At 57.5% G+C, this 55,878-nt stretch carries 57 protein-coding genes (1 of these 57 only partly in view); 30 read left to right on the plus strand and 27 right to left on the minus strand.

What is annotated here, in order from left to right; translation table 11 throughout:
• Nucleotides 1-100: 100 nt before the first annotated feature.
• Complete coding sequence (locus tag ACR0EN_RS13510) at nt 101-886, minus strand: 23S rRNA (adenine(2030)-N(6))-methyltransferase RlmJ (protein ID WP_170818621.1); 786 nt, start codon at nt 884-886, stop codon at nt 101-103.
• A gap of 154 nt (nt 887-1,040) precedes the next feature.
• On the opposite strand from ACR0EN_RS13510, the gene ACR0EN_RS13515 reads away from it, so the two are divergent.
• The 6 genes from ACR0EN_RS13515 to ACR0EN_RS13540 are packed head-to-tail and all read left to right on the plus strand — an operon-like array spanning nt 1,041 to nt 7,600.
• Nucleotides 1,041-2,087: a rod shape-determining protein gene (locus ACR0EN_RS13515; RefSeq protein WP_039523195.1), complete on the plus strand. Its 1,047-nt coding sequence runs from the start codon at nt 1,041-1,043 to the stop codon at nt 2,085-2,087.
• A gap of 56 nt (nt 2,088-2,143) precedes the next feature.
• The gene (mreC, locus tag ACR0EN_RS13520; protein ID WP_170408296.1) at nt 2,144-3,046 is read left to right on the plus strand and encodes a rod shape-determining protein MreC; all 903 of its coding nucleotides are present in this window, start codon (nt 2,144-2,146) and stop codon (nt 3,044-3,046) included.
• The gene (locus ACR0EN_RS13525) at nt 3,039-3,575 is read left to right on the plus strand and encodes a rod shape-determining protein MreD (protein ID WP_480587207.1); all 537 of its coding nucleotides are present in this window, start codon (nt 3,039-3,041) and stop codon (nt 3,573-3,575) included. The genes mreC and ACR0EN_RS13525 overlap by 8 nt, the downstream gene beginning before the upstream one ends.
• The gene (gene mrdA, locus ACR0EN_RS13530) at nt 3,572-5,521 is read left to right on the plus strand and encodes a penicillin-binding protein 2 (protein WP_480587210.1); all 1,950 of its coding nucleotides are present in this window, start codon (nt 3,572-3,574) and stop codon (nt 5,519-5,521) included. The genes ACR0EN_RS13525 and mrdA overlap by 4 nt, the downstream gene beginning before the upstream one ends.
• Complete coding sequence (rodA, locus tag ACR0EN_RS13535) at nt 5,518-6,657, plus strand: rod shape-determining protein RodA (protein WP_170395892.1); 1,140 nt, start codon at nt 5,518-5,520, stop codon at nt 6,655-6,657. The genes mrdA and rodA overlap by 4 nt, the downstream gene beginning before the upstream one ends.
• Nucleotides 6,658-6,667: 10 nt before the next feature.
• Nucleotides 6,668-7,600: a 2-hydroxyacid dehydrogenase gene (locus tag ACR0EN_RS13540; protein WP_480587213.1), complete on the plus strand. Its 933-nt coding sequence runs from the start codon at nt 6,668-6,670 to the stop codon at nt 7,598-7,600.
• On the opposite strand, the gene ACR0EN_RS13545 is transcribed toward ACR0EN_RS13540, so the two are convergent.
• The 6 genes from ACR0EN_RS13545 to ACR0EN_RS13570 all read right to left on the minus strand — a co-directional run bounded on the left by ACR0EN_RS13545 (nt 7,597) and on the right by ACR0EN_RS13570 (nt 14,172).
• Nucleotides 7,597-9,612 (minus strand): M3 family metallopeptidase, encoded by a 2,016-nt coding sequence (locus ACR0EN_RS13545; protein WP_480587216.1) that lies wholly within the window; start codon nt 9,610-9,612, stop codon nt 7,597-7,599. The genes ACR0EN_RS13540 and ACR0EN_RS13545 overlap by 4 nt on opposite strands.
• A 75-nt stretch (nt 9,613-9,687) precedes the next feature.
• A complete protein-coding gene (locus ACR0EN_RS13550; protein WP_170818617.1) occupies nt 9,688-10,734 on the minus strand; it encodes a molybdopterin-synthase adenylyltransferase MoeB in 1,047 nt (348 codons plus the stop codon).
• Complete coding sequence (dut, locus tag ACR0EN_RS13555) at nt 10,734-11,189, minus strand: dUTP diphosphatase (protein WP_170818616.1); 456 nt, start codon at nt 11,187-11,189, stop codon at nt 10,734-10,736. The genes ACR0EN_RS13550 and dut overlap by 1 nt, the downstream gene beginning before the upstream one ends.
• 26 nt (nt 11,190-11,215) lie before the next feature.
• Nucleotides 11,216-12,412: a bifunctional phosphopantothenoylcysteine decarboxylase/phosphopantothenate--cysteine ligase CoaBC gene (gene coaBC, locus ACR0EN_RS13560; RefSeq protein WP_480587220.1), complete on the minus strand. Its 1,197-nt coding sequence runs from the start codon at nt 12,410-12,412 to the stop codon at nt 11,216-11,218.
• Nucleotides 12,413-12,475: 63 nt separating this feature from the next.
• Nucleotides 12,476-13,297, minus strand: coding sequence for a ChaN family lipoprotein (locus ACR0EN_RS13565; RefSeq protein ID WP_170818614.1), 822 nt, complete (start codon nt 13,295-13,297; stop codon nt 12,476-12,478).
• Nucleotides 13,294-14,172 (minus strand): RNA polymerase factor sigma-32, encoded by an 879-nt coding sequence (locus tag ACR0EN_RS13570; protein ID WP_170423772.1) that lies wholly within the window; start codon nt 14,170-14,172, stop codon nt 13,294-13,296. Before ACR0EN_RS13570 ends, ACR0EN_RS13565 begins: the two co-directional genes overlap by 4 nt.
• Nucleotides 14,173-14,275: 103 nt before the next feature.
• Between ACR0EN_RS13570 and cobU the strand changes: the two genes are divergently transcribed.
• Genes cobU through ACR0EN_RS13590 form a run of 4 tightly spaced genes read left to right on the plus strand, consistent with a single transcriptional unit; the run spans nt 14,276 to nt 17,877 of the window.
• Nucleotides 14,276-14,797, plus strand: a complete 522-nt coding sequence (gene cobU / locus ACR0EN_RS13575) for a bifunctional adenosylcobinamide kinase/adenosylcobinamide-phosphate guanylyltransferase (RefSeq protein ID WP_480587551.1) — start codon at nt 14,276-14,278, stop codon at nt 14,795-14,797.
• Nucleotides 14,794-15,372: a histidine phosphatase family protein gene (locus ACR0EN_RS13580; RefSeq protein ID WP_170408306.1), complete on the plus strand. Its 579-nt coding sequence runs from the start codon at nt 14,794-14,796 to the stop codon at nt 15,370-15,372. The genes cobU and ACR0EN_RS13580 overlap by 4 nt, the downstream gene beginning before the upstream one ends.
• A gap of 58 nt (nt 15,373-15,430) precedes the next feature.
• A complete protein-coding gene (locus ACR0EN_RS13585) occupies nt 15,431-16,315 on the plus strand; it encodes a glutathione S-transferase (RefSeq protein ID WP_170636856.1) in 885 nt (294 codons plus the stop codon).
• A 47-nt stretch (nt 16,316-16,362) separates the two neighbouring features.
• The gene (locus tag ACR0EN_RS13590) at nt 16,363-17,877 is read left to right on the plus strand and encodes a YifB family Mg chelatase-like AAA ATPase (RefSeq protein WP_480587223.1); all 1,515 of its coding nucleotides are present in this window, start codon (nt 16,363-16,365) and stop codon (nt 17,875-17,877) included.
• Here ACR0EN_RS13590 and gshB read toward each other — a convergent pair.
• The 3 genes from gshB to rsmI all read right to left on the minus strand — a co-directional run bounded on the left by gshB (nt 17,874) and on the right by rsmI (nt 20,098).
• Entirely contained in the window at nt 17,874-18,806 is a 933-nt protein-coding gene (gene gshB / locus ACR0EN_RS13595; RefSeq protein WP_170513972.1) for a glutathione synthase, read from the minus strand. The genes ACR0EN_RS13590 and gshB overlap by 4 nt on opposite strands.
• A gap of 61 nt (nt 18,807-18,867) precedes the next feature.
• Nucleotides 18,868-19,239: a YraN family protein gene (locus ACR0EN_RS13600; RefSeq protein ID WP_170423764.1), complete on the minus strand. Its 372-nt coding sequence runs from the start codon at nt 19,237-19,239 to the stop codon at nt 18,868-18,870.
• 1 nt (nt 19,240) lies between these two features.
• A complete protein-coding gene (gene rsmI, locus ACR0EN_RS13605) occupies nt 19,241-20,098 on the minus strand; it encodes a 16S rRNA (cytidine(1402)-2'-O)-methyltransferase (protein WP_480587226.1) in 858 nt (285 codons plus the stop codon).
• Between the two features lie 87 nt (nt 20,099-20,185).
• Between rsmI and ACR0EN_RS13610 the strand changes: the two genes are divergently transcribed.
• The 3 genes from ACR0EN_RS13610 to murJ are packed head-to-tail and all read left to right on the plus strand — an operon-like array spanning nt 20,186 to nt 25,675.
• Nucleotides 20,186-21,358, plus strand: coding sequence for a penicillin-binding protein activator (locus ACR0EN_RS13610; protein ID WP_170395865.1), 1,173 nt, complete (start codon nt 20,186-20,188; stop codon nt 21,356-21,358).
• On the plus strand, nt 21,318-24,137 hold the full coding sequence (locus ACR0EN_RS13615) for a [protein-PII] uridylyltransferase (RefSeq protein WP_170395863.1): 2,820 nt from the start codon (nt 21,318-21,320) through the stop codon (nt 24,135-24,137). The genes ACR0EN_RS13610 and ACR0EN_RS13615 overlap by 41 nt, the downstream gene beginning before the upstream one ends.
• Nucleotides 24,134-25,675, plus strand: coding sequence for a murein biosynthesis integral membrane protein MurJ (gene murJ / locus ACR0EN_RS13620; protein WP_480587229.1), 1,542 nt, complete (start codon nt 24,134-24,136; stop codon nt 25,673-25,675). Before ACR0EN_RS13615 ends, murJ begins: the two co-directional genes overlap by 4 nt.
• 6 nt (nt 25,676-25,681) lie before the next feature.
• Here the strand turns inward: murJ and ACR0EN_RS13625 are convergent, their stop codons facing one another.
• On the minus strand, nt 25,682-26,368 hold the full coding sequence (locus ACR0EN_RS13625) for a rhomboid family intramembrane serine protease (protein ID WP_170423757.1): 687 nt from the start codon (nt 26,366-26,368) through the stop codon (nt 25,682-25,684).
• 86 nt (nt 26,369-26,454) lie between these two features.
• Between ACR0EN_RS13625 and trpS the strand changes: the two genes are divergently transcribed.
• Nucleotides 26,455-27,483: a tryptophan--tRNA ligase gene (trpS, locus tag ACR0EN_RS13630; protein WP_170423755.1), complete on the plus strand. Its 1,029-nt coding sequence runs from the start codon at nt 26,455-26,457 to the stop codon at nt 27,481-27,483.
• Nucleotides 27,484-27,550: 67 nt separating this feature from the next.
• Here trpS and ACR0EN_RS13635 read toward each other — a convergent pair whose 3' ends face one another.
• Nucleotides 27,551-28,600 carry a Glu/Leu/Phe/Val dehydrogenase gene (locus ACR0EN_RS13635; protein ID WP_170626160.1) on the minus strand — a complete coding sequence of 350 codons (1,050 nt, stop codon included), beginning with the start codon at nt 28,598-28,600 and terminating at the stop codon, nt 27,551-27,553.
• 129 nt (nt 28,601-28,729) lie between these two features.
• Between ACR0EN_RS13635 and ACR0EN_RS13640 the strand changes: the two genes are divergently transcribed.
• From ACR0EN_RS13640 to ACR0EN_RS13700, 13 genes are all read left to right on the plus strand, one after another.
• Complete coding sequence (locus ACR0EN_RS13640; protein ID WP_170423751.1) at nt 28,730-29,191, plus strand: Lrp/AsnC family transcriptional regulator; 462 nt, start codon at nt 28,730-28,732, stop codon at nt 29,189-29,191.
• A 59-nt stretch (nt 29,192-29,250) separates the two neighbouring features.
• On the plus strand, nt 29,251-30,114 hold the full coding sequence (locus tag ACR0EN_RS13645; protein WP_480587232.1) for a branched-chain amino acid aminotransferase: 864 nt from the start codon (nt 29,251-29,253) through the stop codon (nt 30,112-30,114).
• Between the two features lie 73 nt (nt 30,115-30,187).
• The gene (locus tag ACR0EN_RS13650) at nt 30,188-30,643 is read left to right on the plus strand and encodes a universal stress protein (RefSeq protein ID WP_074736907.1); all 456 of its coding nucleotides are present in this window, start codon (nt 30,188-30,190) and stop codon (nt 30,641-30,643) included.
• A 9-nt stretch (nt 30,644-30,652) separates the two neighbouring features.
• Complete coding sequence (locus ACR0EN_RS13655) at nt 30,653-31,246, plus strand: DsbA family protein (RefSeq protein WP_480587235.1); 594 nt, start codon at nt 30,653-30,655, stop codon at nt 31,244-31,246.
• Between the two features lie 69 nt (nt 31,247-31,315).
• Complete coding sequence (locus ACR0EN_RS13660) at nt 31,316-31,879, plus strand: NifU family protein (protein ID WP_170395847.1); 564 nt, start codon at nt 31,316-31,318, stop codon at nt 31,877-31,879.
• Nucleotides 31,869-32,459, plus strand: coding sequence for a tRNA (adenosine(37)-N6)-threonylcarbamoyltransferase complex dimerization subunit type 1 TsaB (tsaB, locus tag ACR0EN_RS13665; RefSeq protein WP_480587238.1), 591 nt, complete (start codon nt 31,869-31,871; stop codon nt 32,457-32,459). Before ACR0EN_RS13660 ends, tsaB begins: the two co-directional genes overlap by 11 nt.
• An 11-nt stretch (nt 32,460-32,470) precedes the next feature.
• Nucleotides 32,471-32,887, plus strand: coding sequence for a GNAT family N-acetyltransferase (locus ACR0EN_RS13670; RefSeq protein WP_480587241.1), 417 nt, complete (start codon nt 32,471-32,473; stop codon nt 32,885-32,887).
• 135 nt (nt 32,888-33,022) lie between these two features.
• Complete coding sequence (locus ACR0EN_RS13675) at nt 33,023-34,021, plus strand: BMP family lipoprotein (RefSeq protein ID WP_480587244.1); 999 nt, start codon at nt 33,023-33,025, stop codon at nt 34,019-34,021.
• An 81-nt stretch (nt 34,022-34,102) separates the two neighbouring features.
• The gene (locus ACR0EN_RS13680; protein WP_170395839.1) at nt 34,103-35,632 is read left to right on the plus strand and encodes an ABC transporter ATP-binding protein; all 1,530 of its coding nucleotides are present in this window, start codon (nt 34,103-34,105) and stop codon (nt 35,630-35,632) included.
• A gap of 3 nt (nt 35,633-35,635) precedes the next feature.
• Nucleotides 35,636-36,730, plus strand: coding sequence for an ABC transporter permease (locus ACR0EN_RS13685; RefSeq protein WP_170395837.1), 1,095 nt, complete (start codon nt 35,636-35,638; stop codon nt 36,728-36,730).
• Entirely contained in the window at nt 36,730-37,740 is a 1,011-nt protein-coding gene (locus tag ACR0EN_RS13690) for an ABC transporter permease (RefSeq protein WP_170423741.1), read from the plus strand. The genes ACR0EN_RS13685 and ACR0EN_RS13690 overlap by 1 nt, the downstream gene beginning before the upstream one ends.
• Nucleotides 37,741-38,000: 260 nt before the next feature.
• Nucleotides 38,001-38,921, plus strand: coding sequence for a sulfite exporter TauE/SafE family protein (locus ACR0EN_RS13695; RefSeq protein ID WP_480587247.1), 921 nt, complete (start codon nt 38,001-38,003; stop codon nt 38,919-38,921).
• Nucleotide 38,922: 1 nt separating this feature from the next.
• Nucleotides 38,923-39,687, plus strand: a complete 765-nt coding sequence (locus ACR0EN_RS13700; protein ID WP_170395832.1) for a TIGR02186 family protein — start codon at nt 38,923-38,925, stop codon at nt 39,685-39,687.
• A 3-nt stretch (nt 39,688-39,690) separates the two neighbouring features.
• Here ACR0EN_RS13700 and ACR0EN_RS13705 read toward each other — a convergent pair whose 3' ends face one another.
• The 7 genes from ACR0EN_RS13705 to ACR0EN_RS13735 form a co-directional block, all read right to left on the minus strand.
• The gene (locus tag ACR0EN_RS13705; RefSeq protein WP_170612897.1) at nt 39,691-40,419 is read right to left on the minus strand and encodes an SDR family oxidoreductase; all 729 of its coding nucleotides are present in this window, start codon (nt 40,417-40,419) and stop codon (nt 39,691-39,693) included.
• Nucleotides 40,416-41,948: an AAA family ATPase gene (locus ACR0EN_RS13710; protein WP_170566301.1), complete on the minus strand. Its 1,533-nt coding sequence runs from the start codon at nt 41,946-41,948 to the stop codon at nt 40,416-40,418. Before ACR0EN_RS13710 ends, ACR0EN_RS13705 begins: the two co-directional genes overlap by 4 nt.
• Before the next feature lie 60 nt (nt 41,949-42,008).
• Entirely contained in the window at nt 42,009-42,647 is a 639-nt protein-coding gene (locus tag ACR0EN_RS13715) for an acyl-homoserine-lactone synthase (RefSeq protein ID WP_170423735.1), read from the minus strand.
• Nucleotides 42,648-42,730: 83 nt separating this feature from the next.
• On the minus strand, nt 42,731-43,450 hold the full coding sequence (locus ACR0EN_RS13720; protein WP_170395826.1) for a helix-turn-helix transcriptional regulator: 720 nt from the start codon (nt 43,448-43,450) through the stop codon (nt 42,731-42,733).
• A complete protein-coding gene (locus ACR0EN_RS13725; protein ID WP_152610760.1) occupies nt 43,389-43,607 on the minus strand; it encodes a hypothetical protein in 219 nt (72 codons plus the stop codon). The genes ACR0EN_RS13720 and ACR0EN_RS13725 overlap by 62 nt, the downstream gene beginning before the upstream one ends.
• A gap of 210 nt (nt 43,608-43,817) precedes the next feature.
• The gene (gene ccrA / locus ACR0EN_RS13730) at nt 43,818-45,104 is read right to left on the minus strand and encodes a crotonyl-CoA carboxylase/reductase (RefSeq protein ID WP_170395824.1); all 1,287 of its coding nucleotides are present in this window, start codon (nt 45,102-45,104) and stop codon (nt 43,818-43,820) included.
• Nucleotides 45,105-45,215: 111 nt separating this feature from the next.
• The gene (locus ACR0EN_RS13735; RefSeq protein ID WP_170612891.1) at nt 45,216-46,598 is read right to left on the minus strand and encodes a 1-acyl-sn-glycerol-3-phosphate acyltransferase; all 1,383 of its coding nucleotides are present in this window, start codon (nt 46,596-46,598) and stop codon (nt 45,216-45,218) included.
• 145 nt (nt 46,599-46,743) lie between these two features.
• Between ACR0EN_RS13735 and ACR0EN_RS13740 the strand changes: the two genes are divergently transcribed.
• The 3 genes from ACR0EN_RS13740 (at nt 46,744) to deoD (ending at nt 49,867) form a co-directional block, all read left to right on the plus strand.
• A complete protein-coding gene (locus tag ACR0EN_RS13740) occupies nt 46,744-48,711 on the plus strand; it encodes a methylmalonyl-CoA mutase family protein (RefSeq protein WP_480587251.1) in 1,968 nt (655 codons plus the stop codon).
• A 115-nt stretch (nt 48,712-48,826) separates the two neighbouring features.
• Entirely contained in the window at nt 48,827-49,138 is a 312-nt protein-coding gene (locus ACR0EN_RS13745; RefSeq protein ID WP_170423729.1) for an H-NS histone family protein, read from the plus strand.
• A gap of 18 nt (nt 49,139-49,156) precedes the next feature.
• Nucleotides 49,157-49,867: a purine-nucleoside phosphorylase gene (gene deoD / locus ACR0EN_RS13750; RefSeq protein ID WP_170818601.1), complete on the plus strand. Its 711-nt coding sequence runs from the start codon at nt 49,157-49,159 to the stop codon at nt 49,865-49,867.
• 12 nt (nt 49,868-49,879) lie between these two features.
• Here the strand turns inward: deoD and ACR0EN_RS13755 are convergent, their stop codons facing one another.
• The 8 genes from ACR0EN_RS13755 to ACR0EN_RS13790 form a co-directional block, all read right to left on the minus strand.
• Nucleotides 49,880-50,743 carry a DUF1989 domain-containing protein gene (locus tag ACR0EN_RS13755; protein WP_170818600.1) on the minus strand — a complete coding sequence of 288 codons (864 nt, stop codon included), beginning with the start codon at nt 50,741-50,743 and terminating at the stop codon, nt 49,880-49,882.
• A gap of 282 nt (nt 50,744-51,025) precedes the next feature.
• On the minus strand, nt 51,026-51,166 hold the full coding sequence (locus ACR0EN_RS13760) for a hypothetical protein (protein ID WP_170818599.1): 141 nt from the start codon (nt 51,164-51,166) through the stop codon (nt 51,026-51,028).
• Between the two features lie 137 nt (nt 51,167-51,303).
• On the minus strand, nt 51,304-52,083 hold the full coding sequence (locus ACR0EN_RS13765) for a succinate dehydrogenase iron-sulfur subunit (RefSeq protein WP_170408332.1): 780 nt from the start codon (nt 52,081-52,083) through the stop codon (nt 51,304-51,306).
• Between the two features lie 12 nt (nt 52,084-52,095).
• Complete coding sequence (gene sdhA / locus ACR0EN_RS13770; RefSeq protein ID WP_170395802.1) at nt 52,096-53,904, minus strand: succinate dehydrogenase flavoprotein subunit; 1,809 nt, start codon at nt 53,902-53,904, stop codon at nt 52,096-52,098.
• 12 nt (nt 53,905-53,916) lie between these two features.
• Nucleotides 53,917-54,300, minus strand: coding sequence for a succinate dehydrogenase, hydrophobic membrane anchor protein (locus ACR0EN_RS13775; protein WP_170395800.1), 384 nt, complete (start codon nt 54,298-54,300; stop codon nt 53,917-53,919).
• 13 nt (nt 54,301-54,313) lie between these two features.
• A complete protein-coding gene (sdhC, locus tag ACR0EN_RS13780; protein WP_170395798.1) occupies nt 54,314-54,697 on the minus strand; it encodes a succinate dehydrogenase, cytochrome b556 subunit in 384 nt (127 codons plus the stop codon).
• 207 nt (nt 54,698-54,904) lie between these two features.
• Nucleotides 54,905-55,576, minus strand: coding sequence for a DUF1194 domain-containing protein (locus ACR0EN_RS13785; RefSeq protein ID WP_480454258.1), 672 nt, complete (start codon nt 55,574-55,576; stop codon nt 54,905-54,907).
• Nucleotides 55,577-55,642: 66 nt separating this feature from the next.
• Nucleotides 55,643-55,878: the end of a MaoC family dehydratase gene (locus tag ACR0EN_RS13790; RefSeq protein WP_480587255.1), read on the minus strand. Its footprint extends 793 nt past the window's final position; 236 of the gene's 1,029 nt are visible here — the last part of the coding sequence; its start codon lies beyond the right edge, outside the window; its stop codon occupies nt 55,643-55,645.

The raw sequence follows: 55,878 nt of genomic DNA on the forward strand, positions 1-55,878 counted from the left end.
CGGCAGCGCGCCTCTGGCGCGCTGCCGGGCCCAACGCGTTTGACGGCATCTTTGATGCAGGCAAACGGAGCGGGAGCTTTCCCTGTTTAATTCTTGCTTTTCAAAGCTGAGCGAACAGCTCCGACAAGCGGCGCGTTTCGTCTTCGATCCCGAAGGGCGCATTCAACATGAACATACCTGATCCGACCATGCGATGACCTTCCCGCGCCGGAGGGAACGTGACCTCATGGCAAATCGTTTTGGGATATCCAGCGGATTTCAGAGACGAAATCATAGCCTTGTGACGTGCATCCGTCAGGATTGGATACCAAAGTGCGATCACACCCACATTCCATTTGCGGTGCAGCTTCGCGATCACCCCAGGCAAACGGTCATACTCGGCCTTTACTTCATAACTGGGATCGATCAGCATCATGCCCCGCCTCGGGGTCGGAGGCAGCAACGATTGGGCCAACTCAAACCCATCCTGCCGATAGACCTTCGCCCCGAAAGGAGACAGCGCCAGTGAAAGTGCCGTATGTTCCTGCGGATGCAGCTCGGCGAAATGCAGGCTATCCTGTTTTCGCAACAGGTTGGCCGCAATCAGTGGTGAACCGGGATACGCATGCACGCCGTGACTGGCCTGTATGGTATCCAGCACCCGCGCCATTGGATGATCGGAATCAAACCAACCTTCGCGCCTGACGCGCCCGATCCCGGCGACAGCTTCACCCGTTCGAACCGCCTCAGCCGCGTCAAGGTGATATAGTCCACGCCCGGAGTGCGTTTCGATATAGCTGAGGGGTTTGTCCTTTTGGGTCAAATAACGCAGCGTCCACGCCAATAAAGCGTGCTTTTGCACATCAGCCAGATTTCCAGCGTGGTAAATGTGTTGATATGAGAGCATTATGCCTTCTAAAGTCCCCATCAATAAGGCGGAAAGGTGCTGATTGTCGCGGAATCAGCCCTTTAACCGGGCGAGTTGGCACCCTATAAGGCATCCGTCCCGGAACCGTCGAGTCGCGGGCAGTGGAAATTCTGACAAACGGGATCAGGGAAATATGGGCATCTTTGGCAATCTAGGCGGCCTGTTCACAGCGGACATGGCTATCGACCTTGGAACAGCGAACACGCTGGTTTATGTCAAAGGGCGCGGAGTGATCCTGTCTGAGCCCTCGGTCGTTGCCTACCACGTCAAGGATGGGGTCAAGAAAGTCCTTGCTGTTGGCGAGGACGCCAAGCTGATGTTGGGCCGGACCCCAGGCTCCATTGAAGCCATCCGTCCGATGCGCGAGGGTGTCATCGCGGACTTCGACACCGCCGAAGAGATGATCAAGCATTTTATCCGCAAGGTGCATAAACGCTCGACCTTCTCGAAACCCAAGATCATCGTCTGTGTCCCCCACGGTGCAACCCCGGTTGAAAAACGCGCAATCCGCCAGTCGGTTCTGTCCGCAGGAGCGCGCCGCGCGGGCCTGATTGCCGAACCAATTGCGGCTGCGATTGGCGCGGGGATGCCGATAACCGATCCGACCGGCAACATGGTTGTCGATATCGGCGGCGGTACCACCGAGGTCGCGGTTCTGTCGCTGGGCGACATCGTCTATGCCCGCTCGGTCCGCGTTGGTGGCGACCGGATGGATGAGGCGATCATCTCGTACCTGCGGCGCCAACAGAACCTGCTGGTGGGTGAATCAACTGCGGAACGGATCAAGACCACCATCGGTACCGCACGGATGCCGGACGATGGCCGTGGCCAGTCGATGCATATCCGGGGTCGCGACCTGCTGAACGGTGTGCCCAAGGAAATCGAGATCAGCCAGGCTCAGGTGGCCGAAGCGCTGTCTGAACCCGTGCAGCAGATTTGCGAGGCGGTAATGACAGCTCTGGAAACCACGCCGCCCGATCTGGCTGCCGATATCGTGGACCGGGGTGTTATGCTGACCGGAGGCGGAGCTTTGCTAGGTGACCTTGACCTTGCTCTGCGCGAACAGACCGGTCTGGCCGTGTCGATTGCCGATGAAAGCCTGAATTGTGTGGCTTTGGGCACGGGCAAAGCACTCGAATACGAAAAACAACTGCGCCACGCGATTGACTACGAAAGCTAAGGCGCGCACCCTGATGGGGTGAGAACTCGGGCACGAGCAGCACGGGAAGGTAACCTGTGGCAAAGGACCGATCACAGCGCGATGAATACACGACACCCCTGCGCCGATTGCTTCTGGGGATCGTTGTTCTGTGCCTGCTTGGTATTTTCCTCGTCTGGCGCATCGACAGCCCGCGCGTTGAACGGTTCCGCGCGCAGGTGGTGGATACGGTTGTCCCCTCGATGGAGTGGGCGATGGTTCCGGTCACTGCGCTGGTGAACCTGTCTCGTGATTTCCAAAGCTATCAGCGGCTCAGCGAGCAGAACCAGGAATTGCGCAGCGAGCTGCGCCTGATGCGCGCCTGGAAAGAGGCCGCGCTGCAGCTGGAACAGGAAAACGCCCGCCTGCTGGATCTCAACAACGTACGGCTCGATCCGCGCCTGACCTATGTCACCGGGGTGGTGATGGCCGATAGCGGCTCACCCTTCAGGCAATCTGTGCTGTTGAACGTGGGGGAGCGTGACGGGATCGTGGATGGTTGGGCAACGATGGACGGGATCGGAGTGGTCGGGCGCATCTCGGGCGTGGGCCCGGATACCGCGCGCGTGATCCTGATGACCGATGCCTCAAGCGCGATCCCGGCGACGATCCAGCCTTCGGGGCAGACGGCGCTGATCGCAGGTGACAATACTTCGGCCCCTGCAGTGGAGTTTCTGGAAAACCGGGAACTCGTGCGACCGGGCGACCGGGTCGTTACATCAGGCGATGGTGGCGTGTTCCCCGGTGGCTTGCTGATCGGTCAAATCACGGTTGATCCCGGTGGCAGGTTGCGCGTGCGGCTGTCGGCAGATTTCGAGCGGCTCGAGTTTCTGCGCGTACTACGCTATCAGTCGGCCCCACCAATCACGGAATCCGGTGATATCGTCGGCCCCCGTCAACCCGAAGCATCCTTGACCCCATCCGAGGTCAATGATGGATAGGTCGGTCTCATATCTTTGGGCCAAGCGCGGTCTCTATGTCGCTCTGGCGGTATTTGTGGTGTTTCTGCACCTGTTGCCGCTGGATACAAAACCTGATCGCCTGCCCTTTCCTGACACACTGATCGCTCTTACCTACGCATGGGTGCTGCGGCGGCCGGAATATATTCCGATCCTGATCATTGCCATCGTCATGTTCATGGCCGATCTGCTTTTGCAACGCCCACCGGGGTTGCTTGCTGCGTTGGTGGTTCTGGGTGCAGCCTATCTGCATTCCGCTGCGGCTGGCATGAGAGACAGTGGGTTTGTGGGCGAATGGGCAACCGTCGGGGCAGTGATCACGGTTGTGTTTGTGCTCAATCGACTCATTCTTGCTATCCTCTCGGTGCAACAGGCAACTCTGGGACCGGTAGTGGTGCAAGTTATTCTGACAATCGCAATCTATCCTGTGATGGTTTTGATGAGCCAAACTGTGTTTGGCGTAAGGCGCAAATCTGTTGCCGACAGTACGATGCCACGGGTGCGGCCATGAAGCAGCGCAAACCAAAGCCCAAGGGCCTTGCTTACAAACGTTTGCCGCGCCGCGCCTTGATCCTCGGTGGGCTACAAGCGGCCTTTATCGGGGGGCTGGCAGCCCGGATGCGGTTCATGCAGGTGGATCAAGCGGATGAATACCGTCTGCTGGCCGAAGAAAACCGGATCAACATCCGTCTGATCCCACCAACCCGGGGCCGGATATATGACCGAAACGGGCAGATCATAGGATTAAACTCTCAGTCCTATCGCATCGTCATCGTGCGCGAGGATGCAGGCGATATCGACAAGGTCATCGCCAAGCTTTCGGAACTGATCCCGTTGACCGGGGACGAAATCGAGCGTGCCAAAACCGAAATGCGCCGATCGGCCCCGTTTCTGCCGGTCACGCTGGTCGATCAAGTAACGTGGGAGGATATCTCGAAAGTCGCGGTCAATGCCCCCGCACTGCCTGGTGTCACGCCCGAGGTCGGCATGACACGCCAGTATCCGCGCTATGAAGATTTCGCCCATGTGGTCGGCTATGTCGGCCCGGTCAGCGACTATGATCTGAGCCAGATTGAAGACCCCGAGCCGGTACTGCGCATCCCACGGTTCCAGATCGGCAAGGTCGGGCTGGAAGCCAAGCAAGAGATCACCTTGCGCGGCAAGGCCGGGGCCAAGCGGGTTGAGGTCAACGCCACAGGCCGGGTGATGCGCGAGCTGGACCGCCAGGTCGGCGAAGCCGGGGCAGATTTGCAATTGTCAGTCGACGCCAATCTGCAGCAATACGCGCAGGCGCGATTGGCTGGGGAAAGCGCCGCTGCGGTCGTGATCGATTGCGAAACCGGCGACATCCGCGCCATCAGCTCGGCCCCCAGCTTCGATCCGAACCTGTTCGTGCGTGGGATCTCGGTGGCGGACTACCAGATGCTGACGCAGGACAAGTATCGCCCGCTTGCCAATAAGACAGTACAGGGCACCTACCCTCCTGGATCGACTTTCAAAATGATCACCGCCATGGCTGCGCTCGAAGCCGGGGTGATCAGCCCTTCCAGCACGGTGTACTGTCCGGGTCACATGAAAGTGGGCAGCCGCCGCTTTCACTGCTGGAAACGCGGCGGGCACGGGACGGTCGACCTTGAAACTTCGCTGAAGCGCAGTTGCGACGTCTACTATTACGACGTGGCAATACGTGTCGGGATCGACAGGATTTCCGAGATGGCACGCACCTTCGGACTGGGTATCAAACATGACATTCCGATGTCTGCCGTTGCTGCCGGGCTTGCCCCCAATCAGGAATGGAAGCAGCGGGTTCACGGACAGGACTGGCTGGTGGGTGACACTGCAAACGCTTCGATCGGTCAGGGGTTCATGCTTGCCTCACCGCTTCAATTGGCCGTGATGACGGCGCGTTTGGCGACAGGTCGCGCCGTGCAACCACGCCTTGTTCGATCAATCAATGGGGTTGAACAGCCCTCGGGCGCGGGTGAACCGCTGCAGGTGAACCGCAACAACCTTGAGCAAGTGCGCAAAGCCATGTTCACAGTCTCGAATAACAGGCGTGGCACCGCGTATCGCAGTCGCATCATCGCCGATGAGTTCCGCATGGCAGGCAAAACCGGCACCAGTCAGGTGCGCAATATTACCAAGGCAGAACGCGCCGCAGGTGTGATCCGAAACGAAGACCTGCCATGGGAGCGTCGAGACCATGCCCTGTTCGTCAGCTTCGCCCCCTATGACAATCCGAAATACGCTGTGGCTGTGGTGGTGGAACACGGCGGCGGCGGCTCCAAAGCCGCGGCCCCAGTGGCGCGCGATATCATGCTGCAGGCACTCTACGATGGCACGCCACCGCTCGAGGCGTATCCGGCCGGAGACCGAGAGCGCATCAAAGAACAACAGAAACGGCTGGAGGGTGACCGTCGCCCCAAAGCGCGTCCTGACGAGAAGGACCGCGCATGAGCTATCTTGAATATGCCGTCAAATCCACGCCGTCGGGGTTTCGCAAGTTCCTTTATATGAACTGGCCGCTCACCCTGTTGCTGATCAGCGTGGCAAGCGCGGGGTTCCTGATGCTCTACTCGGTCGCGGGTGGATCCTGGATGCCGTGGGCGGAACCACAAATGGAACGGTTCGGTCTGGGCTTGGCAGCCATGTTTATCATTGCGCTAGTGCCTATCTGGTTCTGGCGGAACATGTCGGTTGTGGCCTATCTGGGCGCGATCGGTCTACTGATCGTGGTCGAACTGTTTGGAACGATCGGCATGGGGGCGCAGCGCTGGATTGATCTGGGCTTCATGCGGCTGCAACCCTCAGAAGTAATGAAAGTGGCGTTGGTGATGGTGCTGGCCGCCTATTACGACTGGCTGCCGGCGCACAAAACCTCGCGCCCGCTCTGGGTGATTATCCCGGTCATTCTGATCCTGATCCCGACATTCATGGTGCTGCGCCAGCCCGACCTAGGCACATCGATCCTGTTATTGGCTGCTGGTGGTGGTCTGATGTTCCTTGCCGGGGTGCATTGGGCCTATTTCGCTGCCGTGATTGCAGCGGGGGTTGGCCTAATTGCTGCGGTGTTCAACAGCCGAGGGACTGAATGGCAGTTGCTCAAAGATTACCAGTTCCGACGCATCGATACGTTTCTGGATCCTTCAACCGATCCGTTGGGAGCGGGATATCACATCACGCAATCGAAGATCGCTCTGGGTTCGGGGGGCTGGAATGGGCGCGGTTTCATGCAGGGAACGCAATCACGTCTTAACTTCCTGCCCGAAAAACACACCGATTTCATCTTCACCACCTTGGCCGAAGAGTTCGGCTTTGTCGGCGGCATCACACTGTTGATCCTTTACGGTCTGATCTTGATCTTCTGCATGGTCACGGCGCTGTCGACCAAGGATCGTTTCTCGTCTCTGGTGACACTTGGGATCGCGCTGAATTTCTTCCTGTTCTTTGCCGTCAATATGTCGATGGTGATGGGGCTGGCCCCAGTGGTCGGAGTACCGCTGCCGATGGTCAGTTATGGCGGCTCGGCCATGCTGGTCCTGATGGCCGCCTTTGGCATCGTTCAAAGCGCCCATATACATCGTCCCCGCTGAAAGGTTTCCCATGCCCGTGAATGTCCTGTTTTCCGCGCGCCCTGAGTTGTGGCCCGAGTATGAAGCTCTGATGTATCAATACTTGTCGGACGCAGGGCTAGATTTTCATCTGGCCACGGACATCCCTGCAGATCAGGTCGACTACATCGTTTACGCCCCGAACGGAGGGGTACAGGATTTCACGCCCTTCACACGGCTCAAGGCGGTGCTGAGCCTCTGGGCGGGGGTTGAGAAAATCTCGGGCAATGAAACCTTGACCGTTCCGCTGGCGCGTATGGTTGACGGGGGATTAACGCAAGGCATGACGGAATGGGTGGTGGGCCATGTGCTGCGCTATCACCTTGGGATGGACCAACACATTACGCTACAGGATGGGGTCTGGACACCTGATGCGCCACCACTGGCCCAGCAACGCACCGTCTGCATCTTGGGTTTGGGCGCATTGGGTGAAGCATCGGCCCACGCGTTGGCAGCGTTGAATTTCCATGTCATCGGTTGGAGCCGTACCGCCAAGACTATTCCCGGCGTGACCTGTCTGCATGGTAAGAACGGGCTGCGCGATGCACTGTCCCAGGTCGAGATAGTGGTTTTGCTGCTGCCAGATACTCCGGCGACCGAAAACACGCTCAACGCCGAAACACTGGCGCTGTTGCCGGAAGGGGCCAAGATCATCAACCCGGGTCGCGGGCCGCTTATCGATGATGAGGCCCTGCTGGCCGCGCTGAATTCAGGGCAGGTCGGGCACGCCACGCTGGATGTCTTCCGCACCGAACCCCTGCCGACCGAGCATCCCTATTGGGCACATCCCAATGTGACGGTGACGCCGCATATCGCCTCGGAAACCAGACCTGTTACCGCGGCTCAGGTGATCTGCGAGAACATTCGCCGAGGTGAAGCGGGTGAACCCTTTCTCCACCTCGTTGACCGAAAGCTTGGGTACTAGGCCGCGATCAGCCCGCGGCCTTTCAGCAAGGCTTCGACGCCAGGCAGACGTCCACGGAAGGCCAGATACAGCTCTTCCGCCTCGCGGGATCCGCCAGTTGACAGGATGTGTTCCTCCAGTGCCTTGGCGCGTTCGGGATCAAACGCACCGTCTGCTTCTTCAAAGGCCGCAAAGGCGTCGGCATCCATGACTTCGGACCACATATAACTGTAGTAACCTGCGCTATAACCGTCGCCCGCAAAGACATGGGCGAAATGCGGGGTGGCGTGGCGCATTCCAATGGCCCGAGGCATGCCGATTTCGGCCAGCACCTCGGCCTGTTTCTCCATCGGATCAGCGGGGGCAGCCCCCTCATGAAACGCCAGATCGACCAGGGCCGAGGCAACATATTCCACCGTCAGGAACCCCTGATCGAAATTGGCGGCCTGTAGCACCTTCTGCAACATCTCCTGCGGCATCGATGCGCCCGTTTCGGCATGAGTGGCGAACTCAGCCAATATCTCGGGCACTTCCAGCCAATGTTCGTAAAGCTGGCTGGGCAGTTCAACGAAATCACGCGCCACCGAGGTGCCCGAGATACTCTCATAGGTCACATTGGACAGCATCTGGTGCAGGGCATGGCCGAACTCGTGAAACAACGTTCGGGCGTCATCATAGGACAAAAGCGCTGGTTCACCTTTGGCAAAGTTACAGACGTTGATCACGACCGGAGCCTGTTCTTTCGGGTATTTCGCCTGCCCGCGCATTGCGCTGCACCATGCGCCCGACCGTTTCGATCCGCGTGCAAAGTAGTCACCGATGAACACCGCAATATGCTGCCCGTCACGGGTCACCTCCCACGCACGGCAATCGGGATGATAGAGCGGCACATCAAGCGGCGCGAACTCCAGCCCGAACAGCCGTGTGGCGCAGGCGAAAGACGCCTCGATCATTCGGTCCAGTTGCAGGTACGGCTTCAGCGCCGCTTCATCGAGATCATGTTCGGCCTTGCGGCGTTTCTCGGCATAGTAGCGCCAATCCCACGCCTCCAGCGGGCCATTTACGCCATCCTCTTGCATCATTGCCGTCAGCACCTCGGCATCTGCGTCGGCGCGGGTTTTGGCGGGCTCCCACACATCCAACAGCAGCTCTCGCACGCGATCTGGTGTGCGGGCCATCTCGGTCTCAAGCTTGTAGGCGGCGAAGCTGGCATACCCCAGCAGCTTGGCGCGTTCTTCGCGCAGGCGCAGGATGTCCGCCGCAATCTCGCGGTTGTCGGTCTCACCTCCATTTGCCCCCCGTGCAGTCCACGCGCGATCAGCCTTTGCACGCAAATCCCGGCGGGGCGAGAATTGCAGAAAGGGCACGATAATCGACCGAGAAAGGGTTACCACCGGGCCATCCGCTCCCTTTTCCTGACCCGCTGCGCGCGCTGCATCGATAACAAAATCCGGCAAGCCTTGCAGGTCTTCTTCGGTCAAATCCATGAACCAGTCGCGTTCATCCGCCAGCAAGTTCTGCGTGAAGGACGTGCCCAGAGACGCCAAACGGGCCTTGATCTCTTGCATTCTCGCATCGTCGGCGCCGGTCAACGCCGCCCCCGCCCGCATGAACCCGCGATGAGACAGCATCAAAACGCGCGCCTGTTCATCGGTCAGGTCTAGATTATCGCGCCGGTCCCATAAATCCGCCACGCGCTTAAACAGTGCTTTGTTTGATGATATGCGCGAGTAGTGTGCCGCCAGCTTGGGCGAAAATTCGCGTTGCAGTTCTTCACGCTTGGGGTTGCTGTCCGCACCTGCAACGGTGAAAAAGACCGACAGAACCTTATCCAACTGCTCGCCTGCAGCCTCCAGCGCTTCGATCGTATTGGCGAATGTGGGCGTGTCCGGACTCGCTGCTATCGCCTCAATCTCGGCATCATGTGCGTGCATCGCCTGTTTCAGCGCGGGGGAAAAATCATCATCCGAGATTGTGTCAAACGGTGCGATTTCGAAGGGCGTGTTCCAGTCAGAAAGGATCGGATTGGTCATTGAGGTCTCCTTTGACCTCATAGCTAAGTCCGTCCGCCGAAATGATCCAGAGCTACCCGAAAATTTGAGGCGGCGTTAGTGTGCTGCCCCACAAATCGGGCAATCGGTGCGGCGTGCTAGGGTGATCTTGCGGCTTTCGCCGTAAAGCGCATCGTATATCAACATCTCACCTCGCAATGCCTGCCCGGCGCCGGTGATCACCTTGATCGCCTCAACAGCCATCATCGAGCCGACCACACCCGGTAGCGGGCCGATTACACCAGCTTCGGCGCAAGAAGGCGCGAGGCCGGGGGCAGGTGCTTCGGGGAAAATGCACTGGTAACACGGGCCAGAGGTAGCTGGGTCAAAGACGCTGAGCTGCCCTTCCCACTGCGACAACGCGCCCGAAATCAGAGGCTTTCCCAGCGCAACCGCCGTACGGTTGGCAAGGTAGCGGGTATCGAAATTGTCAGTCCCGTCGAGGATCAAATCAAAATCAGCGAAGAGCTCGGCGGCAATCTCGTCGGTCAGTCGACGGTGATACGGCAAAACGACCACGTTGGGATTCTGTGCCAACATGGCCTGCTGGGCCGAGAACACTTTGGGTATGCCGATATCCGCGTCGCGGTGGATCACCTGCCGCTGCAGGTTGGCGTTCTCGACCTCGTCATCGTCGATTACGCCGATTGTTCCCACTCCGGCGGCGGCCAGATATTGCAGGGCGGGTGCGCCGAGCCCCCCGGCACCGATCACCAGCACGCGCGCCTGTTTCATTCGCTTCTGGCCGGGACCGCCCAGTTCACGCAGAACGATGTGGCGGGCATAGCGTTCAAGCTCGGTCTCGCTGAACTGTTCGGATGGCTTGGCGGGCTCCGACGTCTGGCCGGACGCGGCGCGATTTCGCAACGCCTTCAAACCCCGCCCATAAAGCAGCACCAGCACAGCCGCTCCAGCGAGGATCAGCCACATCGCTGCCGACCCACCGGTCGCCTGACGCAACGGGTTTCCCTCAGGCAGCAGAAGTTGAGCAATAATCACGCCCGTCAAGAGCGCGCCAACAGAAACCAGCCGCGCGCTGCGCGACACCCCGGCAATATAGCCGACACCCCAAAGCCCGGCGGCAAGGATCAGAACCAGCAGCATCAGCTGCGCCCGGTCGAGCCGAAGCCACCCGCGCCGCGATCAGTCTCGGTCAGAGCCTCAACGTCCTGGAACATGGCCTGCACCACCGGTGCGACGATCAGTTGCGCGATACGTTCGCCATGCGTAATCTCGAACGGTTCCTGACCCGCATTCATCACGATTACGCCCAATGGCCCGCGATAGTCGCTGTCGATTGTACCCGGAGTGTTGGGCAAGGTGATCCCGTGTTTCAAGGCAAGGCCCGATCGTGGACGTACCTGAACCTCGAACCCCTGCGGAATTTCGATCCTAAGGCCTGTCGGTATCAGCGCACGACGGCCAGGTTGAAGAATAACTGACGCACCATCCGGCAGATTGGCGCGCACATCCGCCCCGGCAGCACCCGCGGTTTCGTAGGAAGGCAATGGCACCAACGGGTCAGCCCCCTCCTCTCGGATCACGCGAATTGCCACCATACCTGTACCTCTTGTCTTTATGGCTGCTATCTGGTCAACGCGCCGGCGATCTTGGCTGCTAACCGCTTTGCCACATCATCCTTGCCCATTCGCGGCCATTCTTCGGCACCTTGCTCTGAGATCAGGATCACCGCATTCTCAGAACCGCCCATGATACCTGTCGCGGGGCTGACATCATTCGCAACGATCCAGTCACAGCCCTTGCGGGCACGTTTGGCCGTAGCATGTTCGATCACGTTGTCTGTTTCGGCGGCAAAACCCACCACCAAAACGGGCCTGCCATTTCCCATTCGCGCGATGCGCTTCAAAATGTCGGGATTCTCGGCAAACTCTAGCGCGGGCACCCCGTCGCGGCTTTTCTTCAGCTTCCGGTCCGAGGCACTGGATACCCGCCAATCGGCCACTGCAGCTGCAAATACCCCCGCATCCACCGGAAGCGCTGCGTCGACCGCATCCGACATTTGCAGCGCGGTCTCTACACGCACGACCTTCACGCCGTCTGGAGGAGGCACGTCAGCCGGACCCGTGATAAATGTAACATCGGCCCCCAGCGCAGATAGCGCGCGTGCAACGGCTGTTCCCTGAGCGCCCGATGATCGGTTGGCGATGTATCGTACCGGATCAATTGGTTCATGTGTCGGACCCGATGTCACCAGAATACGTTTGCCAGCCAAAGGCCCATCCCCGAACTGCGCCTCGATCGCCGCGACAATTTCAAGCGGTTCCGACATGCGGCCCGGGCCGTATTCACCGCAGGCCATATCGCCTTCGTTCGGGCCGACAAATCGCACCCCGTCTGCTTCCAGTTGCGCATGGTTACGCCGGGTTGCGGGATGCTCCCACATGCGGACATTCATCGCAGGCGCACACAGAACCGGCGTATCGGTCGCCATCAAAAGGGTCGAGGCCAGATCATTAGCTAACCCGCCTGCCATCTTACCCATCAGATCGGCCGTTGCCGGAGCAACCACGATCAGATCAGCCGAACGGGAAAGCTGAATATGACCCATCTCCGCTTCATCGGTCAGATCAAAGAGATCTCGATAGACCTTTTCACCGGCCAGGGCAGACACGGATAACGGAGTTACGAATTCTTCGGCAGCACGCGTCAAAACCGGCGTGACCGCCGCACCATGTTCCCGCAACCGCCGGATCAGGTCCAGCGACTTGTAGGCCGCAATCCCACCGCCGATAATCAGCAGAATACGTTTCGATGACAGCATGGCTCGCCCTTCCCGTCCCGGTCGGCCCTGACATTAGGCAACGCTGGCGGGCAGTTCCAGCAGTTAATTCTGCACCTCAAAGGCTTTGCAGGGGTCTTCTCGCTCGGCCGTGGGGCTATCGATAACAGCATCAAAATCCCCGCTCACGACCCCATCTTCGGATTGTCCAAGCACAAAGACCTTCAAACCGGGGCGCAGTCGCGACAGAAAAGTCGGAATTCCGCGATCCTTGCGGGCATGGCCATTGCCAGTGATGACCGCGACAGGCCCACCAGTTTCGTCGGTGGCGCGCAGAATGGCTCGGGTCAACACAGCGTCCCTCAGACGTTGAATGGCGACCATCTGCGGTAGAACTTCAGCGGGCAATGCGTCGCAATGTGCCGCCAGTTGATCAGCCTCGCGTGCGGCTTGATCTTCATCCGACAGAGGTACAGTCAATCCATATCTGGCCGCATCAGCCCCCAACGCTGTGGCCGCCCCGCGTTCCATAGCAGCGCGGGCCGCTTCACGCGGAACCATCGCGCCATACACTGGCACATCCGCGGCCTGAAAAATGGGGTAGTACATTCTGAGAGGCGGCCAACCGGATTCTGCCCAGCGCAGAATTCGGGACAGCTCCTCGGGATTGGTTGCCGCTTTCTGAGCCAACCGCTGAGCACCTTCTTCGGTCACCATCTCCCAGACAACCGCCGTGGGCGTGATTGCCTCAACTGCTTCGGCTTGGACCAGATGATGCTGAGGGTTGTCATGTATCTCGCCCAGAATGACGACATCCGCGGCCCGCATGTCGGCCAACACGTCCTGAGGGATAAATTCAGCAGCTCGAACCGATTGAGGCAAAGTGGCGAGCAACACAAAAGCTGTAAGAATCGCAAGAGGTTTCATGCGAAGAAGTGTTGCACCTCGCGCGATTGCGCTTCAAGGTTCTTGCGCATCTTTGTGAATGCTGCCGCCTCGAGTTGGCGCACACGCTCTTTCGACAGGCCAAGCTCTTTCCCAAGACTTTCCAGCGTCCGGGCAGGCTCACGCAGTTTTCTTTCGCGAACGATAAACCGCTCGCGATCGTTCAAAGCTTGCATCGCCGCCACCAGCCATTCGCGCAATTGCTGGTTGTCGTGGCTGTTCTCTACTACCTCGGCGGCTTGTTCGCTGTCATCTTCCAGCGCATCAATCCACTCGCGCCCGTCCTCATCTGCAGACTGCACCGCATTAAGCGAGAAATCGGACCCTGCCAGACGGCCTTCCATCATCTCGACATCACGCAGCGGGACTCCGATTTCGGCGGCAATCTTCTGATGCAACTGATGGCGATCCAGCTCCAGCCCCTCAGTCGCGGCTTCGCGCTCCAGACGCGCCTGTACCCGACGCATGTTGAAGAACAGCGATTTCTGGGAAGAGGTCGAACCAGTGCGCACCATCGACCAATTGCGCATCACGTAATCCTGAATGCTGGCCTTGATCCACCACACTGCATACGTTGAAAACCGCACACCCCGATCCGGATCGAACTTGTCGGCGGCTTTCATCAAGCCCAGTCCCGCCTCCTGAATCAGATCATTCATCGGCGCGCCGTAGCGTTTGAATTTCGCCGCCATTGATATCGCCAGCCGCATGTAAGCCGTAATGAGGCGATGCAGCGCCTGTTCATCGCGTTCATCGCGCCAGGCATAGGCCAGTTTCAATTCAGTCTCCGCATCCAGCAGCTCGGCCTTCATTGCCTGCCGGGACATCGAAAAATCATGTGCGTTGTCGAGTGCCATGCAATTCTCCCCTTTTATCACAGGCGATGGGCCGGGCTTGCCTTGCCGACTTGTGGTCGATACGCAGGACAAAACCGGGTGGATCACCAGAAAGGTAATAAAAGTGCATGCCGATTTAACCTTTATCTTAGGCGGCGCTGCATCCGGAAAATCTGCTTTTGCGGAGCAACTTGCTGTTTCAACTGGGAAAAGTCGCATTTACCTTGCGACATCACAAGTGTTTGATGACGAGATGCGCCTAAAAATCAGGCAACATATTGCACAACGCGGCAGCGGGTGGACGACGATCGAAGCGCCATTTGATCTATTGCCGGAACTCGCCAAGCTGACAAATGATCAGATTTGCCTGATCGATTGTGCAACCATGTGGCTGACAAATCACCTGCTGGCAGAGAATAACCTAGAGGAAGCACAGGCCGGACTGCTTGAGGCGATGAAGACCTGTGCCGCCCAGATCGTCGTGGTATCAAACGAAGTCGGCCACGGGATCGTCCCCGACAACGCCTTGTCCCGTCGATTCCGCGAGGCGCAGGGACGGCTGAACATCGCTCTGGCTGCGCAGGCAGATCGGGTGGTGCAGGTTACGGCCGGGCTGCCGCTGGTTCTCAAAGGGCAACCCCTATGACGCGCCTGCATTTGGTACGGCACGGCCCCACCCATGCTAAAACTATGGTAGGCTGGTCCGACCTTCCTGCCGACTTGAGTGATAAGGCCGCGATTGCACGGCTTGATGCGCATCTGCCTTCCAATGCCGTCGTAATCTCATCAGACTTGTCACGCGCCAGCGATACGGCCAGCGCCATTCAAGGCACGCGACTCCGCCTTCCGCACCACCGCGATCTGCGCGAAATTAATTTCGGCAACTGGGAGATGCGCCCCTTCGCCGAGATCGAGGCGGAAGACCCCGAGCTTTGCTTTGCCTACTGGGATAATCCGGGCGAGGTCAGGCCTCCAAACGGGGAAAGCTGGAATGAGGTCCGCGCGCGTGTCGATAGGGTCGTCGACACCCTGATCGCGGCCCATACCGGATGTGACCTAGTCCTGGTCGCCCATTTCGGAGTGATCCTGACTCAGGTCCAACGCGCTCTGGACGTGGACGCCCAACACGCGTTTGGTCACCGCATCGACAACCTGTCCGTCACCGAGATCACGCGCCATAACGATGGTTGGACCGTAGGTCGGATTAATCACCGACCGTGATAAGTGTGCGCACAAATCTCTGATTTACCGACGCGTCTCTGTCCGACATCGTTGCTGTATGACATATGATCTCTTTATCGGTGACCGGTTGTTCTCCAGCTGGTCCATGCGCGGATGGCTAATGCTTGAGAAATTCGGCCTGCCATACCGCACCCACATGATTGGCCTTTATTCCGGCACCATGGCGGCGGATATGGAACCACTGGGCCCGGCGCGCCTTGTTCCTGCGCTGCGTCTACCAGATGGAACCGTGGTCGGCGAAAGCCTCGCGATGGCAGAGACATTGGCCGAACGCCACCCCGAAGCAGGGCTTTGGCCGTCAGACCCTGCCGCCCGCGCCACAGCCCGGTGGCTTTGCGCTGAAATGGTTGCCGGTTTCACAGCGCTGCGGGGGCAATGCCCCATGCAGTTGAAACGTTGCTGGGAAGGGTTCAAACCTTCACCTGAAACGATGACTGATTTGCAGCGGATCGAAACCCTCTGGGCCCATGCACGGAAGGTCTCTGGCGCCGCGTCGGGCCCGCTGTTTGGTGCCTATTCTCTGGCTGATGTTTTCTACACGCCGGTCGCTGCACGGATTGTCGGCTATGGCCTGCCCGTGTCCGAGGTCAATCGTGCATACTGCATGCACCTGCTCTCTGATATCGCAGTTCGACAATGGCGCGCCATGGGCATGACGGTCGCGTATGAGCCCTTCCCGTATCCGCAAGACCTTCCCGCACACAGCTGGCCAATTGGCGGGGATTCAGGGGCATTGGCAGTCAGCACAGGCCCCTCGGTCAACACAGCCTGCCCCTATTCCGGCAAGCCTGTACAAGACTATCTGGAACTCGATGGCAAGATTTGGGGCTTTTGTAATCCGTTTTGCCGAGACAAGACCGTTTCTGACCCTGAGGCGTGGCCGAAATTTACGGCGATGGTTGCTGACGTTAACGATTCTTAAACTGCAGCCATGGCAGCAACGTCCTGTTAACCAAGGACAGGATTGCCATGGTCGCCCGTGCTCACACCGTTGCCTTTCAAGGGGTCGATGCCCGCCCGGTCGAGGTGCAATGCGCCGTCTCACCGGGCCTTCCGGCCTTTTCCATCGTGGGATTGCCGGACAAGGCAGTCTCCGAAGCACGGGACCGTGTTCGTAGTGCGCTAAGTTCGATGGCGATCGCGCTGCCGTCGAAACGGATCACGATTAACCTTTCGCCTGCCGATCTGCCCAAAGAGGGCAGCCATTTCGACCTGCCTATCGCCGTCGCTTTGTTGACTGCGTTGGAAATCATCCCAGCGGATGCTGCCGAGGGCGCTGTCGCGTTGGGCGAGTTGTCTTTGGATGGTTCTCTGGTACCCGTCGTCGGCGCGCTGCCCGCTGCCATGACAGCAGCAGCCGATGATCGCAGCTTGCTTTGTCCCAGCGCCTCTAGCGCCGAAGCCGCGTGGGTTGACGCCACTCAGGTGATCGGAGCGGGCTCGTTGGGGGATGTGGTGCGGCACTTTACCGGTCAGTCTGCGCTGCCCGCTGCGACACCGGGCGAAGTGAAACTATCACCCAACGCACGGGACCTGCGGGACGTGAAGGGGCAAGAGCGCGCCAAACGCGCCTTGGAAATCGCCGCAGCCGGGCGGCATCATTTGATCATGATCGGGACACCGGGTTCCGGCAAATCCATGCTGGCGGCGCGTCTGCCGGGTATTTTGCCGCCTCTGAGCCCGGTAGAAGCTTTAGAGACATCGATGATCCAGTCGCTTTGCGGCTTACTGGACGAAGGGGGCATCAGCCGCGCCAGACCGTTTCGCGAGCCGCACCATACCGCTTCGATGGCGGCGATCGTGGGCGGTGGCAAAGGTGCGAAACCCGGTGAGATATCACTGGCGCATAACGGCGTCCTGTTCATGGACGAGTTTCCCGAATTTCCGCGCACAGTTTTGGAAACCCTGCGCCAACCTATTGAAACCGGCGAGGTAATGGTCGCCCGCGCCAACGCCCATGTGAAATACCCATGCCGCTTTATGCTGGTAGCCGCCGCGAACCCGTGCAAATGCGGATACCTGACGGACCCGTCCCGCGCCTGTTCACGCGCACCGGTCTGTGGCGAGGATTACTTGGGGCGTATCTCAGGGCCGTTGATGGACCGGTTCGATTTGCGCATCGAAGTCCCTCCGGTCGGATTTACCGATCTCGACCTGCCGCCTTCCGGCGACAGCTCTGCGACCGTCGCAGAGCGGGTTGAAGCGGCGCGCGCCATACAAACAGATCGCTTTCGCGACACGCCAAATATCCGTCAAAACGCAGATGTCGAAGGCAATGTGCTGGAAGAAATTGCCGCCCCTGATGCCCAGGGCAAAGAACTATTACTGAAAGCCGCGGAACGCTTTGGCCTGTCGGCCCGCGCCTTTCACCGCATCCTACGCGTGGCCCGCACCATTGCCGACCTCGAAGGTGAGCCGGATGTACGCCGCCCCCATGTCGCCGAGGCGCTGAGCTTTCGCATCAGCGCCAAAGCAGGAGCTTAAAGTTTCGCCTCAATCGCTTGCCAGATTTTCTCGGCGATGTTCACGCCATTGAACCGCTCAAGCTCCTGAATACCAGTGGGTGAGGTCACGTTGATCTCGGTCAGGTAGTCGCCAATTACATCGATCCCCACAAAGATCTGACCACGTTCCTTCAATAACGGTCCGATCGCAGCGCAGATTTCCATATCTCGCTCGGACAGGCCGATTTTCTCGGGGCGCCCGCCCACATGCATGTTCGAGCGGGTCTCGCCCTCAGCCGGAACGCGGTTGATGGCGCCCACCGGCTCCCCATCGACAAGTATGACCCGCTTGTCGCCATTGCGCACATCGGGCAGGAATTTCTGCGCGATCAGAGGCTCACGAGAAAAGCCGGTGAACAGCTCATGCAGCGACGTCAGGTTGCGGTCATTCGCATCAAGACGGAATACGCCAGCACCTCCGTTGCCGTAAAGCGGCTTGAGGATGATATCGCCATGCTTTTCCTTGAACGCCTTGATGGTTCGCAAATCCCGCGCAATCGTGGTGGGCGGAGTCAGTTCAGGGAAATCCAGAACCAGCAGCTTTTCGGGATAGTTTCGCACCCAAAACGGATCGTTAACCACCAGGGCCTGCCCCTTTAGCCGGTCAAGCAAATGGGTCGAGGTGATGTAGTGCATGTCAAACGGGGGGTCTTGGCGCAGCCAGACGACATCAAATTCAGCAAGGTCCACTTCACGCTCAGGGCCCAACACTGCCGGGTTGCCAGCGACTCGTTGCACCGTCATGTCATGGCCGCGCGCCGTGATCTTGCCTTCCTGGTAAGCCAGTTGATCCGGGCCATAAAAAAACAGCTGGTGGCCGCGCACCTGAGCCTCTTCTGCCAGACGGAAAGAGCTGTCGGCGTTGATATCCACGGCCCCGATTGGGTCCATCTGAAAGGCGATCTTCATGGTGTATCCCTCAATTCCACGCTCGATACATGGCGCAGAGGCTTGACGGGTTCAATGGGGGTCAGTCCAAACCAAAGGCGTTTTCGATGATTTGAACAGTTCCAGTGTCATCAACCAGTGCCGCATCAAACCGAGTATTTGTCAGTTGACCAGCAGGCTCCTGTTCAAGAAACTGGGCAGCGGATGCGCAAATTCGATCCATCTGTCGGCGACTAATCCGAGCGGCTGCACGGTCAAAACTACGGCTTTTCTTAACTTCAATGAAGACCAACCCATCTGCGTTGCGCGCGATCAGATCTATTTCACCGCCAGCACCGCGCCACCTGCGTCCTGCGATTGAATAACCCCGTCGCGCGTATTCGGCGGCCACGCAAAGTTCGGCGGATTGTCCAGCGTGATAAGATACAGAACCCCGAACGGATCTCTGTGCCATATCATCCCTTTCCCAGCTTCAGAGCCATCTGATAGATCGGGCGGCGCGGCAGGCTGAACATCTCTGACACCAATTCTGCCGCATCACGCACCGAATGCGTTTGCAAAGCTTTTATCAATGCCTCTTCTACGTCAGAGTCCTTAACAGATTGCGAATGGGCGCGATCCACAAGCAGAACCACCTCGCCCTTTACCGATGCGCCCTCGTACTCTGTTGCCAGATCAGCGAGCGTCCCTCGGCGAGTTTCTTCAAACTTCTTCGTGAGTTCACGGCACAGGGCCGCCTGTCGGTCTCCACCCAAAATATCCGCGAGATCAGAGAGGCAGGCAGCCACGCGCTTCGGCGATTCATAGAAGACAAGCGTTCCGGGAACGCTGCGCAGGGATTCGATTCGTGAACGCCGTGCGCCAGAGGCATTGGGCAAGAACCCGGCAAAGAAAAATGCATCCGTGGGAAGCCCCGCCAACGTCAGCGCCGTCAAAACAGCAGACGGTCCCGGTGCACATGTCACGTTGTGCCCAGCCTCAGCCGCCTGGCGGCCTAAATCATAGCCGGGATCGGCGATCAGCGGCATTCCCGCCTCGGACGCGTAAGCCACCGATTGCCCTTGTTCCAGCGCCTCAAGTATTTTGCCCCGCGCGCCCGCGCCGCTGTGATCGTGGTAGGCCAATATGCGGCGCCCTTCGAGCGGCACGCCGTGGATTTCCATCAAACGTCGCAAGCTGCGCGTATCTTCGGCAGCAATCATGTCTGCCGAGGCCAAAACATCGAGCGCCCTGAGCGTAATATCGCGTGCCGTCCCGATTGGGGTGGCAATAAAGTACAGCCCAGCGGCCAATCTGATCTTTTGGAAATTCAAAGCTGGACCCTCACAGCGTGACGTTTATTATCGCGGTTCAATAGACCAAGGTGCCCTCAGACGCCGGATCAGGGAGTTTTCTTTTAGATGTTTACCGTTTGCAAGCCCGCACGCAAACTGGCGAAATCCGCCATTGTACTGGCCACGGCCGCTTTTCTGGCCGCCTGTGAAGTCGGCGGCATCAGCGGAGGCCCCTCGATCGACACCTCTGACCCGGTTCCGGTGGCCCTGTTGGTCCCAAGCGGATCACCTCAGTCTGGCGATGCGGCCCTTGCCCGTAGCCTTGAGAACGCAGCGCGGCTGGCTATAGCGGATTTGCCGAACGTCAAGATTGATCTGCGCGTCTACGACACGGCCGGCAATGCCGGAACGGCCTCGGCGGTTGCACAGCAAGCTGTAGCGGACGGGGCCAAGATCATTCTTGGGCCAGTGTACGCACAAGCCGCAAACGCGGCAGGACTTGCGGTGCTAAACAACAATGTGAACGTGCTGTCCTTCTCGAACAACACCAGCATTGCGGGCGGCAATGTCTATGTGCTTGGCCCCACTTTCCAGAACACGGCCAACAGGCTGGTGAACTACGCCGGACAGCAGGGTAAAAACAGTACTGTCATTGTGCACAGCAATGACTCAGCGGGCCAGCTAGGCCAGTCTGCCATCGCTGCCGCGCTCAGCAACAGCCGCGTCAACAATGCGGGCACAGTTGGATATGACCGGTCTCAGCAGGGCGTGATCGATTCTGTTTCGGCGATTAAAGCAACGGTCGATTCGACCGGCGCAGATTCGATTTTCCTGACCGCGACAACCGCAGGCGCGCTGCCGCTTTACAGCCAGTTGTTGCCCGAGGCTGGTGTGTCTCCTGCGACAACTCAGTATATCGGCCTGACACGTTGGGACATTCCAGCCCAAACGCTGGAATTGCCTGGCGTACAAGGTGGCTGGTTCGCACTTCCCGATCCGGCAAAGGCACAGGCGTATCGCCAGCGTTACAACAACACCTACGGTGAGGCACCACACCCGATCAGCGGGCTTGCCTATGACGGAATCGCTGCGATCGGAGCCTTGGTTAGCCAGGGCAAATCGAACGCGTTGACAGGTGCAGCATTAACCCAGAACGCCGGTTTTCAGGGTGTCGGCGGTATTTTCCGCCTGCGGCCGAACGGTACGAACGAACGCGGTCTGGCTGTTGCCACGATCCAGAACAAACAGGTGGTTGTGATTGACCCTGCCCCACAAAGCTTCTCTGGCGCCGGATTCTAATCGACCGGCGCAGGGCTCTGCGCCCGATGTCAATCTGATCTGCGCGGCTGACGAGATTTTTAACAACGCCGAGGTCAATGCCAACCTGTCCGCCGCTGTTGAAATCAGTTCGGACAACGCAGCCTTGCGCGCCGAGACGGTGCGCATTCTGCGAGAGGCGCAAAAGACAGGCCGCAAGGCGATTGCGGACGCCTTTGCCGAGCGCCCATTTGATGCACTGCCGCTGACGCATTCCTATACCTATCTGACGGACCAGATGGTCGGCACAGCAATGCGCATCGCCAGCGAGCATCTGCATCCGCTGGCAAATCCCACGCAAGGCGAGAAAATCGCTGTGCTGGCAGTGGGAGGTTATGGCCGGGGTGAGATGGCCCCGTCATCCGATGTAGATCTGCTTTTTCTGACGCCGTACAAAATCACCGCCTGGGCCGAGAGCGTGATCGAATCCATGCTCTATATTCTCTGGGATCTGCGGCTGAAGGTCGGTCACTCTTCACGCACGATCAAAGATTGCCTGCGTCTGGGGGCTGATGATTTCACCATCCGTACCGCCATGCTAGAACAACGGTATCTCGTCGGGGATCAGCCCCTTGCGCAAGAACTTGAAGCGCGCCTGAAGACCGATCTTTTCAAAGGCACCGAGCGGGAATTTATCGAAGCCAAGCTGAAAGAGCGCGATGAGCGGCACCTGAAGCAGGGTGAACGCTATATGGTCGAACCCAATGTCAAAGAGGGCAAGGGCGGCTTGCGCGACCTGCAATCGCTCTACTGGATCGCAAAATATATCTATGGCGTAACGGATGTGGCCGAACTGGTCCCTATGGGCCTCTTTACGCCCGAAGAGTTTGACGAGTTCGCGCAAGCCGAAGAATTCCTCTGGGCCGTCAGGTCTCATTTGCATCTGGTGACGGGCCGCGCGACGGAACAACTGACCTTCGATCTGCAGGTCGAGGTGGCCGATCGTATGGGATATCAAGACCGCGCCGGTCGGCGCGCCGTCGAGGTGTTCATGCAACGCTATTTCCGCGAAGCCACCCGTGTGGGCGAATTGACACGGATTTTCCTGACCAAACTGGAAGCCTCGCACATGAAGGGCGCGGCCTTGCTGGAACGTATTTTCCGCCGTCGCCCCCGCGTCAAGGCCGGTTACCGCGTGGTCCATGGCCGCCTGGATATCGCGGACCCTGACACGTTCCTGTCAGACAAGGTCAACCTGTTACGGTTGTTCGAAGAGGGTTTGCGCACGGGTATGCTGATCCATCCCGACGCAATGCGGTTGGTAACGGCCAACCTGAATCTGATCGACGATGAGATGCGCAACGACAAAGAGGCGCGGCGCATCTTTCTTGATCTGATGCTGAAACACGGCAACCCCGAACGTGCCCTGCGACGCATGAACGAGTTGGGGGTTCTGTCAGCCTTTTTGCCCGAGTTTGAGCACATCGTGGCGATGATGCAGTTCAATATGTATCACAGCTATACGGTGGACGAGCATACGATCCAGTGCATTGTCAATTTGGCGCAGATCGAGCGAGGAGAGTTAATCGAGGAACTGCCCTTGGCGTCATCCATCCTGGAGGGTGGTGTTAGCCGAAAGGTTCTATACGTGGCTCTGTTGCTGCACGACATCGGCAAAGGACGCCCCGAAGATCATTCGATTCTGGGTGCGCAAATCGCGCGCAAAGTGGCACCACGATTGGGGCTGAGCAAGGCGGATTCTGAAACCGTCGAATGGCTTGTACGCTATCACTTGCTGATGTCCGATATGGCGCAAAAACGCGACATCTCAGACCCGCGCACAATCCGCGATTTCGCGAAAGCTGTTGCCACCGTCAAACGGCTGGACTTGCTGACGGTGCTGACAGTCTGTGACATCCGCGGTGTCGGACCAACGACCTGGAACAACTGGAAGGCTACATTGCTGCGCGCTTTGCATGCTGACACCAAACACGCACTGGAATCCGGGATGGAGGCGCTTAACCGAGCCAATCGTGGAGATGGGGCGAAAAAGCGGTTGCGGGCCGAATTGGAAAACTGGTCCAAATCTGACCTGAAAACCGAAACCGGGCGGCATTATGATCCGTATTGGCAGGGACTGAACCTTTCGACACATGTCGAATTCGCGGAAATGTTGAAATCGCTGGAGGACAGCGGCGATCCGGGTGCCGTAGAAATCCGTCTGCATCCGGATGAGGATCGCGACGCCACCCGCGCGTGTTTTGCCATGGGTGATCATCCGGGTATTTTTTCTCGCATAGCGGGGGCACTTGCCCTTGTAGGAGCCAACGTGGTTGATGCCCGCAGCTATACGACGAAAGACGGATATGTAACTGATGCGTTCTGGGTTCAGGACGCCGAGGGCCATCCCTTCGAGGCCACGCGCCTGCCTCGGCTGACCCAGATGATTCACAAGACACTCAGGGGTGAGGTTGTCGCACGGGACGCATTGAAATCCCGCGACAAGATCAAGAAGCGCGAACGCGCCTTCAACGTCCCGACCCATATCACCTTCGACAACGAAGGTTCAGAGATTTACACGATCATCGAAGTCGACACCCGCGACCGGCCCGGACTGCTATATGATTTGACGCGCACGATGGCAGCCGCCAATGTCTATATCGCTAACGCAGTGATCGCCACCTATGGAGAACAGGTGGTCGACACGTTCTATGTCAAGGATATGTTCGGCCTGAAATACCACTCTGAGGCCAAGCAACGCGGGTTGGAAGCCAAGCTGCGCGCGGCCATCACCGAAGGTGCCGAGCGGGCCGCATCATGAAGCCGATCCGCCTGATTTCGGGCTTTTTCACCGTTGGGTTCTGGACCTTGGCAAGCCGCATTCTGGGCTTTTTGCGGGAAATCCTGCTGACCGCTTATATCGGGCCCGGACCGGTGATGGACGCTTTCGTCGCAGCCTTCCGACTACCCAATATGTTCCGCCGCTTCTTTGCCGAGGGCGCATTCAACGCAGCCTTTGTTCCAATGTTTTCAAAACGCCTTGAAGGCGGCGAAGACGCCGAAGGTTTCGCACAGGATGCGTTTAACCTGTTGGCGGTGGCGGTGTTGGCGCTAGTCGGTCTGGCGATGGTCTTCATGCCCGCGTTGGTTTGGATAACCGCCGAAGGATTCTATGGTGATGAACGCTTCGATCTGGCGGTGGATTATGGTTACGTCGTGTTCCCCTACATCCTGTTTATGTCCCTCGCTGCGCTGTTTTCCGGAGTATTGAACGCAACCGGGCGCTTCGCCGCTGCAGCCGCCGCTCCTGTGCTGCTGAACATATTCGCCTGCTCCGCGTTAATCTTTGGCGCGATATCTGGTGGAGAAATCATACGCTTGCTCATCGCGGTCATCCCAGTCGCAGGCATCGCGCAATTAGCGCTTGTCTGGATTGCGACTGAACGCGCGGGAATTCGCATTCGGCCCGGTTGGCCAAAGCTCAGCCCGGAAATGCGCCGCATGGTGCGGATCGCGGTTCCTGCGGCGTTGGCCATGGGCGTAACGCAAGTCAATCTTGTGGTCGGACAGCTTGTGGCATCAAAAACCGAAAAGGCAGTCAGTTGGCTGTTTGCCGCAGATCGTTTGTATCAACTGCCGCTCGGAGTGGTTGGCATCGCCGTCGGCATCGTGCTGTTACCCGACCTGTCACGCCGCCTGCGTGCAGACGACAAAGATGGAGCACGCAATGCCTTTTCACGGGCCGGAGAGTTTACTCTGCTGCTGACCTTGCCTTCAACGGTTGCCTTTATGATCATCCCCGGCCCGTTGGTCTCGGTCCTGTTCCAACGTGGCCAGTTCAGCGCCGAAGATACAGCGGCGACCGCCTTGGCCGTGGCCATCTATGGTATCGGGCTGCCCGCATTCATGCTGCAGAAGCTACTGCAACCTTTGTTCTTCGCCCGCGAAGATACCAAATCACCGTTTCGATACGCAGTGGTTGCGATGGTGGTGAATGCCGGACTTGCCTTTGGGCTTTATCCCATTGTCGGGTGGATTGCGCCCGCAATCGCAGCGTCGACTGCTGGCTGGGCCATGGTTGCGCTGCTTGCAATCGGCGCGCGCAGAATGGGCGACGAAGCCCGATTTGATGACCGGTTCAAACAGCGGATCTGGCGGGTCGTGGCGGCATCGGCTGGCATGGGGGTGGTGTTGTTTGCGGCCATTAACCTCTTCGGCTGGACGTTCGAAGTACCAGGCTGGCGTTACCTTGCGCTTCTCGTGCTCATTGTAACTGCGGCGGTGGCCTACTTCTTGTTGGGGCACATCTTTGGCGCCTTCCGGATTTCGGAGTTCCGAACAGCGCTGCGCCGTAGCTAATGCGCATCAATCGCGTCGCGTTTTGCTGAGGATGCGTGCCCAGCCACCCGGAGCCAGAAAGAAAGACAAACCAAACCCGGTGGCAAAACCGCCCAGATCGGCGACCCAATCCGAGGTCCCACCGAAGATCAGACCGAACAGCAACTGAATGCCCATAAGAACCGCGATCAGGCTGAATGCGCGCGATTGGTTTTCACCCACCAGAGAAAGCTTGCGCCACAGCAGCCAAGTGAACGCGCCGATTAGCCCATAAACCGGAGGAAACCCGCCAACCAGTGGATATGGCGGGTTCAACAGCACCGCATAGGCCAACGCTCCGCCGACACCGGACAAGACGAATATGATCAGCATGGCGACGCTGCCAAAGACCTCAGCCACCATCTTCCCCATCGCCAGAACAAACACGCAGACAAACACAGCTTGTGTGAAATTGGCCTGAACAAAGGGATATGTGACAAAGCGGATCACATGTTCGAACGGCCAGCGCCCGTTCTGGACCATCCAATCGAATATATCGGGCGAAAACGTATATTGCTGCAACGCATCCAAGCGCCAACCAACAGCAGTCGGCCCTCCGACCAAGCCCCTGCTGCCAAGCAAGAAGATCAGTTCAATCCCGATGATGAACAGAACCAGCGCCACCACGACCGGCGGCAGAGGGTTCACGGGCGGTGTATAATGCTCACTGCTCATTGGGCTGGCCTTTCGCGGCTGTTGACGTCCCTTGGCCTCATGGGTAAGCGACGGGGGCTGATTTTTCCAGACAGGAGTTTCCTTCGATGACCGAGACCCAATTCACGCCGCGCGTGTTTTCCGGCATCCAGCCTTCAGGAAACCTGCACTTGGGTAATTACCTGGGTGCACTTAAACGTTTCGTGGATATGCAGGGGCCGGAATACGAGACCGTCTACTGCATGGTCGACCTCCACGCGATTACTGTCTGGCAAGATCCGGATCGTCTGCGTGAAAAGACCCGCGAAGTTTGCGCGGGGTTCATTGCCGCTGGTCTGGATCCCGAGAAATCCATCCTGTTCAATCAGAGCCAGGTGCCCGAGCACACACAGCTGGCCTGGATTTTCAACTGTATCGCCCGGATCGGCTGGATGCAGCGGATGACGCAATTCAAGGACAAGGCCGGTAAGAATGCGCAGAATGCTTCGCTGGGTCTGTTCGCCTATCCTGCCCTGATGGCGGCAGACATTCTGGTCTATCACGCGACCCATGTGCCTGTTGGTGAAGACCAGAAGCAACATCTGGAACTGACGCGCGACATCGCAATCAAGTTCAACCATGACTATGGCGTCGATTTCTTTCCGGTAACCGAACCGGTCATCGGTGGGCCTGCGCCCCGTGTGATGAACCTGCGTGACGGGTCCCGGAAGATGTCGTCGTCAGACCCGTCTGATATGACGCGGATCAACATGACCGATGATGCCGACGCCATCGCCAAGAAGATCCGTAAAGCCAAGACCGACCCGGACGCTTTGCCATCGGAGGTCGATGGCCTTGAAGACCGTCCTGAGGCGCGCAATCTGGTGAATATCTATGCCGCGCTTAGCGACCAGACGGCCGCACAAGTGCTGGCTGAGGTTGGCGGGAAGCAATTCGGTGAGTTCAAGCCAATGTTGGCAGAACTTGCGGTCTCGAAACTCTCACCCATTTCAACCGAAATGGCGCGCCTGATGGGCGAAGAGGCCGAGATTGATCAGATTCTCGCCCGAGGTGCTGAACGGGCACGTGCAATCGCGGCCCCGATTCTGCAGCAGACCTACGAGATTGTCGGGATGGTCGGCGCGGGCAAGTCCTGACCACGCGATCGCAATCCAAAAAAGAACGCCGCCCTTTCTCGGGCTGCGTTTTTCGTTCCGTCGGCTCTTATGCCGCCTGCAGGCTCAGCATCTCGTGCACGATGGATTCCGCAACTTCGTGCGGGCTGACCGCTTCGGCTTTGGCCCGTGTCAGGATGCGATCCATCGTCTGCTCCAGCGCCTGCAACCTACCGGCGACCCAAGCTTCACGCTCTGCGACACGCAGGATTTCCGTCGCCACATTCACGATACCACCGCCATTGGCGACGAAGTCAGGGGCGTAAAGAATGCCACGCTCGTGGAGCAACTGCGCGTCCCGATCGCTGGACAACTGATTATTTGCCCCTCCGGCCACAGCGCCGACTTTCAGTAATGGAATACTCGTTTCGTTCAGGATGCCGCCGATCGCACAAGGCGCAAAGATATCCGCTTCAATGCCGTAGATCTCATCGGGTGCAACGACCCGTGCCGCAAACCGTTCGGCCACGCGGGCCGCTTGCCGGGTGTCGATGTCAGTTACGATTAACTGCGCACCAGAATCGTGCAACAACTGGCACAAATGCTCGCCTACATGGCCAAGCCCCTGAACCGATACAGTCAGGCCTTTCAGGCCAGAAAATCCAAACCGGTGCTGCGCTGTCACCCGGATAGCATTGAATATCCCGCGCGCCGTTATCGGAGACGGATCACCGCTGGCGAACTCACCTTCCGCCAGCCCAGCCACAAATTCGGTTTCAGACCCGATATGCGCCATATCTGCAGGCGTCATACCCATATCTTCTGCCGTCCAGTACAGACCGTTCAAACCTTGAATCACGCGCCCAAAGGCCCGCAAAAGTTCAGGTGATTTATCCTCATGAGGATCCCCGATAATGACAGCCTTGCCTCCCCCGAGCGGCAGATCAGCCGCGGCGTTCTTGAACGTCATGCCCCTTGCCAGTCGCAAAGCATCGTCCAGGGCCTCGGCTGGGTGGCCGTAAGGGCGCATACGCACACCGCCCGCAGCGGGGCCACGTTGCGTTGAGTGGATCGCGATGTAGCCCAATAGACCAAGTGAGTTATCTTTGAATTCGACCACGCGCTCGTGCTCTGGCGCGTCTACGATGGTGATGTCCATTCTTCTCCTCCGGAGTGCTTCCGAGAGTTTGCCACCTATCGTCGAGTGATTTTCACCCTTTTGTCACTATATCAGGGAAATTTTTGGTGCTAACATCTAAAATTGAAAACTTTTGTGGAGTTTTTCGCCATGGATGATATCGATTCCAAGATAATCCGCGCCCTTCAAAACGATGGCCGTATGACTGTCATCGATTTGGCGGAGCATGTCGGGCTGTCCCCGACACCCTGCGCACGGCGTTTGGATCGGCTGCAACGGGACGGGATTATCACCGGCTACGCCGCACAGGTCGACCCCGAGCGGCTTGGATTCGGCGTTACAATCTTTGTGTCTGTCGAGTTGGAGAAACAGGATCGCAACGCCATCGATTCCTTCGAAAAGGCGATTCGTCGCTGCGACGAGGTGATGGAATGCTACCTTATGACCGGATCACGCGACATTCTGCTGCGCGTGGTTGCCAAAGACCTCAATGCGTTTGATGCATTTCTGGAAAACCGGCTTATGAAAATTTCGGGCATTCGAAACCTACGATCAAACTTCGCTTTGCGCACCATGGTCAAACGCGAAGCGCTGCCTCAGCACCATGGATAATCTGCTGGACCTTGCGTCAGCCCCAACCTAGGTTTCCCCGAAGCTTGAGGGAGGGCGCAATGGCAGTCGGCAAAAACATCCGCACCTATTTCAACGGCCAATGGCATGACGGGGACGCACCGATCATGCGCGCTGCTGACCATGGCGCATGGCTGGGCTCATCGGTGTTTGACGGAGCCCGGTACTTTGATGGTATGACCCCGGATCTGGATGCCCATTGTGCCCGCGTGAACCGTTCAGCCGAGGCGCTGATGCTGACACCTTCTGTAACAACCGAACAGATGGTCGATCTAGTTCACGAAGGGTTGCAAAGTTACGCACCTGACACCGCCGTTTACATTCGCCCCATGTATTGGGGCATCGACGGGGATCACACCGCCATCGTCCCTCAGGAAAACAGCACTGGCTTTGCCATCTGTCTTGAAGAAATCCCAATGGCACCCAAAACCGCCTCGGCGACGCTGACAACCACTCGGTTCCGCCGCCCTGTTCTGGAATCCGCTGTGGTCAACGCAAAGGCAGGGTGCCTGTATCCGAACAATGCCCGGATGTTGCAGGAGGCACGCAGCAAGGGCTTTTCAAACGCCCTTGTGGCCGACGCGATGGGGCATGTGGCCGAGACTGCGACCGCAAATATCTTCATGGCGCGCGATGGTGAGGTTTTTACTCCAATCCCCAATGGGACATTCTTGGCCGGGATTACACGCGCGCGGCATATTAAGAACCTGCGCGCCGACGGGGTAACCGTGCATGAAACCGTGCTGAGTTTCGATGACTTTCACGACGCGGACGAAGTGTTCATGAGCGGTAACATGAGCAAAGTGACGCCAATCACCGCGCTGGATGACATCCAGTATCAGGTGGGCCCAATCGCCCGTCGCACACGCGAGATGTACTGGGATTGGGCTGCAAGCAATTGCTGATCTGCTCCTTTTCTGTTTCAGTTGCCACTGCTTACCCTGTGAGGCATGATCCCGAAAACAAACGAGGACAAACATGCGCAAGTTCCTAGTCGTTCTGGACGACAGCCGCGAATGTCTGAACGCCATGCGCTTTGCCGCTATGCGTGCGGCACATACTGGCGGCGGGGTTACGGTTCTTTCGGTAATTCCACCGGACGAATTCAACCACTGGATCGGTGTTGCCGAGGTGATGCGCGAAGAAGCGCGTGAACGTATTCACGCCCATTTCGAGGTGTTCGCCAAATGGATGCGCGACAAACAGGGTGTCGAGCCCGAATTGGCAATCCGTGAAGGCGATCCGGTGGCCGAAATCATTGAACATGTCCAATCCGATCCCGAGATCGGCGTATTGGTTCTGGGTGCAGGTACTGACAAAAAAGGCCCCGGACCGTTGGTGACACAACTGACCCGGAACTCTGGAAGTTTGCCCATTCCTATTACTATCGTGCCCGGCGATCTGAGCAAAGAGAAGCTGGAAGCCATCACCTGAGGTGAATTTATGTCCGCGAAGCTGCAGTTTTGGTTCGACTTCGCATCGACCTATTCTTATCTCAGCGCGATGCGTATCCAGCAGGCGGCTTCGGAATATGGAGTTGCCGTAGAATGGCACCCATTCCTTCTGGGGCCGATCTTTGCTGAACAGGGATGGAAAAACTCGCCGTTCAACCTCTACCCTGCAAAAGGTCGGTACATGTGGCGGGACATGGAACGGCTTTGCGTCGCGCGCGATTTACCTTTTCGGCGGCCTGAGCCATTTCCGCAAAACAGCTTGAAAGCAGCAAGGCTAGCGCTGGCGATCGAACCAGCTGATCAACGGGCAGCCTTTGTACGCACTGTCTATTCTGCGCAGTTTGGTTCCGGTCGTGATATATCGAATCCGGCGGTTCTGGTTGAGTGCCTTACCAAATCTGGCGTTTCGACTGATCTGATGGATCGGATAAGCGACCCCGCGATCAAGGCTGCCTTGTTCGAGCAAGTTACTCAGGCCAAGGCTAAACACATCTTTGGTGCGCCGAGTTTCGTTATTGGGGACGAGCTGTTCTGGGGTGATGATCGTCTGGATGATGCGATTTCTTACGCCGCCGCAATTTAGAACGGTTCCAAATCTTGACTTCCCCCGCACGGACGCGCATATCAGGTGCATCTTAGACGGAGCCGCGCCATGTTCATTCAAACCGAGTCCACACCCAACCCGGCCACACTAAAATTCCTACCCGGCCAGACGGTTCTGGAAGCAGGCACCGCTGATTTTCCAAGCGCCGACGCTGCAGAAAAATCTCCGCTCGCCAAACGCATATTCGGTGTAAACGGCGTAACAGGCGTGTTCTTCGGCAACGATTTTGTCACGGTAACCAAATCTGATGACGTGCAGTGGGATCACATCAAGCCCGCAATTCTCGGCGCTGTGATGGAGCATTACCAGTCCGGCCAACCGGTTATGGGCGCAGGCGCAGAGACCGCCTCGGGCCACGCTGAACACACCGGCGAAGATGCAGAGATTGTCAACCAGATCAAAGATCTGCTGGATAGCCGCGTGCGTCCTGCTGTGGCTCAGGACGGCGGTGACATCACCTTCCACGGCTTCGACCGCGGCGTTGTTTATCTGCACATGCAGGGAGCCTGCGCGGGCTGTCCTTCCTCGACCCTAACGCTGAAAATGGGGATCGAGAACCTGTTGCGTCACTACATCCCCGAAGTGACCGAGGTTCGCCCTGTTGCCGTCTGAACCGACGATTTTGGCATTCGATACATCGGCCGCGCATTGCGCGGCCGCTTTGCTGCGAGAGGGCAAGATTATCGCATCGCACGCCGAGGCGATGACTCGTGGGCAGGCGGAACGGTTGATGCCCTTGCTTGAAGAAATCCTGACCCGGAACAATTGCACATGGCGGCACCTTGATGCGATCGCCGTCGGAATCGGCCCCGGGAATTTCACCGGCATCCGAATCTCGGTATCCGCAGCGCGCGGGTTGGCGCTTGGGCTTGGTGTGCCGGCGGTTGGGGTGTCGGGGTTTGATGCAGTTGCGGAAATTGCGCCCGACGGGCATCTCCCGGCGATAGCTGCACCGCGCGATCAGGTTTATGTGCAGCCTAAGGGGCGCGCGCCTTACCTGACCTCACGTCATGCCACTGACGATATTGGTCCCTTGTATTTCTGCGAGGACCCAGAACAGCAGGCCCGTGCGATCGCCCAGGTGGCTGCTGGTCGTTGGACGACAGTTCAAGCGCCACCTGCTCCGCTTTATGTCCGCCCTGCAGATGCGGCTCCCTCCAGCGATGTACCACCGGTGCTTTTGGACGAATGACACCACAGGACATGGCAGAAACCCACGCCGCAGCCTTCACGCAGTCACGCCCGTGGAGCGCTGAAGAATTCAGCAATCTGATTGCCAATCGCTTTACCCATGTTGTTGGCGACAAACGGTCTTTCGCCCTCATTCAAGTGATCGGCGAAGAGGCCGAGCTGCTCACGATCGCGACACGTCCAGACTATCAAAGACGCGGGCTGGCGCGGCGCATCATGGCAGACTGGCACGCCAAGGCACGAGAACTCGGTGCAATCCGTGCATTTCTGGACGTTGCCTCAGATAACCATTCGGCGATATCTCTGTACCAAACCAGCGGATACACGCCATGCGGCAATCGCGCAGCCTATTATCATCGCAAAAGTGGCCCAAACGCCGATGCGATCGTCATGGAACGCCCCTTGAGCGAAAAATATTCGCTTTTTTAGACCATATGGTCAAAAATGTGTTGACCGAAGCTGTTGCAAACAGCTTCAATTCCCGCCATCACAACAGGTATGCTCGCTCTGAGTGGGTACCGGGGGATTAAGCCCCGGACCGATAACAGCCAACGGGAGTAACAAATGACATTTATGAAATCCTTGATGGGCGCAGCCGCTGCGGTTGCACTAACAGCAGGTGCTGCTATGGCAGAACCGGCCCTTATCTTTGATCTGGGTGGCAAGTTCGACAAATCGTTCAACGAAGCCGCGCATAATGGCGCTCAGCGTTGGGCGGAACAGACCGGCAAAAGCTATCGCGAGATCGAGCTTCAGTCGGAAGCGCAACGCGAACAGGCGCTTCGCCGCTTTGCCGAAGCAGGCGCAAACCCGATTATCACAATGGGCTTCGCCATGGCCGATCCATTGGCTGCAGTGGCAGGTGACTATCCGGATACCAAATTCGTTGCGGTCGACGTGACCTGGCTGGAAGCCCCGAACATTCGCCAGATCGGATTTGCCGAACATGAAGGATCATACCTGGTCGGCATGATGGCGGCGATGGCGTCCCAATCCGGCACAGTGGGCTTTATCGGTGGTATGGATATCCCTCTGATCCGTCACTTTGGTTGTGGTTATGCACAAGGCGCGAAGTCCGTAAACCCGGACATCAACGTTGTTGCCAATATGACAGGCACCACCCCTGCAGCATGGAACGACCCGGTGAAGGGCTCGGAGTTGACCAAAGCACAGATCAGCCAGGGTGCTGACGTGATTTACGCCGCTGCGGGCGGTACCGGTGTTGGCGTTCTGCAAACCGCAGCCGACGAAGGCATCCTGTCAATCGGTGTCGATAGCAACCAGAACCACCTGCACCCGGGCAAGGTCCTGACCTCGATGCTCAAGCGTGTGGACGTTGCTGTATATGACGCCATGAAAGCTGGCGAAGACGTCCAGACCGGTGTTTACACCATGGGTCTTGCACAAGATGGCGTTGGCGTTGCGATGGATGAAAACAACGCGGAACTGGTGAGCGAAGAAATGAGCTCGGCCATTGAAAGTGCCCGTCGCGACATCATCGATGGCAACGTAACCGTTGTCAGCTACTACGAGAACGACAGCTGCCCTGCACTGCAGTTCTGATGTAACTGGGGGCGGGGGCCATGGCCTCCGCCCTGCACCACTCTGCCGCATGCGGCCCTTTCGGCAACCCAAGGACAAGATATGACCGTCCCCGCCATTGAACTCAAAGGGATTTCCAAAGCCTTTGGGCCGGTTCAGGCTAATAAAGATATTTCCATCAGCGTCGCCCGCGGAGCGATCCACGGGATCATCGGTGAAAACGGAGCGGGCAAATCCACGCTGATGAGCATCCTCTACGGATTTTACAAAGCCGACAAAGGCGAAATCTGGATCAACGGCACCAAGACCGACATCCCTGACAGCCAGGCGGCGATCGCCTCGGGCATCGGGATGGTGTTTCAGCATTTCAAACTGGTCGAGAATTTCACCGTTCTGGAAAACATCGTTCTGGGTGCGGAAGACGGTGGGCTGTTGGCTCCGTCGCTGGCGAAAGCCCGGAAAGAGCTGAAAGATCTAGAGGAAGAATACGAACTGTTCGTCGACCCTGACAAACGCATCGATGAGATCGGTGTGGGCATGCAGCAGCGGGTTGAGATTCTCAAGGCGCTCTACCGCAAGGCCGAAATTCTGATTCTGGACGAACCCACGGGCGTTCTTACCCCTGCCGAGGCGGACCAGCTGTTTCGCATTCTCGACCGGCTGCGGTCCGAGGGTAAAACAATCATCGTGATCACGCACAAGCTGCGCGAAATCATGGAGAACACCGATACGGTTTCGGTTATGCGCCGTGGTGAGATGACCGCCACCGTCAAAACAGCTGATACCAATCCGCAGGCACTGGCCGAATTGATGGTTGGCCGCAAGGTCTTGCTACAGGTTGATAAGGTGCCTGCACAGCCGGGCAAACCGGTTCTGGAAATCGAAAACCTCAGCGTCACCGATTCGGCCGGTGTCGAGCGTGTCAAAGGCATCGACCTAACCGTTCGTGCGGGTGAGATCGTTGGCATCGCGGGCGTTGCTGGCAACGGGCAGTCCGAACTGCTTGAAGTTTTGGGCGGTATGCGACCCGGGGTAGGCTCGATCAAACTGAACGGCGAACCTCTGGCGTTGCACGGCCCCGGATCGGACGGGCAAGCGCGGCGCGCCCGACATATCGCTCATGTCCCCGAGGATCGGCAGCGCGAAGGTCTGATCATGGATTTTCACGCGTGGGAGAACGTGGCGTTCGGCTACCACCGCGACCCTGCTTACAAACGCGGGCTGTTCATGGACAACGCTGCCCTGCGTGCCGACACCGAAGCCAAGATCGAGAAGTTCGATGTGCGCCCGCCCAATGGCTGGCTGACGGCGAAAAGCTTCTCGGGCGGCAATCAACAGAAAATCGTCGTTGCACGAGAAATCGAGCGCAATCCCGATCTGCTGCTGGTGGGCCAGCCCACACGCGGCGTGGATATCGGTGCCATCGAGTTCATTCATAAACAGATCGTCGCCTTGAGGGATCAGGGCAAAGCAATCTTGCTGGTCTCGGTCGAGCTGGAAGAGATCTTCTCACTCTCGGACCGGATCGCGGTCATGTTTGACGGACATATCATGGGCGAGCGTCTGCCCGCCGAGACGGATGAAAAAGAACTAGGCCTGCTGATGGCCGGTGTTGCAGGAGAGGCCGCCTGAACCATGGATAAAATGCCCAAATGGGCCGATGTGGTGCTGATCCCGCTAATCAGTCTGCTTCTGGCCACAATCCTTTCGGCAATCGTCATCCTTGCCATCGGGGAAGATCCGCTTGAGGCGGTAAATCTGATGGTCACTGGGGCCCTAGGGTCAACCTACGGCTGGGGCTATACACTTTATTACGCAACGAACTTCATCTTCACCGGACTCGCGGTTGCAGTTGCCTTTCACGCGCGCTTGTTCAACATCGGCGGCGAGGGTCAGGCCATGCTGGGCGGACTGGGCGTTGCCATCGTCTGTCTATCGGTCCCTTGGCCGCATTGGACAATAGCTTTGCTGGCCGCCTGTGCTGCTTCGATGATCTTCGGTGCAGCCTGGGCCGCGATCCCGGCCTATCTGCAGGCGAAGCGGGGCAGCCATATCGTGATCACCACGATCATGTTCAATTTCATCGCTGCCGCTTTCCTGAATTACATGCTGGTCAACGTCATGCGCCCGCAAGGGTCGCAAGACCCAGCAACGGCTCGTTTCCCCGAGGCAGTGCATCTCCCGACTTTCCAGTCGATGTTCTCGAGCGCCGAAAACATCGTTTTCCGAGGTGCGCCTGCCAACATCTCGTTCTTCGTCGCAATCCTTGCGTGTTTTGTTGTCTGGGCGCTGATCTGGCGAACTCGGTTGGGCTATGAAATCCGCGCCTACGGCCATTCGGAAACCGGTGCCGTCTACGCCGGTATCTCGCCTGTACGCATCACGATTATTGCCATGCTGATCTCGGGCGCTCTGGCGGGCCTGATGGCAGTCAACAACGTGATGGGCGAAGCCGAGCGGTTGGTGCTGAACGCAACCGAAGGCGCGGGTTTCATTGGAATTGCCGTGGCACTGATGGGTCGGTCGCATCCATTCGGGGTATTTCTAGCCGCTATTCTGTTTGGGTTTCTGTATCAGGGCGGGGCCGAACTGGCGCTTTGGACATCGATTCCGCGCGAACTGATCGTGGTCATCCAAGCGCTGGTCATTCTGTTTACCGGAGCACTGGACAACATGGTGCGCATGCCGCTTGAAAAGCTGTTCATGGCGCTTCGGAAGGGGTCGGCCTGATGGATTTCTTCCTGACACTCATCCAGGTTCTGGATTCGACCATCCGACTGGCTACGCCTCTGCTGCTTGCCTGCCTGGCCGGACTATACTCCGAGCGCGCGGGCATCTTCGACATCGGCCTTGAAGGCAAGATGCTGATGTCAGCATTCTTCTCGGCTGCCGTCGCCGCCGTAACCGGTTCGGTGTGGCTGGGATTGCTGGCCGGGATCGCGGCATCTCTGGTCCTTTCGGCGCTACACGGGTTTGCGTCGATCACGTTTCGGGGCAATCAGCTGATCTCGGGGGTTGCGATCAACTTTCTCGCCTCAGGTATGACCGTTCTTGTCGCCCAAAGCTGGTTCAAGCAGGGTGGTCGTACGCCATCATTGTTCGGTGAAGGGCGGTTTGAATCCGCAGAATTCCCTTATGCGATCGGACCAGCTGACGCCGAACTGACAGGCCGTCCGGTTTCCGAGCTGATGTCTGAAACCAATGCGCTGCATATGGCCTATTCCGAGCTTCTGTCTGGCCATTCCATTCTGGTGTACGTGGCTTTCCTTATGGTGCCACTGACTTGGTGGATTCTGTTCCGCACCCGGTTCGGGCTGCGTCTGCGCGCGGTCGGAGAGAATCCTGCGGCGGTGGATACTGCTGGAGTTTCGGTTGTAGGTCTCCGCTACGCAGCGGTTGCGATTTGCGGCGTACTTTGCGGCATCGCAGGTGCCTACCTGGCCACCGCGCTGCAAGCAGGCTTTGTGAAAGAGATGACCGCCGGGCGCGGATTTATCGCACTGGCTGCTCTGATCTTTGCAAAATGGCGTCCGTGGCACGCGATGTGGGCATGCCTGTTGTTCGGGCTGTTGCAGGCCATTGCCTTGCGGTTCCAGAACATCGATTTGGGCGGGGTCGTGATCCCGGTGCAGGTCATGGACGCTCTGCCCTATATCCTGACCGTGGTGATTCTTGCCGGGTTCGTCGGCAAGGCCATACCGCCACGCGCAGGCGGCGAACCATATGTAAAGGAACGCTGATAGAGCCAGTTCAGGACTGCCCCTCAGTCCTGTTTGCTGCAAAGCGGCATACAGAGTTGATTTTGTATGCCGCAACCGCTCTAAGGGGGTATGGACGTGTCCCGCATCAGTTCCGCAGCCATGCTATCGACTATTTTCAGGTTGAGCCACGGAAACAACTAGATGGCCCCACCTGGCACGCGCGCTTCGTCTGTTGAGATTTATGTTACCAATGGCTTTGCCACACCGCGTGGTACGGCCTCTCCTGTCTAGAAGAAGCCATGCAGATTTACCTCCCGATTGCCGAAGTATCCGTAAACGCGTTTCTACTGTTTGGACTGGGTGGAATGGTGGGCATTCTGTCTGGAATGTTTGGCGTTGGCGGTGGGTTTTTGATGACCCCACTGCTGTTCTTCATCGGCATTCCGCCTGCGGTTGCGGTTGCAACCGAGGCAAACCAGATTGTTGCTTCATCATTTTCTGGGGTGCTGGCGCATTTCAGGCGCCGAACCGTGGACCTTAAAATGGGTACAGTCCTTTTGGTCGGAGGGCTGACAGGCGCTGCGTTGGGTGTTGTTGTCTTCAACTATCTCAAGAGCCTCGGTCAGGTCGATCTGCTGGTCAAACTTTGCTATGTCGTATTTCTGGGCATCATCGGCAGTCTGATGTTTGTCGAAAGCCTGAACGCGATTAGAAAAACGCGGAAAGGCGGCACGCCGCCTCCGAAACGACGCCAGCGCGGTTGGGTGCACGCCATGCCGTTCAAGATACGGTTTCGGACGTCGGGCCTGTACATCTCGGTCATTCCACCGCTTGTCGTAGGCCTGTTTGTCGGTGTCCTGTCTGCTATCATGGGTGTCGGCGGCGGGTTTATCATGGTGCCCGCGATGATCTACCTATTGGGCATGCCGACCAAGGTTGTTGTCGGAACTTCGCTGTTTCAGATCATCTTTGTAACCGCCTTTACCACTATGCTGCACGCCACCACCAACTATACAGTTGATGTCGTGTTGGCGGTTCTTCTACTCGTCGGTGGCGTAGTTGGTGCCCAAATCGGAACAGTCATCGGTGCCCGAATGCCGGCTGAACAACTGCGCGTTTTGTTGGCGGCTCTGGTGCTTGTCGTCTGCGGCAAGCTGGCGCTTGATCTTCTGCTTCAACCCGCCGAGCTGTATTCGCTTGGCGATGCGGGAGGGCACTAAGATGCTACGCCTGATTGCTCTTCTTTGTCTGATCTGCCTGCCAGCCTACGCAGCCGAAGAACAGGTTGTTCTGGGCCTAAGTCAGGATCGGGTGTCGATTACCGCCAATTTTGACGGATCCGAAATACTGGTTTTCGGCGCGGTAAAGCGCGAAGCCCCGATCCCGGACGGTCCACCGCTTGAGGTCATCGTATCGGTGGTCGGCCCATCCGAACCTGTCACCGTACGCCGCAAAGAGAAACGGTTCGGGATCTGGGTGAATACCGACAGCCTTGTTGTTGATCTGGCTCCAAGCTTTTACGCCGTTGCCACCAGCGCCCCGTTTTCCGAGGTTCTGACCCAGACCGAAGACCTACGCTATAAGGTTTCGATCGAGCGTGCCATCCGGTCGGTCGGTGCGGACATGAGCATTCAGGGCGCACAGGATTTTTCCGAGGCGGTCATCCGCATCCGCGAAGATGAAGGGCTGTACTCGATCCGGGAAAACACAGTGGCTGTGGACGAACAGACGTTGTTCCGCACATCAATCGACATGCCGTCTGACCTAACCGAAGGCGACTACAGCGCCCGTATCTTCCTGACACGAGACGGAAAGGTGGTCTCGACCTTTGAAACCTCGATCGGAGTACGCAAAGTCGGGCTTGAGCGGTTCTTGTACGCGATGTCGCGCGAACAACCCATTTGGTACGGGCTTATGTCACTGGCCATCGCGATTGCCGCCGGTTGGGGCGCTTCGACAGCCTTCCGCCTACTGCGCGAGAACTGATCGTCACCCGCGACCGATATAGGGCATGGTCGTGGCCATAACGGTCATGAATTGCACATTCGCCTCAGGCGGCAGTTCGGCCATATGCAGTACCGAGCGGGCGGCATCCCCGACATCCATGGTGGGATCAGGGTCGCGGCCTTCGGCAAGTGCCTCATCGACCAGCCCTTGCACCATCGGGGTGCGCGCATTTCCGATGTCGATCTGACCACAGGCAATTCCAAAACTCCGCCCGTCCAGAGACAGGCTGCGCGTCAGACCGGTAATCGCGTGTTTCGTCGCAGAATAATGCACCGAGTTCGGGCGCGGCACATGAGCAGCGATTGAACCGTTGTTTATGATGCGCCCCCCCTGCGGCGCCTGAGCCCGCATTGCAGCAAATGCAGTCCGTGCACACAGGAACATGCCGTTCAGGTTCACATTGACCGAGCCGTACCAATCCTCAAGCGCGATCTCGTCGATGGTGCCACCAGGGGCAAAAATCCCGGCATTGTTGAACAGCACGTCCAGTCGCCCGGTCTGTCGGGTGAATGCAGTAAAGGCGTTTGCAACGGCATCCGGGTCAGTCACATCGGCAACCAGCGGGATCGCCGAGGCGTTATGCTGTGCCATAGCATGAAGTTTGTCAGCGCTGCGGGCCAGAAGCCCGACAGTCCATCCTTCTGACAGAAACAGCTCGGCGGTGGCGCGGCCTATGCCCGAGCTTGCGCCGGTCACGATGATCGTCTTCATGTCTCTTCCGCCTCCAATGTCAGGGATGGTGCCGCAACCGCACGCAGGTCATCCACACGCAACGGGTGGGTCGGTTTCGACAAGCGGTTCCGCACTACCCAGATTAGCCTCTCCTGTGCGCGGGTTATGGCGACATAAGCTAAGCGCTTCCACAACGGTTGCCCGGCCTCAGTACGGCCCATGCGGGCGGCTGCGTAGATGTCTGGCGCAAAGACCTGAACCGTGTCCCATTGCGACCCTTGCGCCTTATGGATCGTCACAGCGGCACCATGCAGGAACGTTGCCCCCATACGGGCAGCATAGGGAATGAACGGCTCCTCCTCATCGGGCTTTTCAATCTGCACGATCGACGCCGCCGAGACCTGAGGGTCTTCGGCCCCCATCACATGCAACCGCGAAAAACCCGGCTTGCGACCAGGGCCAAGATAGATGACCTGTGCGCCTTTGATCAGCCCGCGCGCCTCAAGGTCCAGCCGCTTTTTGCGGTGCTTCAACGGCAGCTCAATGCCGTCACAAATCAACGGTTCCCCTTCCAGTAGTTCAGTTTCCGGCGCGCCATGTACGGTGCGGAACGCCTGAATCAGCCGGATTCGGGTCGCATTGCGCCAGACAAGAACCGGGCTGCGCGCCATCAGATCAACTTCTACCCGCTGTCCCCAGACAACGCGGTCATCCTTTCGGGCAGTGTCCTCGATCAGACGTTCGAAATCCTCAAACCCCATGGCCGGATCGGATAGAGCATGGGCGAGGTCTAGGATCGGGTTATCCGCAGTTTGCCGATGCACGCGATGCAGGATTTGTTTGCGCGGCTCTGGCAACCCGTCGAACACCATCGAGCCTGATTGGTTAACCGGCGCCAACTGCGCCGGGTCACCAAATAGCAACAAGGTTGGAAAGATTTCCTTTAGATCCTCGAATTGCCGGTCGTCTAGCATCGAGGCTTCGTCCACAAAACCGATATCCAGCGGCTCTTCCCGACGTTTCCAGCCGGTGATGAAATCCGAACCGCGCAACCCAGCAGCGGCCAGCGCACCGGGGATGGATTTGTTGTTGGCGTAGAACGCGGCTGCGCGGTCCAGCGCTTCGTCTGTCAGCCCTTCGATCTCGGGCCGTTCGTCATTGCCCGCTAGCCATTCGGCGATCCGCTCGTATTCAGGGTCGTAAACAGGCGTATAGAGGATACGGTGGATCGTGGTCGCGGGCACCCCACGCAGCCGCAATACGCTGGCGGCCTTGTTCGTCGGCGCGAGGATCGCAAGGCTGCGCTTGTCGCGGGATTTGCGGCTTTCGAAATCACCCGAGATCAGGTTGACCCCCGTCTCGGCCAAAGCTTTGTAAAGCTCTGCCAGCAACAGGGTTTTGCCCGATCCAGCCTTGCCAATAACAGCCATCACACCAGACTTTCCGTTGCCGGGCAGTTTCAGCAGAGCGTCGTCTTCAAGGTCTACTCCGGCGCCTCGCAACATCTCGGCAATGTTGTCAAAAGCGGCAGCCTGATCTTCGGAAAATGTGACTTGGGGCAAGGACATGGCGCGACCCTACAGGGACGCGCCGCGCGCTGCCAGATGCCGATTGGTTTTTCCGTATGCTTATGCCGACAAAGCGAACCGGTGCTGTGCGCCATGGCCAAATGCTGTCTTGAACCACAGGCGCGACAACTCTCGCGGGATGCCTGCACGGGCTGCTACACGGTTGCAATCATCCGCTGAATAAGGCCACAGGCCGACCGAGATCTGATCGCGCCCTTTCCCTTCGGTGCCCAAAACCACCGGAGACGATCCGATCATACGGTAGATCCGGATCATGCGGGCATCAAAAACGCCCGCTATGTGGGTCAGGCCAAACCCTTCCATCACCTCACCGCCGCTCAGCATGATGGCCCCAGCAGTATGAGCGCTGGCGTTGCGCGAGAGGCAAAAGCGAGTGACCTCCCAGATTAGTGGGCTTCGGATCGGACTGCCCCCGGTGAGATGTCCGAATATGTCGTTCACCATGACCGGACCGGTCGTCGGTAGGATCCGCATGGACCCGCCATGGCTGCCATCTGCCTCTTCCCAAATCACATAGAGCGGGTTCAGGTCATCGTACTGATCCCGCTCTTCCCCCTTTTCATTAACCTTAACATCCCAGCCAAGGCGGGTTTTGAACTGATCCGCGCGATCCCTGAACATCCCCCTGGCCAATTCCGGAAAGTTATGCAGCTCATCGGCATACAAATAACGCAACATGACGTGTTCCCCTTATCGTCCATAGTTGGAACAAAGGGGGTACGAACACGTGGTTAATTTAAGGTGAGACCACCGTACGGTCGTTAAACGACTATTAATCCTCTACTGAGTGCAGTGGCGATTGCATGAGTCGTATTTTGCGCACCGAGTTTTGAGCGTGCGCTTTCGATATAGGCCCTGAGCGTATGCTCAGAAATGGAAAGCGAGTGCGCCACCTGCGCTCGGCTATACCCCAGCGCCAGCAATGTCATTGCATCGATTTCGCGGGGCGAGAGCCCCCGCATGTTGTCCGGCTGCCGTTCTTTTGCAAATTCCAGCGCTTTTCGATTGAGGAAATGCGCCACCAATATGAGATCTCGGCCATACGTTTCGACAAATGCCTGCCATGCGATGTCATCACAGCTGTTGTTGACCGTAAACAGCGCGAATTGCCCGCCTGGCCCCCGCAGCGGGATCGAATAGCCCTGATTGCCGACGCCATGTTCCTGCGCGTCCTGCAGGAAGGCCTTTACTGCTTTGCCCGACCAGTTCAGCTGTTTCCAGTCCACAGCGTGAAATCGCTGAAAACAACCCAGAATAACCGGATCAATACGATGATAATTCCTGTCTCGATACCGTTCATCCCAGGCATCCGAATAAGTCGTGAACCCGTATTGATCCCCGGCCCCATCAACCCAATGATATGTCATATGGTCAATTTGCAGCTTGTCCCGCAACTGGACTGCTACGCTGGTCAGCTCGTCAAGCGTGCTGGTGCTTTCCAAATCCCCTAGGATCTGGCTCAAATCGAATTTTCTTCCCATTCGCGGGCGCGCAAGCCTCATCCTTTGAGGACGCAATCTCGGCCGCGGCGATCAGTCTTGTGTCGTCAAGCTGCTCGGCCAGCGCGCTCAACCCATTCGCCACAGCAAAGGCGTTGAGGTCCGACAGAACGTCCAAAATCCACTCATTTTGCGCCATCAGGGTGTCCCCGAAATAGTTAACGAAGGGTTAACACAACCATAACATGTGCAGACTAATTCGGCCTACTCGCTGCTTTCTACTCCCCAGAAATAGCGGGGTGCGATTTCTTAAAGCATTGAAAATGCATAATCATCGATAGAAACGATGAACACCCGCAAGGCGTGTTTGCGCCCTGCGGGTGTTGCAGCTGCTGTTTGCCTGAGACCGTTAGTCGCGGGCAGCCAATACTTCTTCAAGGGTGCGCATGCCTGTATGCGGAGCCTGAACCAGCACCGACATGTTGCCCGGCTTGTGTTCGTTGCGCATCATCTTCATGTGCGCCTCAGGCAGATCCTGCCAAGTGAACACTTCGGACATGCACGGATCCAAGCGACGCTCGACCATAAGCTGGTTTGCAGCCGATGCCTGTTTGAGATGCGCAAAATGCGAGCCCTGCAAGCGTTTCTGGTGCATCCACATGTAACGCACGTCGAAGGTTAGATTGTAGCCAGTGGTCCCGGCGCAGATCACAACCATACCTCCCTTTTTTACGACAAAAGTAGACACCGGGAATGTGCTTTCGCCGGGGTGCTCGAACACCATGTCGACGTTCACACCTTTGCCGGTAATATCCCAGATGGCCTTGCCAAACTTGCGGGCTTCTTTGAACCATTCAGCATATTCCGGAGTATTCACCGTGGGCAGCTGGCCCCAGCAGTTGAAATCCTTGCGGTTGATGACGCCTTTGGCGCCAAGGTCCATCACAAACTCACGCTTGCTTTCATCCGATATCACGCCGATCGCATTGGCACCCGCAGTGTTGATCAACTGTATCGCGTAAGAGCCCAGACCGCCCGATGCGCCCCAAACCAGGACGTTCTGGCCCGGCTTTAGATCGTGCGGTTCGTGCCCAAAAAGCATCCGATAGGCTGTTGCCAAGGTCAGCGTGTAGCAGGCGCTTTCTTCCCAGGTCAGGTGCTTGGGACGCGGCATCAGCTGCTGTGCCTGAACATTTGTAAACTGCGCGAACGAGCCATCAGGTGTCTCATATCCCCAGATGCGCTGGCTGGGCGAATACATCGGATCACCACCGTTGCAGTGTTCGTCATCGCCATCGTCCTGGTTGCAGTGAATCACGACTTCATCGCCGACTTTCCAGCGCTTCACTTTGTCACCAACCGCCCAGACGATGCCCGACGCATCTGAACCTGCGATGTGAAAGGGTTGGCCGTGGCCATCAAACGGGCTGATCGGCTTGCCAAGCGATGCCCAGACGCCGTTGTAGTTTACACCCGCCGCCATAACGAGAACCAGCACTTCGTGGCTGTCCAGCTTCGGGACATCAACGACTTCCAACTGCATCGCTGTGTCTGGCTCACCGTGGCGCTCTTTCCGGATCGCCCAGGCATACATTTGCTTGGGAACATACCCCATCGGGGGGATTTCACCCATCTCGTAGAGGTCCTTTTCCGGTGCCTCATACGACGCGATACCGCTGTCGACATCCAAAGCCATGCTGGCCTCCTTTTTCCAACTGTTGCCGCGCCGCAGAATCGCGGCTTTCCAAAGACGAAATATTAGCCTCTGAGTAATATTGCAACCGTTTTTGGTATCTATTTTGTAATTTTATGACCCAGCAGTTGCAGAAATACTTTCTGCACTTGCATCATTCTCAGCCCGAACAACGGGTTCTGATGCTGCCGCGTAATAAGCAAGCAGCTCTGATCGCTCGCCTGATGGGCGCAACACTCCAGCCTCACGACGCAGAATCCGTCGCTCGACCAACTGATTGATGGCATCGTCAACAGCCTCTCCATCATCCTGGGCAACCGCGTCGCCGCCCAACGTCAGCAAACGCGCCTTCAACTCCTGCTCTGACATCTCACCTTCTTCCTGAACCAGCCGACACGCAGCAGGCACTGGAACAAAGGGAATTGCGGCGCCGATCCTGCGCATCAACTCGCGGGCCAGATCGGTTGTTAGGTCCCGTTCGTGCGCGACTCGAAATTCCTTCAGGGAAATCGGTGTCGCATACCGCACCGAGGCAATCCCGAATCTCTTGTAGCGCCCGAGGAGCTTGCGCCAAATCTGCTTGAGCGACCAGCGGGTGATAACCCCGATCCGCGCGCGGAAGCGGCGTTCACTATCCTTCGCTGCCGCTGTTAATACGGTATCTTCAAGCACCCGATCATAGTTCAAAGCAACCGGAACAAACACCACATCCCGCCCCTGCGGTTCGACTCCGTCAAGGATATACTTCAACAATCCCAGCTTGGGGCGCCCCAGTTTGCCAGTCAGACTCAGCCCGCCCTCAGGGAACATGGCCTGCGTCACGCCCGCTTCGGTCGCGTGCCTTACATAGCTTGCAAGGACCTGTCGATATAGGTCGCTACCCGACTTGCGGCGAATGAAATAGGCCCCCATCGCGCGAATCAATCGACTTAGTGGCCAGACACGGGCCCACTCGCCCACAGCATAGGATAAGGTCGAATGGTCTGCCGCCAGATAGGTGACCAGCACGTAATCCATATTGCTGCGGTGGTTCATGACATAAACGACCGTCGCATCGGGATCGATACTGTCCAGCGCGGCTTTGTCCTCGTAACCCAACTGCACCTTGTAAAAGGCGTTACTCAGCATACGGGCAAAACGGATCGCGATGCTGAAATACGCCACTGTCGAGAATGAGGGCGCAATCTCGCGCGCATAACGCCGTGCCAATTCTGAGGCAACAGCGTCAGGCACACCTTCTTCTTTGGCATGCTGCTGCACCGCCCGGCTTACTTGCGGGTCATAGATAAGCCGTTGAATCATGTCATGCCGCCCCGCCAACTTGAACGGTTGGATCGGGCGCTGAAGGCGCTTGTTCAACCGTGCGACGGCGCGCTCAAGGCGGCGGCGGAAAAACCAGCGCACCGACGGAAACAAAAAATGCGAGGCAAATGTGACCGCGGCAAACAGCACGATCAGCACAAACAGCCAAAGCGGGATTTCCACAGTCTGCATCATTCGGGCACAGTGCCATCAAACGCGACCACCCACAATCTGCAGAAACCGTCGATGCCGCAACGCAGCGAATTGACATGTACTGAAAATTACTATTTACCACCATAGAACGTAATTTTGTTACCCACCGATCCGCGAGGCCCGACCCATGACGCAGTTGCAGAAAGATCGCCCCTGGCTCATCCGTACATATGCCGGTCACTCAACGGCCAAAGCGTCAAATGCGCTTTATCGTGCGAACCTAGCCAAAGGTCAGACCGGCCTGTCCGTGGCCTTCGATCTGCCAACCCAAACAGGGTATGACAGCGATCACACTTTGGCGCGCGGCGAAGTTGGAAAAGTTGGGGTTCCGATCTGCCATCTGGGGGACATGCGGGTTCTGTTCGATCAAATTCCGCTGGAACAGATGAATACCTCGATGACGATCAATGCGACTGCTCCTTGGCTTTTGGCGCTATATATCGCAGTTGCCGAGGAACAGGGCGCGGATGTCTCGAAATTGCAGGGGACCGTCCAGAACGACCTGATCAAGGAATACCTGAGCCGCGGCACTTATGTGTGCCCACCCAAGCCATCGCTGAAGATGATCGCGGACGTGGCCGAATATTGCTACGATAACGTGCCCAAATGGAACCCGATGAACGTGTGTTCGTACCACCTGCAAGAAGCAGGCGCGACGCCCGAGCAAGAGCTGGCCTATGCTCTGGCGACTGCCATTGCAGTGCTGGACGAACTTCGCCCGCGCGTTCCAGCTAAAGACTTCCCGGCACTCTGCGGGCGGATTTCGTTTTTTGTGAATGCGGGCATCCGGTTTGTCACCGAAATGTGCAAAATGCGCGCCTTTGTGGATCTTTGGGACGAAATTCTGCAGCAGCGCTATGGCATTGAAGACCCCAAGTTCCGCCGATTCCGTTATGGCGTTCAGGTAAACTCGCTGGGGCTGACCGAACAGCAGCCGGAAAACAACGTTTATCGCATACTGATTGAAATGCTTGCGGTGACGCTATCCAAACGTGCCCGCGCACGTGCGGTGCAGTTGCCTGCATGGAACGAAGCGCTCGGCCTGCCTCGTCCTTGGGATCAGCAATGGTCGATGCGGATGCAACAAATCCTCGCCTATGAAACCGATCTGCTGGAATATGGCGATTTGTTCGACGGCAATCCGGTTGTCGACGCCAAAGTCGAAGAACTTAAAAATGGCGCACGGGCCGAATTGGCTAATCTCGAATCGATGGGCGGCGCGGTAGCCTCGATCGAATACATGAAATCGCGGCTGGTCGAGTCCAATGCCGAGCGCCTTAACCGTATTGAACGCAATGAAACCGTTGTCGTTGGCGTAAACAAATGGACCGAGGGCGAAGCCTCGCCTTTGCAGACCGAGGATGGCGGCATCATGGTCGTCGACCCGGCGGTTGAACAGGAACAAATCGGGCGCTTGAACGACTGGCGTGCGGATCGGGATGACGCCGCCGTGGCTGCGGCGTTACAAGCCCTGCGCGAAGCAGCGAAATCTGGTGCCAATGTGATGGCACCTTCAATCGCTGCGGCCAAGGCCGGTGTCACAACTGGCGAATGGGCCGAGGAAATGCGCAAGGCCTACGGTACATATCGTGGACCAACCGGCGTCTCGGGATCTGTTTCGAACAAAACCGAAGGTCTGGAAGACTTGCGCGCGGCCGTAGATGCGGTAAGCGACCGTCTGGGGCGCAGGCTGAAGTTTCTTGTTGGCAAACCTGGTCTTGACGGACACTCGAACGGAGCCGAACAGATCGCCTTCCGCGCACGCGACTGTGGCATGGATATCAGTTACGAAGGTATTCGTCTTACGCCCGAAGAAATCGTAACTGCGGCACAAGAAGACAAAGCGCATGTGATTGGTCTATCGATCCTCTCTGGCAGCCACCTGCCTTTGGTGAAGGACGTGATGACGCGGCTGAAAGCAGCAGGGCTAAGCGATATTCCCGTCATTGTTGGTGGGATCATCCCCGATGAGGACGCGGATCAATTGCGTTCCCTGGGTGTATCGAAAATCTATACGCCGAAAAATTTCGAATTGAATGCAATCATGGGCGATATCGTCACGTTGGTTGACCCAACGGAAATTGCGGCTGAATAGAAAAGCATATTACAGAAATCTCCATTTCTATTTCCGGTAAAATGGGAATAGATAGGTTCGGGTTTATTCAATTTCCCCTGCAATAAGTAGGGGAATAGCCGAAATGGAGAAGATTATGGCGATCGATCTTGAAATAATGTCGCGCAAAGAACTGCTCGAATTGCGCAATCGGGTCGAAAAGGCGCTAAAAACCGCCGAAGTGCGTGAGCGAAAAGAAGCGTTGAAAGCCGCCGAAAAGGCGGCGGCGGAATATGGGTTTTCGTTGTCTGAATTGTCAGGAGACAGCGCTAAATCGGTAAAATCATCTAAAGCGAAGTATCAAAATCCGAACAATCCGTCGCAAACCTGGACCGGGCGGGGCCGCAAACCGCAGTGGGTTCATGACGCCATAAAAGCCGGTACCGATATTACTGATCTGGAAATCTGATCGGGGGCAAGTGGCAAAATGACTATCCATATTGGAGCCCAAAAAGGCGAGATTTCCGAAACCGTTCTTTTGCCCGGCGACCCGTATCGCGCAAGATGGGCGGCCGAAACGTTTCTTGAAGACGTAAAGCTGGTAAACGAAGTGCGTGGCATGCTGGGGTTCACCGGCACCTGGAAAGGAAATCGTGTTACCATTCAGGGTAGTGGCATGGGGATGCCCTCTCTGTCGATCTACGTGAACGAATTGATCCGTGACTACGGCGCCAAAACTCTGATCCGGATCGGGTCATGTGGCGGGATGCAAGACAGTGTGAATGTGCGTGATGTTATTCTGGCGATGACGTCGACCACACTCAGCACCCCTTCGCGCGGGATCATGAGAGAAATGAACTTCGCCCCTTGCGCGGATTGGGGTCTTTTGCAGTCTGCAGCATTGGCTGCACAAGCCAAAGGTACGCCAACCCATGTTGGCGGCATCTATTCATCCGATGTCTTTTATGACGAACGCCCGGACCTGAACGAACAAATGGTTCGGCACGGTATTTTGGGTGTCGAGATGGAAGCGGCAGAGCTTTACATCCTTGCCGCGCGTCACAAATGCCGCGCATTGGCGGTACTGACAGTCTCGGACCACCTGCTGACCGGCGAAGCCCTGCCCTCATCGGACCGAGAAAGCAGTTTTGGCGACATGGTCGAAATCGCGCTGCAGGCGGCGTTCCCGGACAGCTGAATTGCGCGATATCTAGCGCCCGTGCGTGCGGTCATATCCGTTGCGCGCGGGGCTGCGCCATCCCTCAAGCGCACCTTCAGCCGGGGCAAAGGTTTCTACCAGCAGGGGATAACAGGCTGCGGTATCCGATGAATGCTCGGACGAGCAATCACCGCCCGGGCACGCGCTTAGATTTCCCAGCAGGTCAATCTCGGCGAAAAACTCAAGATAGTCTCCCGGACGGACAGGTGAGGCTTTCATGAAATACTGCCCGGTATCACGCGTGAAACCGGTGCACATGAACACGTTCAACACATCATGTACCGCAGGCTCGGCTTCGGCCAAAGAGACGCCCAAATGATCCGCCAGCGCGCGTGTCAGATTCGAATGGCAACAGTGATGGTACTGGGATCCAGCTAGCAAATTACCGGTATAGGGATCACATCGGGTCCCGATCACATCGTGCACCGACCCGCCGAAATCATCGATTCCGTACCACCCCAGCGTATCTGCAATGATTGTCGCCATCGGTCGCATATGTGGAAAGCTCGACCACATGCGCTCACCTAAGGTGATATGCGTGCCATGTAACGCGCGTGTCTTGCCGGAATAAAACCGCTCGGTCAGGTCGTTGAGGTTCCACAGGTTCAGGTCGCCAACCTGCGATCCTTCAACAGAAGTAATCCGAAAGAAATGCCCAGCAGGGACCTCAAAGCACCGAGCATCTCGTGGCGGTACCAGCACCTCGCCCGTCTTTTTCGCTCCATCACGCGCAGTTTGATAAAGCCCGAGATCGGGCTTTGGCAGCCCGTCATTGGGGTAGCAAATAACGGGTGCAATCGCGCGGCGCGCATCTGCATCAGCGGGTGGGCGGGGCGTGTTCCGAGATTCTGACATGGGCTGAGAGTGGCGCAGTTCGGCCCGGTGGGGAACCCCCCAACCACAGCTATTGCCCTTTCAGACACTGCGTAGGCTCGGCATCAGATTTTGAAACCGCGCCACAATACGCGCAGCGCCACTGGCCCTCGCTACGATGTTGCCGCCACCTGCAGTCGCGCGTCAGGGACGACGTGCGGGACCGCCAGAAAAAATAGGCAAATACGCCAGCGGCGAGCAGAAGCAAGAGAACGGGCATAGCTCTGCATTGCCTATTGTGTTGAATTTTTCAAGCCGACACGGTCAGGCTGCGTTCGCGTATTCAAACAATTCCGGTGTTTCGTCTTTGGCCGGAACTTTGGGCTCGGGCGTATAATACGACCAGGCTTGCTCCAGCAGTTCCAGAGCTTTGGCGGCGTCGTGTTTTTTGTTTTGCGTGCTCATTGGAGTGACCTCTTTTCGAACTCATCACTCCTCCCTGCAGCAAACTTAGAACCGCAGGGGAATAAACGCATCGCATAGTTTTGCAGAGGCGTCATGCACTTGCCGCAACTCGGCAAGTGCGTTGATTTAGTGCACGATCAGACCGCGCGGTCGACCATCATCTTTTTGATCTCGGCGATCGCCTTGGCCGGGTTCAAACCCTTGGGGCAGGTTTTGGCACAGTTCATGATGGTGTGGCAGCGATACAGCTTGAACGGATCTTCCAGCTCGTCCAGACGCTCGCCCGTGGCCTCATCCCGGCTGTCGATGATCCAGCGGTAGGCGTGCAACAATGCTGCCGGGCCAAGATAGCGGTCGCCGTTCCACCAATAGCTGGGGCACGAGGTCGAGCAACTGGCGCACATCACACATTCATACAGACCGTCTAGCTTTTTGCGGTCTTCGATGGACTGCTTCCATTCTTTCGCCGGACGGTTGGTCTTGGTCTCTAGCCACGGCATGATCGAGGCGTGCTGCGCATAGAAATGCGTCAGATCGGGGATCAAGTCCTTCACGACCGGCATATGCGGCAGCGGGTAAATCTTCACGTCGCCCTTGATCTCATCCATGCCATAGATACAGGCCAGCGTGTTGATCCCGTCGATGTTCATCGCACAGGAGCCACAGATGCCTTCGCGGCACGAACGGCGGAAGGTCAGAGTCGGATCGATCTCATTCTTGATCTTGATCAGAGCGTCCAGAACCATCGGGCCGCAAGTATCCATATCGACGAAATAAGTATCGACGCGCGGGTTCTGGCCATCATCCGGGTTCCAGCGATAGATCTGGAATTTGCGCACATTGGTCGCGCCGTCGGGCTTGGGCCAGGTTTTACCGGTGGTGATCCGGGAATTCTTGGGGAGGGTCAGTTGTACCATGGGTTCCTCTCCTTAGAACGTCCGCGCCTTGGGCGCGATTCTTTTCATGCTGATGCCGCCCTCGTCTTCGGTCGTCAGCGGATCAACGATAACCGGACGGTAGCTAAGCTCTACTTTATTGCCATCGACACGGCTGACCGTGTGGACGCGCCAGTTCTCATCGTCACGCTCGGTGAAATCTTCATGGGCGTGTGCACCGCGGGATTCCTTACGCGCTTCGGCACCAACGATGGTGGCGAGCGCGCTTGGCATCAGGTTGGTAAGCTCGAGCGTCTCCATCAGATCGCTGTTCCAGACCAACGATCTGTCAGAAACCTTCAGGTCGTCCATCTTGGCAGCGATCGCGGTCATCTTCTCGACGCCCTCAGCCATGGTCTTCGAGGTGCGGAAAACCGCCGCGTCCTCTTGCATGGTGCGCTGCATCTCAAGCCGCAGATCTGCGGTTGGAATTGCGCCGCTGGCGTTGCGCGCCGCATCGAACCTGTCAAACGCTTTATCTACAGAGGCCTGGTTCAGAACCGGGTTCGACGCGTCGGCATCCACAACTTTGCCCGCCCGGATCGCCGCCGCACGGCCAAACACCACGAGGTCGATCAGCGAGTTTGAACCAAGACGGTTTGCCCCGTGAACCGAGGCACACCCGGCCTCGCCCACAGCCATCAGACCAGGGACCACGGCGGTCGGGTTGTCGGCTGTCGGGTTCAGAACTTCACCCCAATAGTTCGTCGGGATACCACCCATGTTATAGTGCACGGTCGGCAGAACCGGGATCGGTTCCTTGGTAACGTCAACACCGGCAAAGACGCGCGCAGATTCTGAAATGCCCGGTAGGCGTTCCGCCAAAGCTTCGGCTGGCAAATGGCTGAGGTTCAGATGGATGTGATCGCCGTTGTCACCGTGGCCGCGCCCTTCGCGAATTTCCATGGTCATTGAACGGCTAACGTAGTCGCGCGGCGCGAGGTCTTTGTACTGAGGCGCATAGCGCTCCATGAATCGCTCGCCTTCCGAGTTGGTTAGGTATCCGCCTTCACCACGTGCACCTTCGGTGATCAGGCAGCCCGATCCGTAGATGCCGGTTGGGTGGAACTGAACAAATTCCATATCCTGCAGTGCAAGACCCGCGCGGGCCACCATACCGCCACCGTCGCCGGTGCAGGTATGTGCCGAGGTTGCACTGAAATAGGCGCGGCCATAGCCGCCGGTCGCCAGAACAACCATCTTGGCGTTAAAGACGTGCATTGTGCCGTCGTCCAACTTCCAGCACACGACACCCTGACACTGTCCGTCCTCAGACATTATCAGATCAATGGCGAAATACTCGATGTAGAACTCGGCGTTGTTCTTCAGCGACTGACCATACAGCGTGTGCAGGATCGCATGACCGGTCCGGTCGGCGGCGGCACAGGTCCGCTGCACAGCGGGGCCTTCGCCAAATTCGGTGGTGTGGCCACCAAATGGGCGCTGATAGATCTTGCCTTCTTCGGTCCGGCTGAATGGCACTCCGTAGTGTTCTAGCTCATATACGGCTTTGGGTGCTTCACGCGCCAGGTATTCCATCGCATCGGTGTCACCCAGCCAGTCCGAGCCCTTTACGGTGTCATACATGTGCCACTGCCAATGGTCTGGCCCCATATTCGACAAGGACGCCGCAATGCCGCCTTGGGCGGCCACTGTGTGTGAACGGGTCGGGAATACCTTCGTCACGCAAGCGGTGCGCAAACCCTGCTCGGCCATGCCCAATGTTGCACGCAGACCCGCGCCACCGGCACCGACAACCACCACGTCATATTCGTGGGTTTCGTATTCATATGCTGCTGTCATTGTTCTTGTTCCTTACTGCGCATATCCGAGAGCCAGACGCGCGAGCGCAAACAGACCCGCAGCAATCAGTGTGTATGCAAAGGCCTGCGCTGCCATCAGCGCCAGCTTTTCCGCGACGCCATGCACGTAGTCCTCAATCGCTTCCTGGGCTTCGCGCAACAAATGCGGGACGACAACAACCAGTGTCAGACCCATGATAATCGCTGGGAACGGGCGGCTGTAATAGGCCAGAGCCTCTTCGTAGGTTCCACCTAGGGCGTGCCCGAAGGTAAATACAAACAGCGGAACAAGGATGACCAATGCCGCCGAGCTGAGCATCATTTGCCAGTGGTGATGTGTACCTGCACGTCCGGCCCCCATGCCCTGCGCGCGTTTACGGTCTGTGAGAAACTGCATCGCGAACCTCCCCTTAAAGCGCTACGGCTGTGATCAGAGCCAGAACAGTTGCCAGCACGAACATGCCAATGCCCATCTTCTCGGACACTTCAACATTCACGCAATATCCCAGATCCCAGATGACGTGCCGCAAACGGCCCAGCATGTGATAGAAAATGGCCCAAGCCGCGCCGAACATGATCAGATCCCCCAGGAAACTGGTCATCAATCCATTGATCAGCTCAAAGGCGCTTTCCGATGTGGCCGCAGCAAGTAACCACCAGACGACCAACAAAGCCAAACCAAAAGACGCAAGACCCGTGATGCGCACCATAATCGAAGATATGGACGTCATCTGTGGACGATAGATCGTCAAATGTGGAGAAAGCGGGCGGTTGCCTCGATTTACATCGGCCATGTTGGCTCCTTTTCGGTTGGCTACCGAACGTTTTACTGTTTTTTACGACTCTGTCACGCGCTGCAGGTGCAAAATCCAGTAAATTTAACGCAAAATCGCTGATAAGCCGTGTTTGTGATCACACAAAATATTCTCGTGATCACAAATCACATTCGATACCGCCAATGTTAGCGTTTTCAATGAAAAAGCAATGTGATCACGAATCTATTATTGGAGCGGCGTCAGCCCTGCAGTCTGCTGTGTCACCTCGCGTAAAAGCTTCTTGCGAATACGTTCGGGATAATCCGCGAAGCCTGCTGCAGAGACAACGAAGGCCCCCTCGCCAACGATGACGTTCTCAAAGAAATAGGCTGTCAGATCGGGTTCACTTTCTTCAATCGCGATCGCGTTCACGGTGATGCCGCGATCCCGCAGTTTGGCGTGGATGGTCGACGGCTCGATTCCTTCATTCGAAATTCCGTCGCCCGAAAGATCAATAAGATGCCTTTCGCATTCGGGCACGTCGTCAAAGCTGGCAACCGTCATATCGAGCGCCTCACCTATCGCAGTTGAGAAGTTACGCCAGACACGAGGGTCAGCTGCGACCTGATCAGCAAAACGGTCCAGGGTGTTAAAACTATCGATCCGGGTCCAGGGGATCGTGATCCTCTGGCGAGAACTGCCTGTCCATTGCACAAGCATCAGCCGAGCCTGTCCGCGCACCAAGGCCTCGGATACGATAGGGTCCCGCAGACCTGCGGCAAGACCGTCCATTTGGATACGATATTCCTCGGAATCAACCGAGCCTGAAACGTCTACGGCCAAGGCCAGAGCCAAATCACAAGCATAGGCCTGAGATGCCAGATACAGGCTGGCGGCGAGCGCACGAAACATCATCATGCGCCAAGCGTAGCATGGATTTCGCGGACCGTGATCACTTGAATGTCAGCCGCCAGAAGGCATTGGCTACATCGGCATAAGAGCCCAATAATCCAAATCTAGCAGAACGTTAGGAAGATATCTCCCCTCGTCATTGCGCAAAGTGAAAGGCTCGCCGCCTTTGGTCGCAACAAGGCGCAAGCGGATGGCACCGATTCCGGGAGTTCCGGTCTCGGCCTTGTCCAAAACTTCGGACCAGGCTTTGATCGTATCGCCCGAGAAACAAGGGTTGGCGTGGGCACCTCCGTTCAGACCAACGATCA

This window comes from Ruegeria sp. AB7, from assembly GCF_056542625.1.

Excerpts from the sequence above, each read along its gene's own strand:
- ACR0EN_RS13600 (WP_170423764.1), bottom strand. The coding sequence starts at position 19,239 with ATGGCACAGAGATCCGTTCGGGGTTCTGTATCTTATCACGCTGGACAA.
- ACR0EN_RS13565 (WP_170818614.1), bottom strand. The coding sequence starts at position 13,297 with ATGAAACCTCTTGCGATTCTTACAGCTTTTGTGTTGCTCGCCACTTTG.
- ACR0EN_RS13645 (WP_480587232.1), top strand. The coding sequence starts at position 29,251 with ATGGCAGTCGGCAAAAACATCCGCACCTATTTCAACGGCCAATGGCAT.
- deoD (WP_170818601.1), top strand. The coding sequence starts at position 49,157 with ATGACTATCCATATTGGAGCCCAAAAAGGCGAGATTTCCGAAACCGTT.
- ACR0EN_RS13755 (WP_170818600.1), bottom strand. The coding sequence starts at position 50,743 with ATGTCAGAATCTCGGAACACGCCCCGCCCACCCGCTGATGCAGATGCG.
- ACR0EN_RS13635 (WP_170626160.1), bottom strand. The coding sequence starts at position 28,600 with ATGGACATCACCATCGTAGACGCGCCAGAGCACGAGCGCGTGGTCGAA.
- ACR0EN_RS13650 (WP_074736907.1), top strand. The coding sequence starts at position 30,188 with ATGCGCAAGTTCCTAGTCGTTCTGGACGACAGCCGCGAATGTCTGAAC.
- sdhA (WP_170395802.1), bottom strand. The coding sequence starts at position 53,904 with ATGACAGCAGCATATGAATACGAAACCCACGAATATGACGTGGTGGTT.
- mrdA (WP_480587210.1), top strand. The coding sequence starts at position 3,572 with ATGAAGCAGCGCAAACCAAAGCCCAAGGGCCTTGCTTACAAACGTTTG.
- ACR0EN_RS13715 (WP_170423735.1), bottom strand. The coding sequence starts at position 42,647 with ATGTTGCGTTATTTGTATGCCGATGAGCTGCATAACTTTCCGGAATTG.
- coaBC (WP_480587220.1), bottom strand. The coding sequence starts at position 12,412 with ATGCTGTCATCGAAACGTATTCTGCTGATTATCGGCGGTGGGATTGCG.
- ACR0EN_RS13570 (WP_170423772.1), bottom strand. The coding sequence starts at position 14,172 with ATGGCACTCGACAACGCACATGATTTTTCGATGTCCCGGCAGGCAATG.
- ACR0EN_RS13550 (WP_170818617.1), bottom strand. The coding sequence starts at position 10,734 with ATGCTGCTGGTTCTGATCCTTGCCGCCGGGCTTTGGGGTGTCGGCTAT.
- ACR0EN_RS13610 (WP_170395865.1), top strand. The coding sequence starts at position 20,186 with ATGTTTACCGTTTGCAAGCCCGCACGCAAACTGGCGAAATCCGCCATT.
- ACR0EN_RS13545 (WP_480587216.1), bottom strand. The coding sequence starts at position 9,612 with ATGACCAATCCGATCCTTTCTGACTGGAACACGCCCTTCGAAATCGCA.
- ACR0EN_RS13625 (WP_170423757.1), bottom strand. The coding sequence starts at position 26,368 with ATGAGCAGTGAGCATTATACACCGCCCGTGAACCCTCTGCCGCCGGTC.
- ACR0EN_RS13725 (WP_152610760.1), bottom strand. The coding sequence starts at position 43,607 with ATGGCGCAAAATGAGTGGATTTTGGACGTTCTGTCGGACCTCAACGCC.
- ACR0EN_RS13655 (WP_480587235.1), top strand. The coding sequence starts at position 30,653 with ATGTCCGCGAAGCTGCAGTTTTGGTTCGACTTCGCATCGACCTATTCT.
- ACR0EN_RS13540 (WP_480587213.1), top strand. The coding sequence starts at position 6,668 with ATGCCCGTGAATGTCCTGTTTTCCGCGCGCCCTGAGTTGTGGCCCGAG.
- ACR0EN_RS13525 (WP_480587207.1), top strand. The coding sequence starts at position 3,039 with ATGGATAGGTCGGTCTCATATCTTTGGGCCAAGCGCGGTCTCTATGTC.
- ACR0EN_RS13710 (WP_170566301.1), bottom strand. The coding sequence starts at position 41,948 with ATGTCCTTGCCCCAAGTCACATTTTCCGAAGATCAGGCTGCCGCTTTT.
- ACR0EN_RS13680 (WP_170395839.1), top strand. The coding sequence starts at position 34,103 with ATGACCGTCCCCGCCATTGAACTCAAAGGGATTTCCAAAGCCTTTGGG.
- ACR0EN_RS13740 (WP_480587251.1), top strand. The coding sequence starts at position 46,744 with ATGACGCAGTTGCAGAAAGATCGCCCCTGGCTCATCCGTACATATGCC.
- ACR0EN_RS13775 (WP_170395800.1), bottom strand. The coding sequence starts at position 54,300 with ATGCAGTTTCTCACAGACCGTAAACGCGCGCAGGGCATGGGGGCCGGA.
- ACR0EN_RS13765 (WP_170408332.1), bottom strand. The coding sequence starts at position 52,083 with ATGGTACAACTGACCCTCCCCAAGAATTCCCGGATCACCACCGGTAAA.
- ACR0EN_RS13660 (WP_170395847.1), top strand. The coding sequence starts at position 31,316 with ATGTTCATTCAAACCGAGTCCACACCCAACCCGGCCACACTAAAATTC.
- ACR0EN_RS13670 (WP_480587241.1), top strand. The coding sequence starts at position 32,471 with ATGGCAGAAACCCACGCCGCAGCCTTCACGCAGTCACGCCCGTGGAGC.
- ACR0EN_RS13785 (WP_480454258.1), bottom strand. The coding sequence starts at position 55,576 with ATGATGATGTTTCGTGCGCTCGCCGCCAGCCTGTATCTGGCATCTCAG.
- ACR0EN_RS13515 (WP_039523195.1), top strand. The coding sequence starts at position 1,041 with ATGGGCATCTTTGGCAATCTAGGCGGCCTGTTCACAGCGGACATGGCT.
- ACR0EN_RS13590 (WP_480587223.1), top strand. The coding sequence starts at position 16,363 with ATGGTCGCCCGTGCTCACACCGTTGCCTTTCAAGGGGTCGATGCCCGC.
- ACR0EN_RS13695 (WP_480587247.1), top strand. The coding sequence starts at position 38,001 with ATGCAGATTTACCTCCCGATTGCCGAAGTATCCGTAAACGCGTTTCTA.
- rodA (WP_170395892.1), top strand. The coding sequence starts at position 5,518 with ATGAGCTATCTTGAATATGCCGTCAAATCCACGCCGTCGGGGTTTCGC.
- ACR0EN_RS13735 (WP_170612891.1), bottom strand. The coding sequence starts at position 46,598 with ATGATGCAGACTGTGGAAATCCCGCTTTGGCTGTTTGTGCTGATCGTG.
- ACR0EN_RS13580 (WP_170408306.1), top strand. The coding sequence starts at position 14,794 with ATGACGCGCCTGCATTTGGTACGGCACGGCCCCACCCATGCTAAAACT.
- ACR0EN_RS13510 (WP_170818621.1), bottom strand. The coding sequence starts at position 886 with ATGCTCTCATATCAACACATTTACCACGCTGGAAATCTGGCTGATGTG.
- ACR0EN_RS13640 (WP_170423751.1), top strand. The coding sequence starts at position 28,730 with ATGGATGATATCGATTCCAAGATAATCCGCGCCCTTCAAAACGATGGC.
- ACR0EN_RS13700 (WP_170395832.1), top strand. The coding sequence starts at position 38,923 with ATGCTACGCCTGATTGCTCTTCTTTGTCTGATCTGCCTGCCAGCCTAC.
- dut (WP_170818616.1), bottom strand. The coding sequence starts at position 11,189 with ATGGTGGCAATTCGCGTGATCCGAGAGGAGGGGGCTGACCCGTTGGTG.
- murJ (WP_480587229.1), top strand. The coding sequence starts at position 24,134 with ATGAAGCCGATCCGCCTGATTTCGGGCTTTTTCACCGTTGGGTTCTGG.
- trpS (WP_170423755.1), top strand. The coding sequence starts at position 26,455 with ATGACCGAGACCCAATTCACGCCGCGCGTGTTTTCCGGCATCCAGCCT.
- ACR0EN_RS13675 (WP_480587244.1), top strand. The coding sequence starts at position 33,023 with ATGACATTTATGAAATCCTTGATGGGCGCAGCCGCTGCGGTTGCACTA.
- ACR0EN_RS13720 (WP_170395826.1), bottom strand. The coding sequence starts at position 43,450 with ATGGGAAGAAAATTCGATTTGAGCCAGATCCTAGGGGATTTGGAAAGC.
- sdhC (WP_170395798.1), bottom strand. The coding sequence starts at position 54,697 with ATGGCCGATGTAAATCGAGGCAACCGCCCGCTTTCTCCACATTTGACG.
- ACR0EN_RS13760 (WP_170818599.1), bottom strand. The coding sequence starts at position 51,166 with ATGAGCACGCAAAACAAAAAACACGACGCCGCCAAAGCTCTGGAACTG.
- gshB (WP_170513972.1), bottom strand. The coding sequence starts at position 18,806 with ATGAAGATCGCCTTTCAGATGGACCCAATCGGGGCCGTGGATATCAAC.
- ACR0EN_RS13685 (WP_170395837.1), top strand. The coding sequence starts at position 35,636 with ATGGATAAAATGCCCAAATGGGCCGATGTGGTGCTGATCCCGCTAATC.
- ACR0EN_RS13745 (WP_170423729.1), top strand. The coding sequence starts at position 48,827 with ATGGCGATCGATCTTGAAATAATGTCGCGCAAAGAACTGCTCGAATTG.
- ACR0EN_RS13690 (WP_170423741.1), top strand. The coding sequence starts at position 36,730 with ATGGATTTCTTCCTGACACTCATCCAGGTTCTGGATTCGACCATCCGA.
- ACR0EN_RS13705 (WP_170612897.1), bottom strand. The coding sequence starts at position 40,419 with ATGAAGACGATCATCGTGACCGGCGCAAGCTCGGGCATAGGCCGCGCC.
- ccrA (WP_170395824.1), bottom strand. The coding sequence starts at position 45,104 with ATGGCTTTGGATGTCGACAGCGGTATCGCGTCGTATGAGGCACCGGAA.
- ACR0EN_RS13585 (WP_170636856.1), top strand. The coding sequence starts at position 15,431 with ATGACATATGATCTCTTTATCGGTGACCGGTTGTTCTCCAGCTGGTCC.